The organism is Rhodanobacter sp. G1 (assembly GCF_055397855.1).
In genome coordinates this window covers 3,540,195-3,596,136 of record NZ_AP039674.1, presented here as the reverse complement: position 1 = coordinate 3,596,136, position 55,942 = coordinate 3,540,195, and the positions used below count along the sequence as shown (strand labels likewise).

Here is a 55,942-nt window from a genome sequence, read left to right as displayed (position 1 = left end):
CCTTCGACGCGGACAGCGTGTCGATCAACCTGGGCGTGGACAAGCGCATTGGCGAGGGCGGCCTGTTCGGTATGAGCCTGGGCTATAACCACGATCGCAGCACGATCTCCAACGATGGCACGCGCAGCATTGCGCAGGGCTACAGCGCCGCCTTGTACGGGAGCTTTGCGCCTTCCGCATCGACCTACATCGACGCGGTTCTGGGCGGCGGGGGGCTGAGCTTCGACAGCCGCCGCCACGATGCCGATACCGGCGGCTATCTGCTCGGCCATCGCAATGGCAGCCAGTGGTTCGGATCGTTGACGGCCGGCTACGAGCACCGCAACGGGAAGTGGCAGGTATCGCCCTACGGCCGGTTCGAGTGGTCGTATTCGTCGCTGAACGGATTCGCCGAAAACGGCGATGTCGCCGATGCCTTGTCCTATGGGCGCCAGAGCGTGCGTACGTCACTGGCCGTACTGGGTGTGCGCGCGAGCGGCATGATCCAGACGCAGCATGCGGTGCTGGTGCCGCGGGTGCGGCTGGAGGCTGGGTACGACTTCCAGGGCACCAGCAACACCACGCTGGGCTATGCCTTCGTGCCGTCGGCCGGCTCCTGGAACGTGCTGACCAATCCGTACAGCGCCAATGGCTTCAGCATGGAAGCCGGGTTGGGCTTGGACTTCCAGCTGAAGAACAATCTGCTGCTGACCACCGACTACGAGTTCCTGATGCAGTCGCACAGCCACGACCAGACGATCCGCTTCGGCATCGACAAGAAGTTCTGATAATCCGTGGTATGCAATGCTTTGGCGGACGCCTCATGGCGTCCGTCGCTTTTTGCGAGACCGATGGCAAGACGGAGTTGCGGAGGCGGCGGGCAACTGAGTGACGGTGTGCCAGCCTGCAGGCTGGCATCGTGAGGGTGTGTCATGCCGGCGCAGGCTGCGCAATGTCCACTATGGGCTGCGGATCCAGTGGATCGAGGCCCGCCTCCTGCTCGCTGTCGGCATCGTGGGTGCGGTTGAAGTGAATGCACATCGGTGTGGCGTCGTGCGCCAGCGCGGCCTGCATGCAGCCGCAGCAGACCTTGTCAGTGGATATTGGGTGTATCGCCCTGCGGTGCGGATCTCGCCGCTTGCGCCTGTTTGGCTTGCATCCGCCGCAGGTCGGACTCCAGGCGCTGCAGAGACTGCGCCAAACGTACGCGAGCTTGTGCCAGTTGTGCTTGTTGCTGGGGCGTAAGCTGTTGCCACTGCGACGGATGGGCGCGCGCTTCATCGGCGGGCGTGATTGTCATGGCGGGATGGGCATCGGGCGCGCCAGGGCAGGGATGGTCTTGATAGGCCGTGACTCCATCCGGCTGCTTGCATTTGAAAACCGATTGCCCGTGAGCGGTGGCCGTCAATAGGCCCAGAACGGCAAGCAGGCAAATGCGCATGTTCTCCTCCTGAGTTGTCTTCGTTCCAGTCTACGGGTCGCGTCATTCCGCCGACAACGCAGGCACGTCGGCAGGTTCCACTGGGCGCCTGGCCAGCGGCGCATCCTTGGCATTGCTGGCCAGGCTTCGTGCCTTGCGCTATGGCGCTGCACGGGCAGCGCCGATGAAATGTGTCATGCCTGATGCGGCCAACCTCAGTCGGGTGGGGACGTGCGCGCAAATGCACCGCTTCGTTCCCTCTCGCGCCGCCGATGCTCCTCCTCCGTCATCGCCTTGAACCGGTTGAGCGATTGCAGCCATAGCGGGTCGAGGCCTGCTTCCTGTTCGCTGTCGCCATCCGGGACGCGGTTGAACGGGATGCGCATGGGTGCGGCGTCGTGCACCAGCGCGGCCTGCATGCCGCCGAAGTAGACCTTGTTGAGGCCGTATTTCGTGTTGATGCGGTCGACCACGGCGTCGATCCCGCGCGCGTCGCCGGCGGGGGCGAACAGCGAGCCGCTGGTCTGCGTGCGTTCGGCGAGGCGAGTCAGCGTGACGCTCACCGACAGCGGCACGCCGCGGGCGGGGCCGGGCAGCGGGCGCTTGCGCACGCGGCCGGCGTCCAGCATGGCGGTGAGCAGGTGCAGCAGGGTGCGGCTGTCGTCGGTGGGGTCGAAGTGGATGCTGCTTTCCCAGCGCTCCTGGTAGCCGACGAAGCGTATGGCCACCGTCATCGCGCCGGCCAGCAACTGGTCGCGGCGCAGGCGCATGGCGGCCTTCACCAGCAGTTTCTTCAGCACCGCCAGCGCGCCTTCGGGCGTGCGCAGTTCGGGGCCGAGCACGTGCGAATGGCCCAGCGAGCTTCGTGTGGTGGCGGCGGCCGGCAGCCATGCGCCGCGCAGCAGGCCCCACATGCGTTCGCCCTCGATGCCGCCCCAGGCGCGGCGCAGCACTAGCTTCGACGCGGCGGTGAGTTGCGCCACGGTGAAGATGCTCTCGGCTTGCAGGCGCGCTTCCATCGATGCGCCGATGCCGCACAGGTCGCGCAGTCTGAGGCCGTGCAGCGCCTGCGGCAGGTCGGCCTGCTCGATCACCACCAGGCCATCGGGCTTCTGCATGTCGGTGGCGGTCTTGGCGAGGAACTCGTTGGGCGCGATGCCGACCGAGCAGCGGATCGCGCCGCCGGGCGCGACCTTGGCGATTTCCTCCTTCACCTGCTGTGCGATGCGCTCGGCTTCCGCGCGTTGGCACTGGCAGCCGACCAGCTCGCAGGCCATCTCGTCGATGGAGCCGACATGGGCGATGGGGATGGCGTGGTCGATCGCCTCGATCAGCCGCTTGTGCCAGTGCACGTAGCGCTCCGGCCGCGCGGTGACGATGGCGATGTCCGGACAGCGCTGGCGCGCCTCGCGCACCATCGTGCCGGTGGAGACGCCATGCGCCTTCGCCTCGTAGCTGGCGGCGATCAGGCTGGTGGTCTCCGCGTCCACCGGCGCCACGCCCACCGGCCGGCCGCGCAGCGCAGGCGTCTCGTGCTGCTCCACCGAGGCGAAGTAGCTGTTGAAGTCGACGAAGAGGCTGCGCAGGGTCATGGCGGTTGTATAGCTTGCGCCTGTCGCGCGGGGCGAGATTCAGGGCAGGGTTGTCGCATGGGAAAAGGAGCGGACGGTGAGCGCCGTCTTGTCATCCCGGCCTGCGCCGGAATGACGAACAAAACCCGCGCCATGCCCGGTTCTTCAAGGCAAACCTCAGGCAAACAGCGCCTTGAGCCCGGCGGTGGCGATCTGCAGGCCGATGCAGAAGATGAAGAACGCGATCAGCCGGTTGAAGATCTTTTCCCCCTGCGAGCCGAGGTAGCGCTCGATGCGCTGGGTGTTGAGGAAGAACACGTACACCAGCACGCACATCGCCACGATGGCCAGCAGGATCGCCGCCATGTTGAGCGCCAGCTGGCGCAGGTCGGTGTCCGCGCCGTGCGCGCTCAGCGTCAGCAGCACCGAGATGGTGCCCGCGCCGGTGGTGAGCGGAAAGGTCAGGGGATAGAACAGCAGGTTGTCGATGTTCCTGTGCCTGGGCTCGGCGACGTCGCCGTCGGTGCTGCTGTCGGCGCTGTCGTCCTTGTCGGAGGTGAGGAAGCCCCAGCCCATCTTGCAGATCATGATGCCGCCGGCCAGCTGCACCACGGGAATCGACAGCCCGAACAGCTTCAGCACCCACTCGCCGGCGATCAGCGTGACGGTGCAGATGCAGAACGCGTACAGCGTGATCCGGCGCACCGCCTGTTTCTTGCCGGCCTTGTCCAGTTGCGCGAGGTAGGGCATCACCACGAAGGCGGTGCCGATGGGATTCACCACCGGGAACAGCGCCACCACGCCGATGAAGAACAGGTGGATGAAGGCGTGGATTTCGGCTGCCATGCCCGGCGGATCCCCTGGCAAGAGTGGAGCGCGCATTCCGGCGAGGCCCGCCATGCGCGCTGGCCGGCCATGATACCGCTGCTGCGGGAGCGCGCCCTGCGCGCGCGGAATGGCGGCTACTTCGCGCCCTCTTTCCACACCAGCACGCCAGCGGGCGCAAGTGGCGTCTGGCCCTGCACGACCCGCGCATCCGGCGGTAATTGGAAGGCGAAGGGCCTGGGGTTGTAGCTCACCATGAAGTCGTAGCCGCCGCGCCAGTCGTGGAACACGCCGGTGGGCAGATCCTCGATGGCCACGCCGGCGCGCTGGTAGACGCCGCGCACGATCGCGCGCTCCAGCGCGCCGTCGTCGGTGGAGACGCCGATCATGGTGACGGTGCCCTTGCCCAGCTTGCGCGTGGTGGCGGCGGCCTTGCCGGCGTAGTAGTGGTCGGCGTAGGTGGCGAGCACCTCGGTGCCGGTGCGCGGCGTGAGGATGTCGGCCCAGCGGTGCCACGCATGCGTCTTGCCGTCGGCCTTCACCTCGCCGTCGGCGCTCGGAGGCAGCATGTCGAAGCCGTCCACGTCGTCGCCGATCAGGTCGAGGATGGGCGCGTACCACGGCCCTTCGGGGAACTGGCCCCGTTCGTTCTTCTGCCCGGTGCGGCTGGTGAGGATCAGGTGGCCGCCCCGTTCCACGTAGCGCTTCCACTTCGCCGCCAGCGCGGGGCTGACCATCTGGTAGGCCGGCGCGATGAGGAAGGGATAGCGGTCGAAGTCGTCCTGTTCGGAGATGAAGTCCATCGGCGCGCCGGTGGTCTGCACCGCCAGCGTGTAGCCGTTGCGGTAGGCCCAGCTGTGCCACAGCGTGGTCTGCGGCTGGATCTCCAGATCCCAGAACACGTCCTGGCTCCACAGGTAGCCGGTATAGCGCGCGGCAAGGCGTTCCGGCAGCTTGGCCGACGGGTCGAGCCTGGCCTCGAACGCCTTGATCTCGCGCAGGGTGTCGACGAACTCGCGACCGGTGCGCGACAGCGTCACGCCGTCGGTGCCCACGATGCCCTCGTGGTACATCTCGCTGCCGCGCAGCGGATGGCGGTAGCGGTAGGTGGCGAGCAGGGAGGCGCCGGAGGCGAAGGCGTGCCACATCCACATGCGGATCGCACCGGGCATGGGCTGCGGATTGATCGAGGCCCAGTTCACCTGGCCGGGCTGCAGCTCCATCACGCCGAAGGTGCCGTTGATGGGGCGGAAGTACGCGGCGGCCTCCATCAGGTTGGCCGGTTTGCCGATGGTGTAGCTGTCGCCGCCCAGCACGTTGCTGCCGGCCACCGGGTAGAGCGTGAAGGTGGGGAAGTCGAGGTCGCGCGTGCGGCGCGGGTCGGTGTCGGTGCTGACGTTGGTGTAGTCGGTGGTCACCCACTGCCGCTGGCCCGCGTACTTGTGGATGATGTCGGCCTGGTCGTCGAGGAACTGCGCCTGGGTGTCGGCGCGGAAGCGGGCCAGGTCGAGCACGGCATGCGGGCTCAGCTTGTCCTCGGCGGCCAGCGTGGTGTTGGGCAGCAGCACTTCGTCGAAGCTGCCGTAGCGGGTGCTCCAGAACGAGCCGGCCCACGCCGTGTTCATCGCGTCGATGCTGCCGTACTTCTTGCGCAGCCAGTCCTGGAACGCCTTGCGCGCGCTGTCGCTGAAATCGGGGAAGGTGCTCGGCTCGTTGTCGATCTGCCAGCCCCACACGCGCGGATCGTGGCCGTAGTGCTCGGCCATCGCGGTGACGATCTTCGCCACGAAGGCCTTGTAGGTGGGGTCGGTCAGCGACAGCTCCGCGCGGATGCCGTGCTCGTGGCGCTGGCCATGCTCGTCCACGCGGTAGACCTGCGGGTAGCGCTGGCCCATCCAGCTCGGCACCGCCGCCGAGGGCGTGCCCAGGATCACGCGCAGGCCGGCCGCATGCGCCAGCGCGATGGCGTGGTCGAGCCAGCGGAAGTCGTACTGGCCCTGCTTCGGTTCCAGGTACGTCCAGCTGAGTTCGGCCATGTGCGTGAACTCGAAGCCCAGCTTCGCCATGCCGTCGAAGTCGCGCTGCCACTGCGCCTGCGGCCACTGCTCCGGGTAGTAGTACACGCCGAAGCTCATCGGCTCCGGCTGGTGCAGCAGCGCCGCGCCCTGCAGGTGTGTGGGTCGCGTGCCGCCTGCATTGGCGGGAGCGGCGACGGCCACGGTGACGACGGCAGCGGCGAGCAGCGTGGCGAGCAGGGGCTTGAGCATGGCGGATTGCCTCGGGCCGGGGTTGCGTATATTTGTAATACTATATGCCTTTCTGCCGCGAGGGTGTCCGACCGTGCCCAGCTTGACCCCCGAAGCCGCGCTGGCGCTGGCCGACAGGCATTGGCGCGTGCGCGGCGAGGTGCGCGCGTTGCCCTCGTACGCCGACCAGAATTTCCGCATCGGCGGGGCGGGCGGCGACTACGTGCTGAAGGTGGCGCATCCGTCGTGGTCGCGCCAGGATCTGGATCTGGAGAACCAGGCCATGCTGACGCTGGCCGCGCGCGAGCCTGCGTTGCAGTGGCCGCGCGTGATGCCCAGCGTGGACGGCGAGCATCTGCTGGCGCTGCCGATGGAAGACGGCGTGCGCCACGTGCGCCTGTTGAGCTTCGTGCCGGGCATGACCTATGCGGAGGCCATTGCCGGCGTACCGCCAGCGCAGCGTCCGGCACTGCACGAAAGCCTGGGCCGCGCTGTGGGCCGGCTGATCCGCGGCCTTGCGGATTTCCATCACCCGGCCGCCGATCGTGCGCAGGATTGGAACCTGATGAACCTGCCCGACCTGCGCGGCGAGATCGGCCACATCGAGGACGACGCGTTGCGCGCCATCGTGGCGGCACAGGTGGAACGGTTCTGCGCGCAGCTGCCCGCGTGGCGTGCGCAGCTGCCGATCACCGTGCTGCACAACGACGCCAATGACCTCAACGTGATCGTGGCGCTGGACGGGAAGGACGGCGGCCAGGTCGACGCGGTCATCGACTTCGGCGACATGTGCACCAGCTTCCGCCTGTGCGAGCTTGCCATCGCCTGCACCTACGCGATGCAGCACGAGGCCGATCCCGAGGCCTGCGCGCAGGCCATCGTGCGCGGCTGCATCGCCCTGTGCCCGCTGCAGCGCGCCGAGCTGGAGCAACTGCACGCCTTCATCGTCGCGCGCCTCTGCCACAGCGTGCTGATGGCCACGCGCGCGCACCGCGAGCAGCCGGACAATCCCTTCGTGCAGGTGTCGCAGCAGGGCGTGCGCGCCTTGCTGCACGCGCTTGCCGGCATCGGCCCGCACGCCATCGTCGCCCCTTTCCTGGAAGCCCGCCATGAGTGACCGCACCGTCGCCGAAACCGTCCTTGCTGGCGTGCCCGAGCGCGGCAACGCTGAACTGCTGGAGCTGCGCAAGCGCCACCTCAACCCCACGCTCAGCGTGTCCTACCGCGAGCCGCTGAAGATCGTGCGCGGCGAGGGCGTGTGGCTGTACGACCAGCACGGCGAGGCCTACCTCGACATGGTCAACAACGTCTGCCACGTCGGCCATTGCCATCCGCGCGTGGTGGCGGCCGGCCAGGCGCAGATGGCGCGGCTCAACACCAACACGCGTTACCTGCACGACAACATCGTCGAGTATGCGATGCGCCTGGTGGCGACCTTGCCGGCGCCGCTGTCGGTGGTGTTCCTCACCAACTCGGGCACCGAGGCGAACGACCTCGCGCTGCGGCTGGCGCGTGCCCATACGAGGCGGCGCGGCGCGCTGGTGCTCGACCACGCCTACCACGGCCACTCGCCCTCGATGGTCGAGCTGAGCCCGTACAAGTTCGACGGCAAGGGCGGCGAGGGGCGGGCGGCGCACGTCGGCGTGGCCGGCATGCCGGACGTCTATCGCGGCGCGTTCCGCGATCCGTCCACGGCGGGCAGGCAATACGCCGAGCTGCTGGCGGCGGAAATCGCCGGGCTGCGCGAACGCGGCTTCGACCCGGCGGTGTTCTATTGCGAATCCCTGCTCGGCTGCGGCGGCCAGATCGTGCTGCCCGACGGCTACCTGCGCGAAGCCTATGCCACCGTGCGCGCCGCCGGCGGCGTCTGCCTCGCGGACGAGGTGCAGGTGGGTTTCGGCCGCGCCGGCGAGCACTTCTGGGCCTTCGAGCGCCAGGGCGTGGTGCCGGACATCCTCACCGTGGGCAAGCCCATCGGCAACGGCCATCCCATCGGCGCGGTGGTCACCACGCCGGAGATCGCCGCCAGCTTCGTCACCGGCATGGAGTACTTCAACACCTTCGGCGGCAACCCGGTGTCCTGCGCCATTGCGCTGGCCGTGCTCGACGTGATCCGCGAGGAGCGCCTGCAGGACAACGCGCGCACGGTCGGCAACCTGCTGATGGACGGCCTGCGCGACCTGCAGCGCCGCCACGCCTGCATCGGCGACGTGCGCGGCTGCGGGCTGTTCATCGGCGCCGAACTGGTCGGCGACAGCGCGGCGCGCACGCCCGACTGCGCCAAGGCGAAGCAGGTGGTCGAGGCGATGAAGGCGCGCCACGTGCTGCTCTCCACCGAAGGCCCCGAGGACAACGTGCTGAAGATCAAGCCGCCGATCGTGTTCGGCCGGCGCGACGCCGCGGAATTCCTCGAAAAGCTCGACGCGGTGCTGCGCGAAGGCTGAGCGCGGGCGGCAGGCGAAGGCAACCGACGGGGCCGCAAGGCCCCGTTCGTGTTTTTTGAGGCGGGGTTGGCTGGGGGCACAGGGCTGTTTTTGAAGAGTGCAGCCAGGGTTGGCTGCCCGTGTGATTTTGGCGATCAGGATGAGCGCAAGGACTGACATGACTATTTTCATATTGTAGTATGAATAAACAATTGCTATACCATGGCACGGCCGGCGCAAAACGCGCCGGCGGCCGCGTAGAAGAGGCGACGGACGCCCGGAATCGGCCCGCCGGCGGCATGTCGGCGCGAAACCACGACAAACAACCATCGTTCGGGTAGGGGTGATCAAGATGAAGAAGCACCAGCGGATCAATCGGCGCGCCCTGGCGGCCGCCATCGGCCTCATGCTGCTGTCGGGCGCGGCGGTCGCCCAGGACGCGCAGCCGCAGGCCGCGCCGGCAACGGCGAACAAGGCCAGGCAGAAGCCGTCCGACGCGAACGCGCAGTCCGCGCAGACGCTGGATCAGGTGGTGGTGACCGGTACGCCTACGGTGGGCGGCATCCGCAAGATCGACGCCAGCTACTCGATCACCACGGCCACCAGCGAGCAGATCAAGGAGCTCAACCCGGTCAGCACGGCCGACCTGCTGAAGATGTCGCCTGGCGTGTATCCCGAATCCTCCGGCGGCGAAACCGGCGCGAACATCGAGGTGGCCGGCTTCCCGTCGGACAGCGGCGCGCCCTTCGTGACGCTGCAGATGAACGGCTCGCCTCTGTTCCCCAAGTGGGATTACTTCACCGACGCGATGTTCCGCCTCGACGACACCATCGACCGCGTGGAGGCGGTGCAGGGCGGCACCTCGGTGCTGTACGGCAACGGCCAGCCCGGCCTGATCGCCAACTTCATCCTGAAGGAAGGCTCCTCGACGCCCGGCGGCGACGTCGGCATCACCTACGGCTCGGAAGGCATGGTGCGGCTGGACGGCTTCTACGGCTTCCCGATCGGCGGCGCCGACAGCGGCTGGTACGGCAGCGTGGGCGGCTTCTGGCGCAAGTCCGACGGCGTGCGCGACCCGCAGTTTCCCTCGGACAAGGGCGGCCAGCTCACCGCCACGCTGAGCCATGACCTTGAGCACGGCTCGCTGATGTTCTACGTGCGCGACCTCAAGGACAAGAACCAGTGGGTCACCGACACGCCGATCTACAACCCGTCGGCGGGCAAGTTCTCGGCCTACCCGGGCTTCGATCCGCTCACCGGCACCTTCGGCAGCAACGCCGACCGCTACCAGTTCCTCGAGACCACGCCCTGCTTCACCAGCGGGTGCAAGCCCGGCGGCGTCAACATCGACATGGCCAACGGCCAGGGCGGCGACGTGCACGTGTTCGGCGCCAACCTCGACCTCGATTTCGAGAACGGCTGGTCGCTCTCCGACAAGGTCATCTTCGTCGGCGGCGACATGGACACCACGGCGTTCTACAGCACCGGCGCCAACCCCACCACGCTGGGCGATTTCATCAACCAGTCCGTCTCCGACTTCGGCCTGCCCGCCGGCCTCACCGCCACGGCCACCTATACCGACAGCGGCAAGCCGGCCGATCTGAACCAGAACGTCACGGTGCAGAACCCGGAGTTCATCCACAAGCACATCACCTCGGCCACCAACGAGTTCCGCGTGAGCAAGGAGCTGTTCGAGGGCAACACGCTGACCCTGGGCAACTACACCGCGGTGTACGGCGAGGATCACTCCGAGGCCGACGGCCTCAACATGCTGCTGCAGGCGAAGAACAACCCGGCGCCGATCGCGGTGAGCTACACCGACGGCACCAACACCTACCAGCTCACCGACAAGCAGGGCCTGTTCTGGGCGCCCGGCCCGTCGTCGTGGATGGCGTTCAACGAGAGCTGGCACGCCACCACCACCGCGTTCTATCTCGCCGACGAATGGACGCTGGGCAAGTGGCGCTTCGACGGCGGCGTGCGCTGGCAGCACGACGACATCGGCGGCCGCTTCCAGAACACCGCGTCGGGCGACCTCGACGCCAACCCGTACACCGTCTACAACAACAACGCCGAGTACCTGATCGACGACTGGAGCCATCCGCAAGGCACGCGCAGCGCGGCCTCGTGGACGGTGGGCGCCAACTACGAGCTGGCCGACAACATGAGCGTGTACGGCCGCATCAACAACGGCGCGTTCCTGCCCAGCTTCGACGACATCGTGAACCTGGACAGCCCGCCCATCGAGCGCATCCACAACTACGAGATGGGTTTCAAGTACCAGGCGCCGTGGATCTACGCGGACATCGGCGTGTACCACCGCCAGTTCCTCGGCGTGCCGTACTCCATCGACCTGAGCGGCGGGCAGGTCAACCTGGTCTACGGCTCGATGACCAACGGCGTCAACGCGCAGGTGATGGTCAAGCCATTCGAGCACTTCTCGCTGGCGCTCAGCGGCAACTACATGCACGGCCACTACAACAACTACGCCGGCTGCGTGCCGTACCAGGCGCAGGACGGCAGCTACCAGTGCAGCAGCATCTCCGGCATGACGGTGGATCGCCAGCCCGAGGTGCAGTACCGCGTGACGCCGGCCTACGAGTTCCCGACCCGCTGGGGCAGCATGAAATTCTGGGCCACCTACGAGCACATAGGCGACCGCTACAGCGACCAGCTGCAGCAGCAGCCGATGGGCAGCTACTACGACCTCAGCTTCGGCGCCATCGCCAACGTCGGCCAGAAGTGGATGCTGACCTTGCGCGGCACCAACATGACCAACCAGATCGGCATCACCGAAGGCAACGCGCGCCTGTTCGGCTTCGCCAGCGGCGGCGGCGTGATCCTGGCGCGTTCCATCGAAGGCCGCGAGGTGAATTTCCAGGTGAAGTACAAGTTCTGACGCCCATCGCCGTACGGAGCGCATGAGCCGCCCTCCCACGCGTACAGGGCAATCGTATATGCCTCCAAAGTTTGCTCGTCATTCCGGCGCAGGCCGGAATCCAGTAGCCGTACAGTTTGAATGAGCGTTGTCGCCACTGGATCCCCGGCCTGCGCCGGGATGACGAGCCAAATGCCCATTGTCCCGGGCAGGTCGCAGGCGACACTTCTGCCGCGCGCAGGGAAGGGAGCGATAACCAGCATCCTCATGCGGAGACACGGTTCCATGCGTTCACTCATCAGACAGATGATCCTCGCCGCGGCCATGGCCGCAGCGTCTGGTGCGCACGCCGCATCGGCATCCAGACACGCCGCGCAATACCAGGATCTGCTCGACTTTCACGGCACGCCGCGCACGGCGGCGGATCGCGGCTTCAACATCTTCTTCGACATGGGCGCGTGGCAGGGCTACAGCCTGCCGCGCACCGGCGACGCGGGCACGGGTTTCTCCGGCCCCTTCGTGCACAGCCTCGGCACGGGGCAGTGGGCCGGAGTGCGCTTTGCCGCATTGGCCCTGCGCGATGCGCGCGGAAGGGACGACGTCGATCTCAAGGAAACGGCGAGCCATGCCGTGCCGGGAGCGCTGGAACGCACGTTCGCGGCGGATGGCCTGAGCGTGCGGCAGACGCTGTTCTTCGCCGATTCCTGGCATGCGCTGGTGCGCATCGAGTTGAGCGCGGGCAAGGCGCGTGACGTGGAGCTGGCGATCGCCGGCCGTGCGATGCCGCTGCCCGGAAGCCGTCTCGTCGCCGATGGCGATGCCGTGGCGCAGAATTTCGCCGGCTCGCCTTCCACGCTCACCACGCAACTGCATGCGGATGGCGCGAGTGCGGATCACGCCAGCGTGTCGGGCGACGACTACCGCATCGCGCTGGACAAGCCGCTGCATCTCGAAGCCGGCAAGACCGTCACGCTCTACGCGGTGCAGACGCTGCGCTACGACGCGAACGTAGAGCCGCCGGCCATCGACTACGCGCACGCGTGGGAGGCCAATCGCGCGCGCTGGGCGGGCTACCTGAAGGCCGTCGCCGGCAGCCATCTACCCGGCCTGCCGGACGAGGTGGCGCGCCGCGTGGCCGCGAAGGCGGTGGTCACCCTGCTCGGCAACTGGCGCGCGGCGCGCGGCGACCTGCGCCACGACGGCGTGGTGCCTTCGTATTCCAACCCCGACTTCAACGGCTTCTGGGCCTGGGATTCGTGGAAGCACGCGGCGGCGCTGGCCTGGTTCGCGCCGGAACTCGCCCGCGCGCAGATCCGCGCGATGTTCGACTACCAGGCCGCCGACGGCATGCTGCCCGATTGCGTGTTCCTCCATCGCGCCGACGACAACTGGCGCGACAGCAAGCCGCCGCTGGCGACCTGGGCGGTGATGCAGGTGTACCGCGCCACCGGCGACCGCGCCTTCCTTGCCGCGATGTACGACAGGCTGGTGCGCTACCACCGCTGGTGGTTCGCGGCGCGCGACCACGACCGCGACGGCCTCGCCGAGTACGGCTCCACCGACGGCACGCGCATCGCGGCGGCGTGGGAGAGCGGCATGGACAACGCCGTGCGCTTCGACCATGTCGCCATGCTGAAGAACGGCGAACACGCCTGGTCGATGGATCAGGAGTCGGTCGACCTCAACGCCTACCTCTACCGCGAGGCGACGGAGCTGGCGCGGATCGCCGACGTGCTGGGCAAGCCGCAGGACGCGTCGACGTGGCGCAAGCAGGCCGCCGCGATGGAATCCGCGATCCGGTCGCGCATGTACGACGCGAAGCTGGGCTGGTTCTTCGACGCGAAGCTCGACGGTTCCGGCCTGGTGCGCGTGTACGGTTCGGAAGGCTGGGCGCCGCTATGGGCCGGCGTGGCGACGCCCGCGCAGGCCGCCGCGGTCGAGAAGACGATGATGGACGCGCGCAAGTTCGCCACCGCGATGCCGTTTCCCACGCTGGCCGCGGACGATCCGCATTTCGCGCCGATCAAGGGCTACTGGCGCGGGCCGGTGTGGATGGATCAGTCGCTGTTCGGCGTCGAGGCGCTGCGGCGCTACGGCTACCGCGCCGAGGCCGACGCGATGGCGCGCCGGCTGGTGCTGGCCGCGAAGGGGCTGGCGGCAGGGCAGGCGACGTTCCGCGAGAACTACGATCCGCTGACCGGCAACGGCTACCAGTCGCAGAACTTCAGCTGGTCGGCCGCGAGCTACCTGTTGCTGCTCGGGAACCGGGACGACATCAGGTAGTAGACCTGACGACTGGTCGGAACAACCAGCTTTCTGTTCGTCATTCCGGCGCAGGCCGGAATCCAGTGACCATATAGTTTGAACGGGCGTGTCGTTACTGGATGACCAGCTTCGCGGTTGTGGAACGCCTCCGGCCTGCGCCGGAATGACAGGCAAAGCCAGACTTCCCAACAGGCGGCCATCGACCATGAGCGCAAGCAGACGTCAGATCGGACTGGCCGCCGCCACGGCGCTGGTGCTGGGCAACATGATCGGCTCGGGCGTGTTCATGCTGCCCGCCACGCTGGCGCCCTACGGCGGCTACAGCCTGCTCGGCTGGCTGCTCAGCGCTGCCGGCGCGCTGCTGCTGGCCGGCGTGTTCTACCGCCTCGCCCGGCGCGCGCCGCGTGCCGGCGGGCCGTATGCGTACAGCCGCGAGGCCTTCGGCGACTGCGTCGGTTTCCTGGTGGCGTGGGTCTACTGGTTCTCGACGATCGGCGGCAACGCGGCGATCGCGGTGGCGTTCGCCAGCTACCTCTCCAGCTTCGTGCCGGCGGTGGGCGCCAGCCCGCTGTTCGGCGCGCTGGCCGCGCTGGCGGCGATCTGGGTGGCCACGCTGGTGAACATGGCCGGCGTGCGCAGCGCGGGCGTGGTGCAGGTGGCGACCACGCTGCTGAAGATCGTGCCGCTGCTGGCGCTGGCGCTGTTCGGCCTGGCGCACTTCGATCCGCACCTGCTGGCGCCGGGCAAGGACGCCGGCTCGCCGTGGAACGCCATCAACGTCAGCATGACGGCGACGCTGTTCGCCTTCGTGGGCGTGGAGTGCGCCACGATCCCGGCGGGGCACGTGCGCGATCCGGAGAAGACCATCCCGCGCGCCACCCTGCTGGGCACCCTGATCGCGGCGCTGATCTACGTGGCCTGCACCACGGCGGTGATGGGCATGTTGCCCGCGCCGGTGCTGGCGAAGTCGCAGGCGCCGTTCGCCGACGCGGGGCAGTTCCTGTGGGGCGGCTGGGCGAGCTGGCTGATCGCCGGTGCTGCGGCGATCTCCTGTTTCGGCGCGCTCAACGGCTGGACGCTGATCGCGGGGCAGTTCCCGCAGGCGGTGGCGCAGGACGGCCTGTTCCCCCGGTTCTTCGCGCGCGAATCGCGGCGCGGCGCGCCGGTGCCGGCGCTGCTGGTCGCCGCGGTGGTCAACAGCCTGCTGGTGCTGGCGAACTACACCCGCGGCATGGTCGGCATGTTCACCTTCATGGTGCTGCTGACCACCCTGAGCAACGTGGTCGCCTACCTGTTCTCCGCGATGGCGGACGTGGTGCTGGCGTACCGCGAAGGCCGTCCGGTGCCGCGGCGCGATCCCGTGCTCGCCTGCGCGGCGTTCGGCTTTTCGGTCTGGGCCGTGGTCGGCGCGGGTGCGGATGCGGCGTACTGGAACCTGGTCCTGCTGGTGCTGGGGTTGCCGGTCTACGTGTGGCAGACGCGACGCTCCACAGCCGCGTGACGACCGCCGTTGCGGCGGCCGTCACGGCGGGCGCGGTTACTGCCCGATCTGGCGCAGCGGCTTGCCGGCCATCAGGTTGCGCTCGATCTGCTCCAGCGTGACGCCCTTGGTCTCCGGCACCAGCCACACGGTGAGCGCGACGAACACCACGTTGAAGGCGCCGTACAGCCAGAACGTCTCGGCCTGGCCGATACCGTTGAGCAGCGGCAGGAACGAGAGGCCGACCAGCCAGTTCGCCACCCAGTTGGTGAAGGTGGAGCAGCCGATGCCGAAGTCGCGGCCCTTGAGCGGCTGGATCTCCGAGCACAGCGTCCAGATCAGCGGGCCGGCCGACATCGCGAAGCCCACGATGAACACCAGCAGCATGCCCACGGTGAAGAACTGCTCGCCGTGCGTATGGATGCCCAGCTTCATCATGGTGCCGACCACGCCGAGGCCGATCGCCATCACCACGAAGCCGACGTAGAGGATGGGCTTGCGGCCCAGCCGATCCACCAGGCCGATGGCGATGAAGGTGGCCAGCACGTTGACCAAGCCCACGATGGCGGTGAACCACATCTGCGACTCGGTGTCGTAGCCCATGCCCTGGAAGATGCGCGGCGCGTAATACATCACCACGTTCATGCCGGTGAGCTGCTGCATCACCTGCAGCAGCACGCCCAGCCCCACCGAGCGGCGGAAGTTGGCGTTCTCGAAGAACATGCCCACGCCGCGCTGCGGCGTCTTGAGCTGTTCCTTGATCTCGCCGACTTCCTTGGCGATGGCGTCGCGGTTGCCGAGCAGCTTCTCCAGCACCTGCTCGGCCTCGCCCTGGCGGCCCTTCATCAGCAGCCAGCGCGGGCTTTCCGGCAGGAAGGCCACGCCGAGCAGGAACAGCGCGCCGGGGATCGCGATCACGCCCAGCATCCAGCGCCAGTTGCCCGAGTAGCTGAGCGCGGTGTCGGAGAGGAAGGCGACCAGGATGCCGATGGTGATCATCAGCTGGTACATCGAGATCATCGCGCCGCGGATGGATTCCGGCGCGACCTCGGCGAGATACAGCGGCGCGGTGAAGCTGGCCAGGCCGATGGCGACGCCCAGCACCAGGCGGCCGGCGAGCAGCACTTCCGGCGTCGGCGCCACGCCGCACAGCAGCGAGCCGCCGACAAACAGCACGGCGCCGAGGATCATCGTGCGCTTGCGGCCCAGCTGGCTGGACAGCCAGCCCGCCACCAGCGCGCCCAGCGCGGCGCCGAGCATCATGATGCTGACGATCCAGCCGAGGGTGTCGTCGCTGATGCCGAAGTCCTTCTGCAGGAACTGCTGCGCGCCGGAGATCACGCCGATGTCCAGGCCGAACATCAGGCCCGCCAGCGCGGCGAGGATGCAGACGAAGATGGCGGTGGTCTTGCTGTGCCTCGCGGCGGGCTGTGCGCTGGTGATGCTGCTCATCAAATTCTCCCCGTGGGATGGCGTGCGTGCGGCTTGTTTTTGCCGTCATCCCGGCGAAGGCCGGGATCCAGTGCCCGTCTGCATGAAGTGCAAAGTCACTGGATTCCGGCCTGCGCCGGAATGACGAGTCAGGTCGTCGTCCGTAGTCATGGAGTGTCGCCTACCGGCGGCCTGCCTGCAAAGAATGGTTCGTGCAGTCCGCGCAGGCCCACCCGCGCGGCGAACAGCGCGCCGGCCAGCGGCTCGTTCGCCAACGCCTCGGCGTCCAGGCCGTCGCGGGCGCTGGTGACATAGAGCGTGTCCAGCGCGGCGCCGCCGAAGGCGGGGCGGGTGGGCTGGCGCGTGGGCAGCGGCAGGATGCGATCCACGCTGCCGTCGGCGCGGTAGCGCACCACGCGGCCCAGGCCCCATTGCGCGTTCCACAGGCCACCCTCGGCATCGACGCAGGAGCCGTCCGGCTCGCCCGCGGTGCCGCGCACATCGGCGAAATCGCGCGGGTTGGAAACCGTGTCGGCGTAGTCGCAGCAGCGGATCGTGCGCGTCAGCGAGTCGCAGTAGTACAGCGTGCCGCCGTCGGGGCTGAAGGCGAGGCTGTTGCTGATCGCCACGCCTTCCAGCGGCAGCTTTTCCAGCACGAGGTCGGCATTCAGGCGCCAGAAGCCGGCGATGGGTTGCTTCGCGCCGCTGTCGGCGGGCTCGTGCAGGGTGCCGAACACGAAACGGCCCTGGCGGTCGCAGGCGCCGTCGTTGCAGCGCGTGGGCAGGCCGGGCTCGATGTCGTGCAATGTATGCAGCATGCCATCGACGAGCCGGAAGAACGCCAGCCTGGAGGCCAGCGCCAGCAGCAGCCAGCCGTCCGCCTCGCACAGCGCGAACGAAGCGAGGCGCTCGGGCAGGCGCCATTGCCGCGTCTCGCCGCTGGCCGGCGCGTGGCGCCACAGCGTGGAAGCATGGATGTCCGTCCAGTACAGCGCCTGCGCGCGCGCGCACCACACGATGCCTTCGCCCAGCGTGTTGCGCGCATCGAGCACGGCCTGCATCGGCGCGCTCACACCCAGCCGCCGTCCACGATGAAGGATTGCCCGGTGCACATGCGGCTGTCGTTGGCGGCGAGGAACAGCGCCATGCGCGCCAGGTCCTCGGCCATCAGGTAGCCGGGCAGGCACTGCACGCGCGCGATCTCGGCCTCGCCCTCGGCATCCAGCCACAGCGCACGCTGCTTCCCGGTGATCGCCCAGCCGGGCACCAGCGCGTTGATGCGGATGCGCTGCTGGCCCAGCTCGCGCGCCATGCCGTTGACGAAGCCGTGCACGGCGGCCTTGGCCATCGCGTACAGCGGGTAGCCGGCGTTCTTCTTCATCCAGCCGGTGGAGCCGAGGCAGACGATGGAGCCGCCGCCGAGCTGCCGCATGTCGGGGATCACCGCCTGCGTGGCGAACACCTGGTGGCGCAGGTTCACCGCCACGTTGCGCTCGAACGCTGCGGCGTCCACCTCGGCCAGCGCATGGCGCACGTCGTTGGCGGCGTTGTTGACCAGCACGGCGATGGGGCCGACGTGCGCGCGGGCCGCGCCGATGGCCGCATGCAGCGCATCGAGGTCGGTGAGGTCGCAGCGCAGGAACAGCGGCGCGTGCGTCGCGTCCTTCAAGCCGTCGAGCACGGATTGCGCGCCGGCCTCGTCCACGTCGAGGAAGGCCACCCTGGCGCCCTGCCGCGCGAAATGTTCGACGAAGGAGGCGCCGATGCCGCTGGCGCCGCCGGTGACCAGCACGCTGCGCTCGCGCAGGCTGGGGTAGCTGGCGTAGCGGCCGGCCATCGCGCTCACCACTCCGCCACGCTGCCGTCGGCGTGGCGCCACACCGGGTTGTGCCACTGGTGGCCCACCTTGGCGCGCTCGGCCACGTAGGCCTCGTTCACTTCGATGCCCAGGCCCGGCCCCTTCGGGATTTCCACGTAGCCGTCGGCATAGGCGAACACGTTGCGGTCGGTGACGTAGTCGAGCAGGTCGTTGCTGGCGTTGTAGTGGATGCCCAGGCTCTGTTCCTGGATGAAGGCGTTGTGGCACACCGCGTCCAGCTGCAGGTTGGCGGCCAGCGCGATCGGGCCGAGCGGGCAGTGCAGCGCCAGCCCCACGTCCCAGGCCTCGGCCATCGCGGCGATCTTGCGCGTCTCGGTGATGCCGCCCGCGTGCGAGGGATCGGGCTGGATGATGTCCACGCCGCCGGTCTGCAGCACGCGCTTGAAGTCGTAGCGCGAGTACAGCCGTTCGCCCAGCGCGATGGGCGCAGGCGAGATCGCGGCCAGTTCGGGGATGCACTCCAGGTACTCGGAGAGCACCGGTTCCTCGATGAACATCAGCTTGAACGGGGCCAGTTCGCGCATCAGCACCTTGGCCATCGGCTTGTGCACGCGGCCGTGGAAATCCACGCCGATGCCGACGTGCGGGCCCACCGCATCGCGGATCGCCTGCACGTTCTCCAGCACGCGCTCCACCTTGTCGTAGGTATCGACGTATTGCAGTTCCTCGGTGGCGTTCATCTTCACCGCGGTGAAGCCGCGCGCCACGGCGTCCTGCGCCGCCTTGGCCGTATCGGCCGGGCGGTCGCCGCCGATCCACGAGTACACGCGGATGCGCTCGCGCACCGGGCCGCCGAGCAGCTCGTGCACCGGCTTGCCGAGATCCTTGCCCTTGATGTCCCACAGCGCCTGGTCGATGCCGGCGATCGCGCTCATCAGCACCGGGCCGCCGCGGTAGAAGCCGCCGCGGTAGAGCACGCTCCAGTGATCCTCGATGTGGCGCGGATCCTTGCCGACCAGGTAGTCGGCCAGTTCCTCCACGGCGGCGGCCACGGTATGCGCGCGTCCCTCGACCACCGGCTCGCCCCAGCCGCTGATGCCGGCGTCGGTGTCGATGCGCAGGAACAGCCAGCGCGGCGGCACCTGGTAGACGGTGAGCTTGGTGATCTTCATGCGTGTTTGTCCAAGGTATGCCATACCTGCGCGAAGGCGCGGGCGCGTTGCGTGGTGTCGTCGAGGCTGCGACCCGGCGCGAACAGCGCCGAGCCGATGCCGAAGCCGCTGGCGCCCGCGGCGATCCACGGCGCCATGGAGTCGGGCGCGATGCCGCCTACCGGCAGCACCGGCACGTCGCGCGGCAGCACCGCGCGCCAGGCCTTGAGCACGGCGGGCGAAGACTGCTCGGCGGGGAACAGCTTGAGGCCATCCGCGCCGGCGGCGAGCGCGGCGAAGGCCTCGGTGGGCGTGGCCACGCCGGGCACGCAGAGCAGGCCGGCGGCCTTGGCGGCGCGGATCACCGTGGTGTCCGCATGCGGCATCACGACCAGCCGGCCGCCCGCGTTCGCCACGGCTTCCACATGGGCGGGCGTCATCACCGTGCCCGCGCCTACCAGCACGACGTCGCCCAGCGCCCCGGCGAGCAGGGCGATGCTGTCGAACGGCTGCGGCGAGTTGAGCGGCACTTCCAGCACGCGGAAACCGGCCTCGACGATGGCGCGGCCGGTGGCCACGGCTTCATCGGGCACGAGGCCGCGCAGGATCGCCACCAGCGGCAAGGGTCGGAGCCATGGCATCAGCATGCGCGGGATTCCCTGGAGCGGATGAGGCCGGCTTGCGCCGCCAGTCGCCACAGGCCATGCGCGGCGGCATCGGGGATGGGCGGCGGAAGTTCGACGTCGAACAACGCGGCGGCGCGGCGATAGCGTTCGCACAGGGCGGTGTCACCGATCAGTTGCAGCGGCGCGTCGCGGCGGGCGAGGCCATCGGCCAGCGCGGCGCGGAACTCCTCGCCGATCAGCAGGCCGGAGAGATAGTCGGGCACCGACGCGGGCGCCAGCGCGCCGTCCAGCATCAGCGCGCGGGCGGAGAACAGCCGGCTCAGCGCACCGGCCGCGCTGCTGTCGCGCGCGCTGGCGACGCCACGGGCGAAGGCGTCCGCATCGTCGGCGGCTGCGGCGCTGGTGGCGCCGAGGATGGAGTGTTGCCGCAGCACCGCGAACAGCTCGCCGGTCATCAGGGTGCGGAAGCCGCACACCGCGCCGTCGCGCACCACGGCCCACTTGCTGTGCGTACCGGGCAGGATGAAGGTGCAGGTCGCGCCCAGTTCGGGCCGCAATGCCAGCGCGCCGATCAGCTGGGTCTCCTCGCCGCGCATCAGGTCGGGGCCGCGCGGGTCGCGCAGGCCGGGAACCAGGTGGACGTCCATGCCGTCGGCGGCGCGTACGGCGCCGAGCGCATCGCCGAGTTGCGCGGCGCCTGCGGGAAGATCGAGGTAGGGCATCTCGCGCCAGCCGTTGCGGCTGCCCACCATGCCGCAGGCCAGCCGCGGCAGCGCGGGCCAGCCGGCGGTGACGCCGGCCAGCGCGGCGTCGCAGCCGCCTTCCGGCAGGTGGCGGATGCCCCAGGGGCGCGCGCGCGTTTCCCCGAGCCGGCCCGCTCCGTCGAAGCGGAACGCACGCAGGCTGCTGGTGCCCCAGTCGAGTGCGATCAGGCCGCCCATCGGCGTCAGGTTTTCCTCGAATGGCGGCGGATGTTGCTGCGCGAGTCGCTCACCGTCTTCTGCATCGCCGCGCGCGCCACTTCCGGCTGGCGGCGGCGGATCGCATCCAGCACCTTCTTGTGGTGCGGCAGCGAGTACTTGAAGTCGGCGGCCTTGCGCGCGGACAGCACGAAGTAGCTGCCCAGCGCCGTCTCCACCACCGAGAACAGCGAGATCATCAGTTCGTTGTCGGTGGCGTGCAGCACCGCTTCGTGGAAGGCGAGGTCGGCCTCGGTCCACTGCTCGCGGTTGGTGGCCGCATCCATGCCCGCGTAGGCGGCTTCGATGCGGGCGAGCTGCTCGGGACTGCGCCGCCGCGCGGCGGCGGCGGCGGCGGCGGGCTCGATGATCTCGCGCATCTCGGCCAGCTTCTCCACGAAATCCTCGGTGGGCATGGAGGCGCAGCGCCAGGCCAGCACGTCGGCGTCGAGCTGGTTCCAGTGCACGGTGTCGCGCACGCGGGTGCCGGTCTTCTGGCGCGACTCGATCAAGCCCTTGGCCGACAGCACCTTCATCGCCTCGCGCAGCGCGGTGCGGCTCACCTTCATGCGCTCGGCCAGCAGCTCCTCGCGCGGCAGGTTCTCGCCGGGCGCGATCTCGCCGCCGACGATCAGCCGGCCCAGTTCCTGCACCACCTGGCCGTGCAGGTTGCGCACCACGACGGGTTTCACCATGCCTGTTCTCCCTGACCCGGCCGCGCGTTTCGCGGCTGCAGGTGCTATTTGTACTACATAAACGAGCGACAAGTCGCGGATCGGGCGCAAAGGCGGTCCGAAGGGTTTGCCATGCCCGGAATGCGGGCCGCGGCGGGGAGTATGGGGCAGGCGGCGGTTCCGGGCCGCAGCGCTTGCTTTCGCGGGGGGGCGGGCCTGCCCGGCGACCTTCGTTGCCATGCGGCGCGCCGTTGCGCGGAAGGCCGCTTGCATGGCGTCATCAGCTACGCTGCGCCGGACGCCACGCGCAAGGGGCCGTAGCGATTCATCGATGGCAAGGGGGAGCACATGCTTGGGATTTCGATGTTTGGGGCGTTGGCGGGCTTTGGCCTGGTGTTCGGCCTGCTCATGGTCGTGGCTGGCGTGCTGGTTTCGGCGCTGGTGCTGAGCCTGGCGTACCGGCTGGTGGTGGGGCACATGCCGGACTTCGCGCGGGCGCTGGGCGTGGTGGTGGCGTCGTGGCTGGCGAAGTGGGTGGTGGCGCTGGTTCTTCACGGCGGCGCGGGCAGCATGCTGTCCTGGGTGGCGCAGTTCCTGGTGGGCGCACTGGTCATCAACCTGTTGCTGCTGGCGAAGGACGGCAGCCAGATCGGTTACGGCAAGGCGTGCCTGGTGCAGCTTCTGTGCACGGTGATCTTCGTGGCGATCGGTGTCGTATTGGCGCTGGTGTTCGGCGGCATGATGCTGGGCATGCTGCATCACTGAAGCAGGCGCGGCGCGGAAGGTGAGCGAGTGGCCGCTTTCCTTCCGGCGCCGGCCGTCTGGATGTCCATCGCCGACGGGTCGACCGGCTTCCGCAATATCCTGCCGCTTCGGTTCACAAGGGTTGCGGCGTAGAATTTCCGCCTTTGAGTCGTGACGGATCCTTCCATGACCTCTCCGGCTGACCATCCTCCCGGCCATGCAGACGTGCGCACCGAAGGCAGCACCGACGCGCTGCCGCTGTCGCCCGCGCTGGGCGTGACGCTGGACGCGGCGAAGATGCCGCGCCGCTCCACCCTGGTGGATCGCCGCGTGCTGCGCATCACCGCGGTGTCGGTGGTGCTGGGCATCGGCGCGGCGCTGGTCGCGAAGATCCTCACCATGCTGATCGGCCTGATCACCAACCTGGTGTTCTACGGCCGCGTCTCCACCGCGTTCTCCTCGCCCGCCGACGCGGTGCCGCACCTGGGCTGGTGGGTGGTGCTGATTCCCGCGTTGGGCGGCGTGGTCGTGGGTTTCATGGCGCGCTGGGGTTCGCGCGCGATCCGCGGCCACGGCATCCCCGAGGCGATGGAGCAGGTGCTGCTCAACGAATCGAAGATCCCGCCGCGCATCACCTTCCTGAAGCCGATCTCCTCGGCGATCGCCATCGGCACCGGCGGCCCGTTCGGCGCGGAAGGCCCGATCATCGCCACCGGCGGCGCATTGGGCTCGTTCGTGGGCCAGGTGATGAAGGTCACCGGCAGCGAGCGCAAGGTGCTGCTGGCGGCGGGCGCGGCGGCGGGCATGTCGGCGATCTTCTCCTCGCCCATCGCGGCGGTGGTGCTGGCGGTGGAACTGCTGCTGTTCGAGCTGCGCCCGCGCTCGCTGATCCCGGTGGCGCTGGCCTGCGTGGCCGCCACCGGCATGCGCTACGTGCTGATGGGCACCGCGCCGGTGTTCGCGATGCCGGTGCTGGCCTCGCCCGGCGGCTGGGCGCTGGCCACCTACGTGCTGGTCGGCGCGGTGGTCGGCCTGATCAGCGTGTGGACGACGCGCATCGTCTACGGCATCGAGGACTGGTTCGAGAAGCTGCCGATCCACTGGATGTGGTGGCCGGCGATCGGCGGCGTGGTTGTGGGCGTGATCGGCTACTTCGCGCCGCTGACGCTGGGCGTGGGCTACACCAACATCGAGGACATCGTGAACGGCCGGCTGACGCTGGCGGCGCTGGCCTTCTTGTGCGTGATGAAATCCCTGTCCTGGTCGATCTCGCTGGGCAGCGGCACCTCCGGCGGCACGCTGGCGCCGCTGTTCACCATCGGCGGCGCGCTGGGCGCGATGATGGGCATCGCCGTGGCCGCGCTGGCGCCGCACTTCGGCGTCGACCCGCGCATCGCCGCGCTGGTGGGCATGGCGGCGATCTTCGCCGGCGCCTCGCGTGCGCTGCTCACCGCGGTGGTGTTCGCGTTCGAGACCACCGCGCAGCCGGCCGGCCTGCTGCCGCTGCTGGGCGGCTGCACCGCGGCCTACCTGATCTCCGCGCTGATGATGCGCAACACCATCATGACCGAGAAGATCGCCCGCCGCGGCGTGCGCGTGCCCGCCGAATACGCGGCCGACTACCTCGACCAGGTGGCGGTGGGCGACGCCTGCGCGCGCAACGTGGTGACGCTGAAGACCACGCAGGCGCTGGCCGAGGTGCGCCACTGGTTCATCGAGGGCACGCCGGAAACCCTGCACCAGGGCTACCCGGTGGTGGACGAGCAGGGCCGCGTGAAGGGCGTGCTCACCCGCCGCAGCCTGCTCGATCCGCAATGGCACTACACGCTGAGCCTGGGCGAGCTGGTGACGCGGGCGCCGGTGGCGGTAACCGAGGACAACTCGCTGCGCGAAGCCGCCGACCACATGGTGGCCGAAGGCGTGGGCAGGCTGCTCGTGGTGAGCAGGGACGACCCGCACAAGCTGGTCGGTTTCCTCACCCGTGGCGACATCCTCGCCGCGCACGGCCGCCGCCTGCGCGAGGCGCGGCATTCCTCGCGCTACCTGCGCTTCCGCGACGGCCTCAAGCCGCGGCCGGAGGAGGCGGTGGCCTCGCGCCACTGACCGGCGAAGCACGACGACCGACGGCCCGCGAGGGCCGTTTTCGTGATGCGTGCGACACGGCGCGCCGGATGGTTTGCGCATGCGGGTGAAGATCGTGGATGCTCGCGTGCAGCGTCGCGTGGGTGCGACCCGGCAGGGGCGGGCCGTTTCCTTCACATGGCGTCGTGCACGCTGCGAGGCGTGGCAGGGGGATGACAACAACAAGAGCCACTTCGGGGAGGAAATGCGGATGAATCGTCGACAAAATCGGGCATGGGTCGGGAATGGCGCCGCCTTGCAGCGGCGCAGGCTGGTCGTGGCGTGCGCCGCCGCGTGGCTGTTCGTCGCGCCGGGCGCCGTGGCGCTGGCGCAGGACGCGTCGGGCCAGCCATCGCCGGGGCAGGCACAGCCGAATCCGGCCACCCAGAAAAACGCGAAAACGGAATCCAAGGCCGACAAACAGAAGAAGATCGAGGCCAGCCAGCTCGGCGCCGTGGTGGTGAACGGCATCAGCAGCAGCATCCAGAGCGCGCTGGACACCAAGCGGAATTCCGACGACATCGTCGAGGCCATCTCCGCCGAGGACATCGGCAAGCTGCCCGACGTGAGCATCGCCGACAGCCTGGCGCGCCTGCCCGGCCTGGCCACGCAGCGCGTGAACGGCCAGGCCAGCGCGATCTCGATCCGCGGCCTGTCGCCGGATTTCGCCGGCACCACGCTGAACGGCCGCGAGCAGGCCACGATCGGCGAGAACCGCGGCGTGGAGTACGACCAGTACCCGTCCGAGCTGATCAACGGCGCCACGGTGTACAAGACGCCGGACGCCAGCGTGATCGGCCAAGGCCTGGCCGGTACGGTGGATCTGCAGACCATCAATCCGCTGGATCTTTCCAAGCGCACGATGGTGTTCAACCTGCGCGGCGACCACAACACCAACGGCAGCCTCAATCCCGGCACCGGCACGGGCACCAGTGGCCACCGCGCCAGCTTCTCCTACATCGACCAGTTCTTCGACCACACGCTGGGCGTCGCCATCGGCTTCGCCCAGCTCGCCGAACCAACCCAGCGCAAGCAGTACCAGTCGTGGTGGTGGGGCTCGGACAACGGCAGCACCGGCATGGATCAGAACTGGGGCGCACCCACCGTGCCCGGCATGCCGGACAACGTGAACGCGTTGCAGGGCATGCAACTGCGCTCGCAATCGCAGGACGAGAAGCGCAACGGCCTGATGGCGGTGGTGGAGTGGGCGCCGAACGAGGTGTACTACTCCAAGCTGGACGCGTACTACTCCACCTTCGACAAGCGCGCGTTCAACAACGGCGTGCAGTGGAACAGCAACGTCTACGGCCCGCCCTACGGCGGCATTTCCTATTCCGACGTCGGCACCTCGCCGGGCTCGCCGCTGCCCGTGGCGACCTCGGGCACCATGAGCGGCATCGCGCCCATCCTGCAGAACGAATACACCAAGGAGCACGACAAGCTGTATTCGATCGGCTGGAACAACAAGCTCTACCTCGGCGACTGGACGACCTCGCTGGATCTGTCCACGTCCTCGGCGCGGGTGAAGCTGCACGACGCCTACCTGTTCGCCGGCCTTGCCAACGGCGGCCTCGCCAGCGTCGGCTTCAACATCCCGACAGGCCAGGGTTTCCCCGATTTCAGCCCGGACGCGAACCTGGCCGATCCATCCAGCGCGGTGTTCACCGACCCGGCCGACTACGGCTACAACGGCCGCGAGGAATTCGACAGCCAGTACGACCGCATCCACGCGCTGCGCCTGCAGGTGAGCCATCCGCTGGGCTGGATCTTCAGCAGCATGGATCTGGGTTTCGACTATTCCGATCGCACCAAGACCAAGCATGCCGACGTGAACTTCGCGTGGTTGAACGGCAACGGCAATACCGACGACACCTATCAGTCCGCGATGGGCACGCCGGTCAATTCCGCGTGGCTGTACAACCCGACCTCGCTGGGCTACGGCGGCATTCCCGGCGTCCTCAACTACGACGTGCTGGGCGCGATGTACAGCCAGTTCTACCTCACGCCGGAGAACGGCGCGGGCGACTGGAGCCGCAACTACAGCATCGAGGAGAAGGTGCCGCTGGCCTATGCCAAGTTCAACATCGACACGGATCTGGACGGCATTCCGCTGCGCGGCAACGTGGGCGTGCAGTTCGTGCACACGGATCAGTCCACCGACGCGCTGCAGACCGACGGCAATGGCGCGCTGGTCGGTGCGATCCACGGCGGGACCTCGTACAACAACGTGTTGCCCAGCCTCAACCTGGTCGTCCAGTTGAGCGACAGCCAAGACCTGCGCTTCGGCCTGGCCAAGACCATGACGCGTGGCCGCATCGACGACGAGAAGGTTTCTTCCTCCGCCAGCGTGGCCAAGATCACGGAAGGCCCGCAGGCGGGCCAGGTGGTGTGGTCGGGCAGCGGCGGCAATCCCAAGCTGAAGCCCTACGTGGCGGTGGGCACCGACCTCTCGTGGGAGAAGTATTTCGGCAAGGCCAGCTACGTGTCGGTGGCGGTGTTCAAGAAGAACCTGCTCAACTACATCTACAACAAGACCGTCCTCGACTACGACTTCAGCGGCTACATCAACAACACGCCCACGCTGACGCCGACCAGCAACTACGGCTCGTTCACCACGCCGGAGAACGGCACGGGCGGTTCGATGAACGGCCTGGAGCTGGCCGGCGCGCTGGAAGGGGGCCTGCTCACGCCCGTGCTGGAAGGGTTTGGCGCGCAGATCAACTACTCGCTGACCAACAGCACCATTCCTACCAGCTCCATCTCGTCGATTCCCGGCGGCCCCAAGACGCTGCCCGGCCTGTCGCACAAGGTGGGCAACATCACGCTGTACTACGAGCGCAACGGCTTCTCCGCGCGCATCGCGCAGCGCTACCGCTCTTCGTTCACCGGCGAGGCGGTGGCGCTGTTCGACCAGCTCGGCTACACCAAGATCCTGGCGAACCGGCAGACCGACCTGCAGCTGGAATACGACTTCACCCAGGGCTCGTTCAACGGCCTGTCGATCTTGCTGCAGGTGAACAACCTGTCGAACGCGCCGGATGCCACGGTGCAGTACGCCACGCTTGCCGACAACGAGCCTATCGTGATGCCGCTGGAATACGACACCTGGGGCCGCACCGTGCTGCTCGGCTTCAGCTACAAGCTGTAACGGAAACAGCGTCACGCTGCGGGCCACGGATGGCCCGCGCATCCACTGCATGAAGGGATTTTCCATGGTTCAAACCCGAAACGCGTTGCGGGCCGCCGGTCGCATCGGCATCGTGGCGATCGCCGCACGTTGCGCATGAAGCAAGGCGAGGGCATTTCCGGCCGTGCGGCCCTCGTGCTGGTTGCCTTGCTCACCGCGTGCGCGCTGGCCGCGCTGCGCCTGCCGCTGCGCCTGCCGCCCGCGCCCGCCTTGCTGGTGCCGGCATTGCCGGATGTCCCGCACGTGCAGCTGTGGCTGAGCACGCAGGATCGCCGCCTGCGGCTGGCGCAGCAGCCGGACATCCCCGCGTCCGTCGCCGCCTCGGATGCGGACGTGCCCAAGACCGACATCGTCGTCGACAGCAGCCGCAGCTTCCAGGGCATCGTGGGATTCGGCGCGGCGATGACGGATGCCTCGGCGTGGCTGCTGCGCCACCGGCTGAGCGGTACGCAGCGGCTTGCCTTCATGAGCGAGATGTTCGGCCCGCCGCCGGGGCTCGGCCTCGACATGCTGCGCGTGACCATCGGCGCCTCGGATTTCTCGTTGCAGCCCTACACGCTGGACGACATGCCCGATGGCCAGACCGACCCGGGGCTGGATCACTTCAACATCGTCGCCCTCCAGCAGGACATGCTGCCCGTCCTGCACGAGGCGCTGGTGATCGATCCGCAGCTGCGCATCATGGCCTCGCCGTGGAGCGCGCCGGCGTGGATGAAGAGCGAGGGCAGCCTGATCGGCGGCACGCTGCAGCAGCAGTACGAAGCCGTATACGCGCAATACCTGGTGCGCTACGTCGACGCCATGCGCGGGCAGGGCGTGCCGATCTGGGCGCTGACCGTGCAGAACGAGCCGGGTTTCGAGCCGCTGACCTATCCGGGCATGCTGCTGCCCGCCGATGCGCGCGCGCGCATCATCGGGCAATACCTCGGGCCGGCGCTGGCGAGCCGCCGGCCGCGCACGCTGATCCTCGACTGGGACCACAACTGGGACGCGCCCGAGCAGCCGCTGGCCGTGCTGGGCGACGACGCCGCGCGGCGCTACATCGACGGCGTCGCGTGGCATTGCTACGCGGGCGACGTGAAGATGCAAACCCGCGTCCATCGCGCGTACCCGGACAAGGACGCCTATCTCACTGAATGCTCGGGCGGCGACTGGGCCTCCGCGAAGAACGGCGAGCTGCTGCTCTTCGCGCGCGACATCCTGCTGATGAGCCTGCGCAACTGGGCGCGCGGCGCCATCTACTGGAACCTCGCGCTGGACGAGAACCACGGCCCGCACTCCGGCGGCTGCGACAACTGCAAGGGCATGGTGACGATCGACTCGAAGACCGGCGCGATCCACCGCAACGACGAGTACTACGCCTTCGCCCATTTCAGCCGCTTCGTGCTGCCCGGCGCCGTGCGCGTGTGGTCCACCGACACCGGCCCGGACATCCACAACGTGGCGTTCCGCAACGCGAGCGACGGCTCCATCGTGCTGGTGGCGACCAACGGCACGCGCCAGCCGCGCCAGGTGAGCGTCGCGCAGGGCAGGCTGTCGTTCCGCTACACCATGCCGCCCGAGAGCGTGGCAACCTTCACCTGGGGCACGGAAGTGCCCGCGCACTCGCTGGAGCAGCACTTGCGCCAGTTGTTCGACAAGGCGTGGCGCGCCATGGCGCCGGATGCGGCGGGCGCGCACTGATGCGCCGCCGGCCGACACGGCGCGACACGGCGCACCTCGCCGGCGCCCTGCCCGTTTCTGCGGGAGCGGCGCCGCAACCGAAAGCACTTGCACGATGGAGAATGCTGCGATGAGTCCAAGCAACGTTTCGCTGCGCGCGCTGGCCATGGCCGCGCTGGTCGCCGGCCTCGCCGCCTTGCCGGCCTGCGCGCAGGCGAAAGCCGCGACGCGTCCCAAGGTGGTGGTGATCAGCCTCGACGCCTTCGGCGCGCGCAGCCTGCAGGAACCCGACCTGCCGGCGCCGACCCTGCACGCGCTGATGCGGCAGGGCGTGCACGCCGTCTCGATGCAGCCGATCAATCCCACCATCACCTGGCCCAACCACACCAGCATGGTCACCGGCGTCGATGCCAGCCGGCACCACGTGCTGGTCAACGGCCTGATCGTGGATCAGCGCGGCGCCACGCCGCCGCGCATCGACATGAAGGCGCCGAAGTCGCAACTGGTCGCCGTGCCCACCGTGTACGACGCCGCGCATGCGGCGGGCCTGGTCACGGCCGAGGTGGACTGGGTTGCCGTGATGGACGCGCCGACGATCACCTGGCGCTTCCCCGAGAACCCGGATCCCGATGGCGCGATCGAGCAGGATCTGGTGCGGCAGGGCACGCTCACGCGCGACGAGCTGGTGCACTTCGGCCGGCCCTCGCAGGCCTGGCGCGACCTCATGTACACGCGCGCGGCCGTGGACATCATCCGCAAGCACCACCCCGACCTCATGCTGCTGCACCTGCTGGCGCTGGACAGCATCGAGCACGAAACCGGCTACGGCAACAATGCCGGGCGCAACACCATCGCCTTCCTCGACGACCGCGTGAAGGAAGTAGTCGATGCGGTGCGCGCCGCCGGCGAACTGGACAACACCACCTTCATCGTCGTCTCCGATCACGGCCAGCAGAGCGTGCGCCTCCTGCTCAACCCGAACGTGCCGCTGCGCGATGCCGGCCTGCAGTCGGACGGCGCGAGCCAGCCCGCGTTCGCCATACCCGAGGGCGGCTTCGCGCTGGTGTTCCAGAAGAACGCCACCGATGCCTCGCGACAGGCGTTGAAGCAGCTGTTCGAGGGCAAGGCCGGCATCCGCGCCGCGCTGACGCCGGACGAGGCGGCGAAGCAGGGCTGGCCGGTGCCGGCGACCTCGAACCAGGCGCCCGACCTGCTGCTCTATGCGGCCGACGACTACGAGTTCGACGACAAGAACGCCACGCAATACGACGCGCCCACGCTGGAAGTGGGCGCGCATGGCTACCCGAACACGGATCCGCTGATGCAGGCGATCTTCATCGCGGCGGGCGCGGGCATCCGGGGCAAGGGCGTGGAGATTCCCGCGTTCCCCAACGTGGACATCGCGCCGACCATCGCGCGGTTGCTGCACATAAAGTTCGATGGCGTGCAGGGTAGGCCGCTCACGGGGATTCTGACGCCGGGCCGCTGAGACTTTCTCTCCCCGGAGTCAGGTTCCTGCCCGTCATCCCGGCGAAGGCCGGAAGCGCTTCACAACAGCGAAGCTGGTCATCCAGTGGCGATCACGCCTGTTCTAACGATAAGAGCCCTGGATTCCGGCCTGCGCCCACTGTTGTCCTGAATAATCTGGGGATGGTGTCGAAGGATGAAGGCCCGCGCCGCTTGCACGAAGCATTGCGAGAAGGCGACTTCATTTCCGATAACGACCACCTATCCAGACTGTCATCCCGGCGAAGGCCGGGATCCAGTAGCGACCATGTTCGCTCAGGCCGCACGGCCACTGGATGACTCGCTTCGCTCGCCCCTTCGGGGCCGCCCTTCGGGCGTTCTGCGCGCTTCGCGCTTGTCCGGCCTGCGCCGGAATGACGAGAAAGACCGCGGCCACGAATGTTCAAAATTATTCCGGACAGTAGTGGGCCTGCGCCGGGATGACGAGCCAAAGCAAAGCGCCCCGGATGGACAGGATCAGATTTCCCTGTCCCCCACCAGCACCACGTCCGCCGGGCGCTGCGCGAACAGGCCCACGGTGACCACGCCGGCGAGCTGGTTGAGCTGCTGCTCCAGCGCCACCGGGTCGGCGATGCGCCAGCCGTGCACGTCGATGATCCAGTTGCCGTTGTCGGTGGTCACGCCGTCGCGCCACACCGGCTGGCCGCCCAGCTTCACGATCTCGCGGCTCACCAGGCTGCGCGCCATCGGGATCACCTCGATCGGCAGCGGGAACTTGCCCAGCACGTCCACGCGCTTGCTGGAATCGATGATGCAGACGAACTTCCGCGCTGCCGCCGCCACGATCTTCTCGCGGGTGAGCGCGGCGCCGCCGCCCTTGATCAGGCGCCGGTGCGGATCGCATTCGTCGGCGCCGTCGATGTAGATGTCGAGCGGGCCGGTGGCGTTGAGGTCGAGCACCTCGATGCCGTGCTTCTTCAGCTGCGCGGTGGACTGCTCGGAGCTGGACACCGCGCCCTTGATGCGATCCTTCATGCCGGCCAGCGCGTCGATGAAATACGCCACCGTGCTGCCGGTGCCCACGCCCACGATGGAGCCGTCCTCGACGTAGCGCAGCGCGGCTTCGCCGGCGAGTTTCTTTTCGTTGGGCTGGTTCATGGCGGCACCGCAGGCTGGAAAGGGCGCCATGATCCCCGATTTGCCCGCGCACCGCACGCGCCGATTTGGCAGCCGCTGCGGCAGTTGCTACGGTGATCGCCTGTCAGGGAACCGGGGATCGCGCATCGTGTGGCTGAGGACGACACGGCAACGCTGGCGTGCCAGCCTGCAGCGCGTGCAGCGGCTGCTGCACATGCCGTACTGGTTTCCGCACGTCCCGCTGGCGCTGCTGCTGGGGCTGGGCGCGCTGGCGCTGCTGCGGCTGGACTTGGGCGCGGACTGGCAGCGCTATCTCGCGCGTCTCGCCGACGGCCAGTTCGACCTCAAGCCCAGCGTGCTGCCGCCGCTCTTGATCGGGCTGGGCCTGCTGACCATGGCGATCGGCCTGCTGCTGCGCTCGCGGCTGGCCTGGACGATGGCGCTGCTGCTTGCCGCCACCGCGCTGGTGAACCTGCTGCTGGGCGCGCACCACGCGTACGTGCTGTTCGCCTACTTCGTGCTGCTGCTGGCGGCGCTGCTGGCGGCGTGGCGGCATTTCAGCCGTTCCAGCGTGGCGGCCAGCACGCTGTTCGCGCTGACCTCGGTGGCGATGCTGCTGATCTACGCCACCTTCGGCGCCTACTACCTGGGCGCCGATTTCCGGCCGGCGATCACCGACCTCACCACCGCGTTGTACTACGCGATGGTCACCATGAGCACGGTGGGCTACGGCGACATCGTGCCGGTGACGCCGGAGTCCAAGCTGTTCACGGTGTCGGTGATCGTGCTCGGCGTGGCGGTGTTCGCCACCTCGCTGACCGCGGTGATCGCGCCGATGGTGAGCCGCAGCCTGCAACGCATCGTCAACCGCAAGGGTTCGGGCATGAAACGGGAAAACCACTTCGTGGTGATCGGCAACTCCTCGCTGGCCATCAACACCTGGCGCGAGCTGGCGCGGCGCGGCCGCCCGGTCACCCGCCTGCTGCGCGAGGCGCCGTCTGACGGCGAACTGGCCGGCGTCGACGTGGTCGTCGGCGACCCCAGCAACCTCGACGTGCTGCGCCAGGCCGGCGCGCACAAGGCCGAGGCCGTGCTGGCGATGATGGCGGACGATTCGGAAAACGCCTTCGTGGTGCTGGCGGTGAAGGAACTGGCCGGCAGCGCGCGCACCGTCGCCGCGGTGAACGACGCCAGCCACCTCGGCCGCATCAAGCTGGTGCAGCCGGACGTGGTGATCGCGCCGCAGGTGCTGGGCGGCGAGCTGCTGGCAATGCTGCTGTCGGGGGAAGAGGTCACGGGGGACTTCGTGCTGCAGCGGGTGTTCCAGCAGGCGCCCGCGGTGCCGGGCAAGGGGTGATCTCCGCTTCGTGTGCTGTGGCATCGCCTGCCTGCGAAAGTGTTCTCTGTTCGCAAAGTTCAAGGCGGTTTCGTGCCGCTGCCGCGGCGCGAGCTACTTCTCTTTTGCTTGTCCAAAAGAGAAAGTAGCCAAGAGAAAACGACACCCCGCGGCTGCCCGGTCGAAAAGGCATCGCCTTCCGTGGCGATGCCCGCTGCGCGGCCTGATCGTCCCTGTCTCACCGCTGCATAGGCGCTCCGGAAGAGCGGCGCGCTCCCTGCGCGCAGAAACTACGGCCAGAGCAGGGCCAATGTAGGGCGAGCCGTCCACGCTTCAGTCCGTCATTCCGGCGTAGGCCGGAGGCGCTCTACAACAGCGAAGCTGGTCATCCAGCGACGGCAAGGCCTGAACGAGCGTGACCGCCACTGGATCCCGGCCTGCGCACACTGCTGTCCGGAATAATCTGGGGACGGTGTCGAAGGATGAAGGCCCGCGCCGCTTGCACGAAGCATTGCGAGAAGGCGGCTTCATTTCCGATAACGACCACCTATCCAGACTGTCATCCCGGCGAAGGCCGGGATCCAGTGGCGGTCACGCTCGTTCAGGCCGCACGGCCACTGGATGACTCGCTTCGCTCGCCCCTTCGGGGCCGCCCTGCGGGCGTTCTGCGCGCTTCGCGCTTGTCCGGCCTGCGCCGGAATGACGAGCGGGAAGATCCTCAGCGCCTGTTAACGACCTCCCCATGGTCCGCGCCGCCATCACTCCAACGCGAGGATGTGCTCCCAGTGCGCCGCCTCCATCGGCTGCACCGACAGCCGGCTGCCCTTGCGCAGCAGCACCATGCCGTCCAGCGCAGGATCGGCCTGCAGCTCCTTCAGCGTGATGGTGCGCTTGAGCTTCTTCACGAACTTCACGTCCACCAGCATCCAGCGCGGGTTGTCGCGCGAGCTGCCGGCGTCGAAGTACTTGCTCTTGGGGTCGAACTGGCTGGGATCGGGATAGGCGTCGGTGGCGACCTGGGCGATGCCCACGATGCCGGGCTCGGCGCAGTTGGAGTGGTAGAAGAACACCTTGTCGCCCACGCGCATGCCGTCGCGCATGTAGTTGCGCGCCTGGTAGTTGCGCACGCCGTCCCAGGCTTCCTGCTTCTTGCGCTTGAGGTCGTCGATGGAGAAGGCGTCCGGCTCGGACTTCATCAGCCAGTGGGAAGGGCGCGGCGTCCCCGATGCCTCGCCGTCATTCCGGCGCAAGCCGGAATCCAGTGCCTTGGCTTTTGCCGTGCGAGAGCCGCTGGTTCCCGGCTTGCGCCGGGATGACGAAGGCGATGCGGGTTTGCCTGAAGCATTCATGCGTGTGTTCCCTGGTCGAGGGCGTGGCAGTCGATCAGTTCGCGGTCGGTGGCCACGTAGTCCAGCGGCACGTCCCACGGTTCCGCATCGAGGTTCTCGACTTCCTGGAAGTCGTAGGCCACGCCGACCAGCAGCGGTTCGGTGGGGCGCGCCTGATCCTTGAGGAAGGCGAAGCTGCGGTCGTAGTAGCCGCCGCCGTGGCCGAGGCGGTGGCCACGGCGGTCGAAGGCCAGCAGCGGCACCAGCACCAGGTCGAGCTGGAACGGCGCGAACCATTCGCGCGGGGCCACCGGCTCGGGGATGCCGTAGCGGTTCGGCGCCACGTCGTCGCCGTTGTTCCAGGGCGCGAAGTGCAGCTCCTTGTTCCTGGCCAGCAGCGGCAGCAGGAAGCGCTGACCGCGCGCCGCCAGCGGCGGGATGGCGAGGTTCAGCGGCAGCTCGCCGCCGGTGGCCCAGTAGCCGGCCACGCGCACGTCGGTGAGGTATTCGGGCAACTGCTCCAGCGAGCGGCGCAGGCCCTGCGCGGCGGCGATGCGCGCCGGCGGCGGCAAAGCGCGGCGGCGTTCGGCCATCTGTTCGCGCAGGTTTCGGCGATGGGCGGCGTCCAAAGGGCTTGTCTCCATCGAAAAACGCCCCGTCAGTCGTGCGACGGACGGGGCGCGGAAAAGGTGGCGTCAACCGCGATGCCGCTGCCCACCAAACGACCTTGATCCACGATGGATCAGGTGGGAGGGCGACATGGCCTCAAGGCTTTCCGCACGCGGCGGACATGCACAACGACCGATGAAAAGCCGACCCGGGGCCGTATTTAGGAACAAGGCAAATGTAAGAGTGTGCCGGCGCACACCGCAGAAAACGCCGGAAGCGATTTTAGGCTTTCGGGAACAAATCCGCCACCGTGCTCGATGCCGGTGCGGCGGCGCCTTCCAGCGCGAATTCCAGCCGCTGCCGCAGCGCGGCGAGGCGGTGTGCGGTGTGCTGGCCGTCGCCACCCTGCTGCTTGCGCAGCGCCAGCAGTTCGTGGGTCATGCTCACCGCGGCGAGCACAGCGAGCCGCTCGAAGCTGGGCGCACGGGCGTTGGCGCGCAGCTCGCGCATCTTGCGGTCGAGCAGGGCGGCGGCTTCCACCAGTCCCTCGCGCTCTTCCGGCGCGCAGGCGATCAGGAATTCGCGGTCGATCAGCCGCAGCGCGACCGGGTCGTTGTTGCCGGGTGTAGTCATTGCTTCAGCCATTGCCTTCTAGCGACTTCAGCCGCTGGATCATCGCCTCGACCCGGCTGCGCGCCTGTTCGTTGCGCGCGAGCAGGTTGGCGCGTTCGCCCGACAGCTGCTCCTGGCTGTGCCGCAGGCTGCGGTTTTCCTCGCTGAGCCGGCGCACGGTGTCGAGCAGGCGATCGACCTGGCGGCCAAGCGCTTCCAGTTCAACCTGGACGGGATCGGGCGGGGCGGCATCGGCGGGGTTCATGCATGGAACTATATCAGTACGTCGTGGCCGAAACGGGGCAGCGCCGCGCCTGGCGTAGAATGAACGGCCATCCCCGAGGAACCCCGCCATGCCGGTCAACGAACCGCTCAGCCACGACCAGTTGGACGCGCTGATCGTGCGCCTGCGCCTGGGCGTGGACGCCAGCGAGCTGCACGGCTCGCTGTGCGGCTACCTCGCCGGCGGCGCCAGCCTGAATGGCGGCAAACTTCTGGCCGCGCTGGAGCTGGAGGGCGCCGAAGGCATCACGCCTGCCGCTGCCGACCAGGCCGTGCTGGACGCCCTGTTGAAGCAATGCCGCGATGCGCTGGCCGATCCCGAGCTCGGTTTCGAGCCGCTGCTGCCGGACGGCGACCGCCCGCTGGACGAGCGCGCCGAAGCGGTGGTGGACTGGTGCCGCGGCTTCCTCGGCGGCTTCGGCCTCGCCGGCACCGACGCGCACGCCAAATTGTCGGACGATGCGCAGGAAGTGCTGCGTGACTTCGGCACCGTCGCCGCCTCGTCCTTCGATTTCGGCGACGCCGCCGAGGACGAGGACGCGCTGATCGAGGTGCAGGAATTCCTGCGCGTGGGCGCGCTGCTGCTGTACACCGAGTCCGCCGGCCGCGGCCAGTCCGGCAGCGATCGCCTGCATTGAGCGCACCCGCCGACCGCATCCACGCGCCGGCCATCGCGGGCGAGGAATACGCCCGCCGCCGCCGCCAGCTGATGGCGATGGCCGGCGAGGACGCGGTGCTGCTGGTCGCCGCCGCGCCCGAACGCCTGCGCAACGCCGACGCCGCGTGGCCGTACCGGCAGGATTCGGACTTCCACTACCTCGCCGGCTTTCCCGAGCCCGACGCGGTGCTGGCGCTGCTGCCCGGCCGCCTGCACGGCGAGGCGGTGCTGTTCTGCCGCGAGCGCGACGCCGAACAGGCGCGCTGGCACGGCCCGTCCATCGGTACCGAGCGCGCGGTGGCCGATTACGGCATGGACGACGCCTTCCCGATCGACGACATCGACGACATCCTGCCCGGCATGATCGAGGGCCGGGCGCGCGTGTACTGCCACTTCGGCCGCGAGCCCGCGTTCGACGCGCAGCTGCTGGGCTGGATGCGCCGCCTGCGCCAGCTGCGCGGCGGTGGCGTGGTGCCCAAGGAATTCGTGGCGCTGGGCCACCTGCTGCACGACCTGCGCCTGTACAAGTCGCGCGCCGAACTCCGGCTGATGCGCGCCGCCGCCGGCATCGCCGGCGAGGCGCATCTCGCCGCGTGGCGCGGCGCGCTGCCGGGCCGCCACGAATACGAAGTGGAAGCCGAGCTGCTGCACGCCATGCGCAGCCGCGGTGCGGTGCCCGCGTTCACCCCCATCGTCGCCGCCGGCAGCAACGCCTGCGTGATGCACTACCAGTACAACCGCGCGCGGCTGGCCGACGGCGACCTGCTGCTGATCGACGCCGGCGCCGAGCTGGACTGCTACGCCAGCGACATCAGTCGCACCATCCCGGTCAACGGCCGCTACGGCCGTGAGCAGCGCGCGCTGTACGAGGTGGTGCTGGCCGCGCAACTCGCCGCCATCGACGAGGTGCGGCCGGGCCAGCCGTTCGACGCCGCGCACCACGCCGCGGTGCGCGTGCTCGCCGAAGGCCTGTGCGCGCTGGGCCTGCTCGCGGGAGACGCCGACACCGCCATCGCCGAAGGCGCCCACCAGCGCTTCTTCCCCGGCAAGACCGGCCACTGGCTGGGCCTGGACGTGCACGACGCCGGCGACTACCGCATAGCCGGCGCCTCGCGCGTGCTGGAGCCGGGCATGGTGGTGACGGTGGAGCCTGGCCTCTACGTGCCGCCCGACGACGCCAGCGTGGACGAGCGCTGGCGCGGCATCGGCATCCGCATCGAGGACGACGTGGCGGTGACCCGCGACGGCTGCGAGGTGCTCAGCGCGGCGGTGCCCAAGGAGCCGGTGGAGATCGAGGCGCTGCTGGCGGGGCGTTGAAGCGATGGCGCTGTCCAGCGCGCCGGGCGCGCGGACGGCTGGGGCGTTCAGTCGAGCGCTGCGAACGCATCGCGCGTGAGGTTTTCCGGTTCGCCATCGGTGCACACCACGTCGTCCTCGATGCGGATGCCGCCGTAGGGGCGGAAGGCGTCCACCCTGGCCCAGTCGATGTCGGCGGCGACGGGCTTGTCGCGCAATTCGGCCAGCAGCATGTCGATGAAGTACAGACCGGGTTCGATGGTCACCACCATGCCCGGTTCCAGCGCGCGGGTCATGCGCAGGTAGGGATAACCGGCGGGGCGCGGGATGCTGCCGCCGTGTTCGCCCTGCTGGAATCCGGCCACGTCGTGCACCTGCAGGCCGATGGAGTGGCCGAGGCCGTGCGGGAAGAACGCGCCGGTGACGCCGGACTCCACCGCGCCCTCCGCGCTCATGCGGATGAGGCCGTGCTCGCGCAGCACATTGGCGATGACGTGATGCGCGTGGATGTGCAGCTCGGGGTAGCCCTGGCCCGCGCGCACCTTGGCCACGAAACCCTGCTGCGCGGCGTCCATGCTGGCTATCAGCGCCTGGAATCCGGCGTGGCCGTTGGCCGAATAGGTGCGCGTGATGTCGCTGGCGTAGCCCGCGCAACTGGCGCCGGCGTCGATCAGGAAGGCGCGGTGTTCGACGGGCGGCATGCGGTCGAAGTGCATGTAGTGCAGCACTGCGCCGTGTTCGTTGAGGCCGACGATGCTGGCGTAGGGCAGCTCGGCGTCGGTCTGCCGCGCGGCGGCGAGGTAGGCGAGGTGGATGCCGAATTCGCTTTCGCCCGCGCGGAACGCGGCTTCCGCCGCGCGGTGCGCGCGGGCGCCGATGCGGCTGGCTTCGCGCATCAGTTCCAGTTCGTAAGGCGTCTTGTAGCTGCGGTACCAGTGCAGGCAATCCAGCACGGCTTGCGGGTTGTTCGCCGGCAGGCCTTCGATGGCGGGGCAGGCCGGCGCAATCACCGCGCCGCGGCCTTTCGGCAGTTGCGCCACGGCTTCCTCCGCGCTGCGCACGGTGACGATGTCGAAGTGCTCCACCCAGTAGCCGTGCGGTGCTTGCGGTACCACGTGCCAGTAGTCGCGCGGCTGCACGAACACCAGCTTCGGCTTGCTGCCCGGCGCGTAGGCGATCCAGCTGCCGGGCGCGTCGGCCAGCGGCAGCCAGTGCCTGAAGTGCGGATTGGCGACGAACGGGTAGTCCTGGTCGTCGAGGAACTTGCCCGGCGGCGTGCCCGCGGCGACCAGCAGGTGGTCGAAGCCGCCCAGCGCCAATGCACGGTCGGCGCGCGTGCGCAGGGCGGCGAGGTGCGCGGGATAGAGCGAGGCGAGCGGCGCGTTCATGCGGGTTCCGGGACGTTGGGCGGTCTGCGAGTTTAATCCGTCCATCCGGTGCTCCCGCAACGCGGGCAAAGCCCCTACGCTAGGGCTTCATTTCGTCCACGCAGCGGGCAGCCCATCCATGGCCGACGTCGCCACCGTCTTCAACGAGAGCATCACCCCCTACGCTCCCGGCCCGCGCACCGACGCCGAGCCGCCGGTGAAGCGCATCGTGGTGGTGGGCGGCGGCACGGCCGGCTGGATGACGGCGCTGCTGCTCGCCAATTCCGACTACGGCCCACGGCTGGAGGTGACGGTACTGGAGTCGCCGCAGGTGGGCATCATCGGCGTGGGCGAGGGCTCCACGCCGTGGCTGCGCGGCTTCTTCGACGGGCTGGGCATCGAGGAATCGGAATGGATGCCCGCCTGCAACGCCACCTACAAGAACGGCATCCGCTTCGACGGCTGGAGCACCCGGCCGGGCTACGGGAGCTACTTCCACCCGTTCGCGTCGATGCTCGACAACATGACGATGACCCAGTTCGTCGACAACGTGCACCGGCGGCTGGACGGCGAGGACGTGGAAGCCCATCCCGACCGCTTCTTCATCGCCGAGCGGCTGGCGAGCAAGGGACTGGGGCCGCGGCCGCGGCACGATTTCCCGTTCGACGTGTGGTACGCCTACCACTTCGACTCGAACCTGCTGGGCGCCTTCCTCGGCAGGAAGGCGGCGGAGCGCGGCGTGCGCCACGTCGTCCGCCACATGCACGGCACGATCCTGGATGAGCGGGGCGACATCGCCGCCTTGCAGCTGGACGGCGGCGAGACGCTGGAGGCGGATTTCTTCGTGGACTGCACCGGTTTCGCCTCGCTGCTGATCGGCAAGGCATTGCAGACGCCCTACGTGTCTTTCGCCGAGAACCTGTTCAACGATGCCGCGGTGGCGATGCCTTCGCCCGTGGAGGACGGCGAGGGGCGCCCGCTGATGGGGCAGACGGTGTCCACCGCGCTGCGCCATGGCTGGGCGTGGAAGATCCCGCTCTCGCACCGCTGCGGCAACGGCTACGTGTACAGCACCGCGCATTGTTCGCCGGACGAGGCGGAGACCGAGCTGCGCGCCCACCTCGGCCTGCTCGACGATGCCACGCCCGCCCGCCACCTGCGCATGCGCGCGGGGCGTTTCGTCAAGCAGTGGAACCGCAACTGCGTGGCGGTGGGCCTGTCGCAGGGCTTCATCGAGCCGCTGGAGGCCACCACGCTGCTGTTCGTGCAGCGCACCGCGGCCATGCTGGTGAAGGCGCTGGAGAAAGGCGACCTCGGCGAGGGCGCGCAGAACGCCTTCAACGAGGCGATCAACGACCGCTTCGAGGGCACGCGCGACTACATCGTCACCCACTACAAGACCAACACGCGCACCGACACCGATTACTGGCGCGCCAACGCCGCCAACGTCAACCTGTCCAGGCCGCTGCAGCAGCTGCTGCACACCTGGCTGGCCAGGCGGCCCATCGCGGGGGCCCTGCAGCAGGGTATCTACGGTCGCGGCTACCCGGTCATGTCGTGGTACTGCCTGCTCGCCGGCATGGGGCTGTTCCCCGATGCGCGGGAAATGCGTCCCGCGCCCGCCGGCAGGCCGCGCCACGACCTGTCCGCCATCGACAATCTGCTCGAACGCAGCGCCGCGAACTTCCCCGGGCACCGCGCCCTGCTCGCGAACATCCCGCCGCGGCCCACGGAGTCTTCGCTGCAGTTGTACCTGTGGTGACGGCGCTCAGCCGTGCCGCAGCCAGCGTTCCAGCAGTTCGCCGTGGCTGCTGCCGACTGCGATGATGCGGTAGCCGGCCCAATACTGGCCGGGGCTGGCGGCGGGGTCGTGCCATTGCTCCTGCAGGCCGAGTTCCACATGGCCGCTGCCGTTGGGCAGGTTGATGCGCACCTGGTAGATGCCTTCGCTGCGCGGCTCGCGGTTGCCGATCAGCAGCAGGCCGGTGGCGGAGACGTTGCACAGGTTGCCCAGCGGCTGCTCGGCGATGGTGTCGATGGCCACGATGCCGGCGTCCACCGGCTTGCGCGGCGCGCGGCGCTGGTCGCGCGTGCTCATGGGCGGGCTCCCGAGGGTTTGGCGGTGCGCAGCAGGCTGCCGGTGAGCGAATGCCACGCGCGGTCGAGCAGGCCGTCGCGCTGCGGCGGCATTTCGCGCACCTGGCCGCTGGCCACGGCGCGGGCCAGCTCGCGCAGGTTCATTTCCTCGCCGCGCAGGCCGCGGCGGGTGACGAACAGGCTCTTGCCGGTGACCGGCGAGAACCAGGCCAGCTTGCGCCGGCTGACTTCGCCGGTGGCCGGGTCGGTGAATTCGAACCAGCTGCCGAAGGGCAACTGGCGCAGGCGGTTGTGGATGCGCGCTTCCTGCGGGCCCAGCGGCGGTTCGTCGCTGTCGTCGGGCGCGGATCTGGCCTTGCCTTGCGGCTGCTGCGATTCGCCCAGCCGCTGGCGTTGCTTGAGGCGCAGCGCCAGGTCGGTGGCGCTGGGCAGTTCGTGGGCAGGGGGCGTCGCGGCGATGGCGGCGGCAGGCGCGGGCGCGGCGGATCCGGATGCGATCGCCGCGGCGGCTCCGTCGTCGGGCGCGGCAACGGCCATTGCGGCGGGTTCCGGTTCGGCTGCCGGGAGCGCCGTTGCCGTGACCACCGTCGCAGGTGGGACGGTGGCCAGAGATGCGGCGGGCCGGGTTGGCGTAATGGTGGTGACCGTGGCGGCGGGCTCGTCGCCGATCAGGCGCAGCGCCACCTGGCTGGCCTCCTCGGCGTGCATGCCGATCTGCTGCAGGCCGGCCTGTACTTCGCGGCGCAGCAGGTCGGGGTCGTCCACCGGCAGGCGGCCCAGCAGTTCGTCGGTGACGCGCAGGCGTTGGGCGACCGCGGGGCTGCCTTCGCCGTGTTGCAGCAGGGTGAGCGCCAGCACGTCGGACCAGGCGCGGTCGAGCAGGGCGCGCAGCAGGCCGCGCGGCGGGTGCTTGGCGTAGCGTTCGGCCAGCAGTTCGCTGGCGCGGTGGCGGGCCAGATCCAGCCGCTCGCGGCCCTGCATGGCCTCGACGTGGCGACGCTCGGCGGCCTGGGCGCGGCGGCTCAGCTGGGCGAGGTGGTGTTCGATGTCGGCCAGCAGGGTGGTGTAGAGGCCGGCGCTGGGCGGCTCCTTCCGCGCCCGGTCGACCAGCTGGTTGAGCCGTGCGGTGAGCTGCTGGTCGGCCTCGCCGTCGGGGCCGTCCAGCCAGTCGTTGGCGGCCTCGGCCACTGCGCCGAGCAGGCGGCGCGCGGGATGTTCGCGCTGGTCGAAGAAGTCGCGGTCGGTGACGGCGAGGCGCAGCATCGGCAGCTGCAGATCCTCGAGCACGGCGCGCGCGTGCGGGCCTTCGTGCAGTTGCTTGCCGATCTGCTCGAACAGCATCGCCACCAGTTCCACGGTGTCGTCCTGCTCCGGGCTGAGCTTGGTGGGCGCGGCGCCGGCGGGCTTGCCCGCGTTGAGCTGCAGCAGCAGTTCCTCGCGCAGGCGCTGGGCGCTGCGCAATTCGCGGCTGGCGTTGTCGGTGACCTGGGCCAGGTGCTGCTGCAGGGCGCCCAGGGCGGTCTGCAGTTCTTCCGGCGAGGCGACCTGTCCCGCGGCGGCGCCGCTGCCGGCGCCGGTGCGATGCTGGGCGAGCAGGTCGCGCAGGGTTTCCAGCACGGTGATCGGCGCTTGCGCCGCTCCGCCGGCTGCGCTGGCGTCGGAAGCCGCAGCGGGGCCGGCCTGCGCATCGCCCGCAGGGGCGCTGCGCGCGGCGCCGGGCGCCGGGCGGGGCGGCGCGAACGGACGCAGCTGCGGCAGCAGGCCGTCGTCCTGCAGTTGAGTGTTGACGACGGTGTAGAGCGGGCCGGCCGCCAGCACCACGGTCTGCTCGAAGCATTGCACCAGCTGCAGGCGATGCCCCGACGGCAGGTCGAGGATGTCGATGGCGTTGCGCATGGCCTCGGCCAGGCCGGCCGGCCCGATGGGCAGCGCGGCGCCTTCCAGCGGCGCGGCGCCGACCAGCACGGCGAAGCGGTAGGAAAGCTCGGTGATCAGCAGGCCGTGGTGCGCGTCGCCGCGCGCGGCGAGCTTTTCCAGCGTGGCGGTCAGCTCGTGCTCGCTGCGCGTGAGCAGGCTCAGCGGCCGGTTCGCGAACGTGTCGCGGGCGTCCTTGTCGTCTTCGCCCAGGCGCGTGAAGCTGCTGCGCAGGTGATCGGCAAAGGCCTGCATGAAGGCCGGGCGCTGCATCTGCAGCTGCGCGCGGCTGTCGACGCAATGCTGCTGCACCTGGTGGCTGCGCGCGTGCTCGATCTGTTCGTACAGATCCTTGTCGAAGCGATCCAGGCAGTCGCGCAACGCGGGTTCCAGCCACTGCGCGCACAGCGGGCCGATGACGTTGAGCAGGCGTTGCGTGCGCGCCGGCCAGCGGGGGCGCGCGGGCGCGTCCATCGCCGTGCTCGATTGGCGTTTGCGCTGCTCTGCGTCCACGGCCTGCTCCCGTTGTTGCCTTGTGGCCGCAGTGTAGGCGGGTTGTTGCGGGGCCGCCATGGTCGGCGCTCAGTCGAGGAAGCTGGCGATGGCGTCGTTGAGGAAGCGCTGTCCCAGCGGGGTGGTGCGCAGTTGCCGGGCGTCGTCGGCCAGCCAGCCGCGGCGCCGGGCTTCGGCCAGTCTGGCGGCGATGCGTTCGGGCGCCAGGCCGGTGCGTTCGGCGAAGTCCGTCGCCGGCACGCCATCGATCAGGCGCAGCGCGTTGAGCATGTATTCGAACGGCAGTTCGTCGTCGGCCACGATGCCGTCCCCGCCGAGGCGGGCCGCGCCCGCCGCGGCTTCCATGTAGGCGCGCGGATGGCGGGTTTTCCAGCGGCGGTGCACCTTGCCCGTGGCCGCGTCGCTGAGCTTGCCGTGGGCGCCGGCGCCGATGCCGAGGTAATCGCCGAAGCGCCAGTAGTTGAGGTTGTGCGCGCAGCGCCGGCCCGGCTGCGCGTAGGCGGAGATCTCGTACTGCGCGTAGCCGGCCTCGGCGAGCCGCGCCTCGCAGGCTTCCTGCATCGCCCAGGCGTGGTCGTCGTCGGGCAGCGGCGGCGGGTTGGCGGCGAACGCGGTGTTCGGCTCCAGCGTGAGCTGGTAGTGCGAGATGTGCGTGGGCGAGAGCGCGATCGCGCGCTCCACGTCGGCCAGCGCGCCGTCCAGTGACTGATCGGGCAGCGCGTACATCAGGTCGAGGTTGAGGTTAGCGTAGCCGGCGTCCTGCGCCGACTTCACCGCGGCCTCGGCCTCGGCGGCGGAATGGATGCGGCCCAGGCGCCGCAGCTTGTCGTCGTCGAAGCTCTGGATGCCGAAGGAGAGCCGGTTCACGCCGGCACCGAGATAGCCGTCGAAACGGCCATGCTCGACCGTGCCCGGATTCGTCTCCAGAGTGATCTCGCAGCCGGCCGCGAATGGCAGCCGCGCGCGCGCGCCGTCGAGGAGGCGCGCGACCAGTTCCGGCGCGAACAGGCTGGGCGTGCCGCCGCCGAAGAACACGCTGACGATTTCGCGGCCATGGACGGCGGCGCCGAAGTCGCGCAGGTCGGCGTCGAGATCGGCCAGCAGCAGCTCCACGTATTCGGCGTAAGGCGGCGGCGCGCCGCGCAGGCCATGCGAGTTGAAGTCGCAATACGGGCACTTCTTCACGCACCAGGGCATGTGCACGTACAGCGACAGCGGCGGAGCGATCAGCGGCATGGCTCAGGCGTGCGGGCCGGCCAGCATGTGGCGCAGCCCGGCCAGCGCGCGGCCGCGATGGCTGATGCGGTTCTTCAGGCCCGGCGGGAGTTCGGCGGCGCTGGCGGATTCGTCGTTGGGCAGGAACAGCGGGTCGTAGCCGAAGCCCTGTGCGCCGCGTGGGGCGTGCAGCACGCGGCCGTGCCAGCGGCCCTCGGCGATCAGCGGCGCCGGGTCGTCCGCATGGCGCAGCAGCACCAGCACGCAGATGAAGAAGGCGTCGCGCTGTTCGTCCGGCACGCCGTCGAGTTCGCGCAGCAGTTTGGCGTTGTTCGCGGCGTTGTCGCCGTGCGTGCCGGCGTAACGCGCCGAGTACAGGCCGGGCGCGCCGCCGAGATGGTTCACGCACAGGCCGGAGTCGTCGGCCAGCGCGGGCAGGCCGGTGATGCGCGCGGCATGGCGTGCCTTGAGCAGCGCGTTTTCGACGAAGGTGAGGCCGGTCTCCTCGGCGTCGTCCACGCCGAGGCTGGCCTGCGGCACCACCTCGAATCCGCTGTCGGCGAGCAGGGCGCCGAATTCCTTGAGCTTGCCGGGGTTGCCGCTGGCGAGTACGAGTTTCATGGCTTCGGTTGCAACAGATCCCAGCGATTGCCGTAGAGATCCTCGAAGACCGCGACGGTGCCGTAGTTTTCGTGGCGCGGTGCTTCGGCGAAACGCACGCCGCGTGATTTCATCGCGGCGTAGTCGCGCTCGAAGTCGTCGGTATGGAGGAAGAAACCCACGCGGCCGCCGGTCTGGTTGCCGATGTGCGTGCCCTGGATTTCATCCGCCGCCTTTGCCAGCAGGATGCCGGTCGCGGCGCCCGGCGGCGCCACCAGCACCCAGCGCTTGCCGTTTTCGCGCGGCGAATCCTCGCGCAGCTCGAAGCCGAGCGCCTGGGTGTAGTACGCGATCGCCTCGTCGTAATCCGCCACGACGAGCGCGAAGCTGGCGATGTGTCGGGCCACGGGCGCCGGCGCTCAGAGCCCCAGCGCGGCGCGCTGGGCGGCGACCAGTTCGGCGATGCCTTTCTCCGCCAGCGCCAGCAGCGCGTCCATCTCGTCGCGGCGGAAGGCATGGCCTTCGGCGGTGCCCTGCACTTCGATGAAGCCGCCGCCGTCGTTCATCACCACGTTCATGTCGGTGTCGCAGTCCGAGTCCTCGGCGTAGTCGAGGTCGAGCACGGGCACGCCCTTGTAGATGCCCACCGACACCGCGGCCACGGCGCCGACGATGGGGTTGCGCTTGAGGTTCTCGCGCTTGGCCAGGTCGTTCACCGCGTCGACCAGGGCCACGTAGGCGCCGGTGATCGCGGCGGTGCGCGTGCCGCCGTCGGCCTGTATCACGTCGCAGTCCAGCGTGATCACGCGTTCGCCCAGCGCCTGGCGGTTGACGCAGGCGCGCAGGCTGCGGCCGATCAGGCGCTGGATTTCCAGCGTGCGCCCGCCCTGCTTGCCGCGCGCGGCCTCGCGGTCGCTGCGGGTGTGGGTGGCGCGCGGCAGCATGCCGTATTCGGCGGTGACCCAGCCTTCGCCCTTGCCGCGCAGGAAGCCGGGCACCTTGTTCTCCACGCTGGCGGTGCACAGCACGCGGGTGTCGCCGAAGCTCACCAGTACCGAGCCCTCGGCGTGGCGGGTGTAATGGCGCTCGATGGAGACGGCGCGCAACTGGTCGCTGGCGCGGCCACTGGGACGGACATGCTGGTTCATGGGGTTAGAGCCTGTTCAATGTCTCCACATAGCCCGCGCCGGGAGCTGTTTGCGCGCAGGCCAAGGAAGAACGAAGGAGTGGACGTCCGTCCACGACCGAGTGATGACGCAGGGATGCGGGCAAACAGGCCCGGCCCTTCGGGTCGCCTTGCCGTGGCCGCCATGCGGCAGCGCGCGGCTTGGCCTGCCGGCCAGGCAGGCGCTGCGCCACGCACTACCACCTGGCGGCCACGGCAAGGCAACGCGGGCTATGTGGAGACATTGAACAGGCTCTTAGGCAAGGCTGGGCGGGAAAGTTTACCATTGCGGCCTTTCCCGCTGTCCGCAGGCCGCTGATGATCCGCAGCATGACCGCCTACGCTTCCGCCGAATCCGGCGGCTCCTCCGGCGCGTTGAGCTGCGAGCTGCGCACGGTCAACCACCGCTACCTGGAACTCTCGCCGCGGCTGCCCGACGAGTTGCGCAGCCTGGAATCCGCCTTGCGCGAGCGCATCGCGGCGAAGCTCTCGCGCGGCAAGGTGGACGTGACGGTGCGCTTCCTCGGCGATTCGCGCAGCGAATCGCTGAAGATCAACGACGGGCTCCTGCTGCAGTTGTCCGAGCTGAATCTGGGCATGGTCGAGCGCTTCCCCGGCTTGCAGGTGCAGTTCACCGAACTGCTGCGCTATCCCGGCGTGCTGCAGCGCGAGGCCGTCGATCCCGAAGCGCAGCAGGCGGCGCTGTTCGACGTGCTGGATCGCGCGCTCGATGCGCTGACCGCCACCCGCGAGCGCGAAGGCGCCAAGCTGGGGCAGATCCTGCGCGAGCGGCTGGACGCGGTCGAAAGCATCGTGGCCCAGGTGCGCGAGTGGATGCCGGAAATCCGCGCCGCGCTGCGCGCCCGGCTGGAGGCGCGGCTGGCCGATCTCAAGCAGCCCGTCGATCCCGGCCGGCTGGAGCAGGAACTGGTGTTGCAGATCACCCGCAGCGACGTGGACGAGGAACTCGACCGCCTCGCCACCCACATCGCCGAGACGCGCCGCGTGCTGAATCTCAAGGAGCCGGTGGGCCGCCGCCTCGACTTCCTGATGCAGGAGTTCAACCGCGAGGCGAACACGCTGGGCTCCAAGTCGGTGGACGCGCGCAGCACCAACGCCGCGGTGGAGCTGAAGGTGCTGATCGAGCAGATGCGCGAACAGGTGCAAAACATCGAGTGATGTTTCATACCGTCCGATAACGTCCGACAAGCCGCGCCAGAACACCGAAAGCCCGCATAAAGCGGGCTTTTTCATGTCCAACGTTGTCCGATGGCATCCAACGCAATCCGGTTGTACTCTTGTACCCACAGTTGTACCCACCCTCCCTTGAAGGGGAATTTTGTGGGTACAAGCCGGAAGGAGCTTCGTGATGAGCAAGCTGTCCGATGTGACGATTCGCCACTGGATCAAGGCGGGCGAGCGGTTCGAGGCGCGCGGGGATGGCGATGGCCTTTACCTGCGCTTCCGTGAGCGCGATGCCTCGCCTCGCTGGCTGTTCCGTTACCAGTTGGCCGGGAAGGCCAGGAAGATCGATCTCGGCACCTACACGAGCCTTTCCCTTGCCGACGCGCGCAAGACAGCCAAGGCGATGCGGGCACGGGTAGCTCTGGGGCACGACGTGGCCGCCGAAAAGCAAGGGCGCAAGCAGGAAGCTGTGGCCCGGATTTATGCCGAACGTAATGCTGTGACAGTGGCGAAGCTGGCGGATCTGTACCTGGCAGATCGGATCATCGGCCATTGGAAGCATCCGAACATCGTGCGCAGTCGGATCGAGCGGGACATCAAGCCGGCTATCGGCACGCTCGCCCTAGCCGACGTCCGGCCGTCGCACATCGACGCATTGCTGAAAAGCATCGTGAAGCGCGGGGCGCCGACGATGGCGACGGACGTGCTGCGCTGGCTCAAGCGGATGTTCGACTACGCCATCAAGCGCGAGATGGTCGCTACCAATCCCGCCGCTGCATTCGACCCATCCGACGCGGGCGGCAAGGAGGAATCGCGCAAGCGGTGGCTGACCCGTGACGAGCTGGTGCGCCTGCTGGCGGCAATGAAAACCGCGAAGGGCTGGACATACGAAAACACGCTCACGGTAAAGCTGTTGCTGATGCTGGCCGTGCGCAAGGGCGAGTTGATCGAGGCGCCCATCAAGGAGTTCGACCTCGAGGCCGGCGTGTGGTCATTGCCTGCGGATCGCACGAAGACCGGCCAGGCCATCGACATACCGTTACCGCGACAAGCCGTGGAAGCGCTGCGGGAGCTGGTGCGGCTGGCCGGGTACAGCGATTGGCTGCTGCCGGCGCGCAAGATGCAGACGAGGATGGTGCCGCACATCGACCTGAACACCGTGGGCGCGGCGATCGCCAAGAACATCCGCCCGTTGCTGGGCGACAACTTCGCGCCGTTCGTGGTGCATGACTTCCGGCGTACGGCACGCACGCACCTGGAGGCGCTGGGTGTCCAACCGCACATCGCCGAACGCTGCCTCAACCACAAGCTGAAAGGCGTCGTGGGCGTCTACAACCGCCACGACTACTTCGAGGAGCGCGCGGCAGCGCTGCAGGCCTGGGCCGATCTGCTGGCACAACTGGAAGCGGGTAACGCTGGCAAGGTGGTGCCGATCAAGCGCAAGGCGGGTTGAAGGCATTCAGGTTTGGATATCCTTTGTTGGATATCATTGGATGCATTCGGACGATATGGGAAAGACCATGCAGACGGTGAAGGTGTTCAAGCTAGGCAACGCCCAGGCGGTGCGCATCCCGGCCCGCTACCGATTTGATACGGGCGAGGTCGAGGTGTTCCAGCGCGGCAATGAGCTGGTGTTGCGACCCAAGGCGGAAACCGCCGCCAACCTGTTCGAGCGCATCCGGGCCAAGCATGGGGCACTGGATATGCAGGTGCCGCCGCGCGGCAACGCTGAGCCTGTCGAGCCGCTGGAGCTGTAGGCATGGCATCCAGTTACTTGCTGGACACCAACATCGTGAGTGCCGCCATGCGTGGCGAGCCGCGCGCGCTACTGAACCGGCTGACTGGCATGGCTGTCGAGCGCCTGCACCTCTCTGCGCTGGTGCTGGCCGAACTGGCGACCGGTGCAGAGCTGGGTAGTCGCCGGGCTGCCACGCTCGCCGCAGTGCGCGACCTGACCACCGGCATGCCCGTTCTGCCGTTCGATGATGATGACGCAATGACCTACGCGCGCATCCGCGCCGCACTGGAGCACAAGGGCAAGATGATCGGGCAGTTGGATTGCCTGATCGCCGCGCAAGCTGTTGCGCGCGGCCTGGTGCTGGTGACGGACAACCTGCGCGAGTTCCAGCGCGTCCCCGGCCTACACTGCGAGAACTGGATGAGGTGAGGCTGGCTGCTGCTGGTGTCGGGCCAGGAGCTCGTCTAGGTGGCGACGTGCTGCCGTTCAAGCGCAAGGCAGGATGACCGCAATCTGACGAACGCCGGAAGCTGCCGCAGGGGAGGCGGACATGATCGACGGGAAGCGTGCTGGCGGCGGCGTGGTGCCGATCAGGCGCAGGGTTGGATGACTCTCCTCGTGGTCTGCTTCGAGCCCTGATGCGATAACATTGAACGTTGAGAGGCGTCCAAGGGTCTTGGTTTGTGAGACAGTACACCCAGATCATTGCGAACTATGAGCCTGCCCGCAGTTTTCGGCTAGTTCGAAGTGCAGATCGGAGGAACGTCCATGGCCTATTCAGCTAAATCGATTGCCAATGGCCTCCTGCGGGTCTCGCAGGAGCGCGGCCATGCAATTTCCAACATGAAGCTGCAAAAGCTGCTGTATTTCGCCCATGGGTTCTGGTTGGCGAACACCGGGGTGCCCTTGATTGGTGAGCTCCCGCAGGCTTGGCAGTATGGCCCCGTCTATCCATCGGTGTATCACGAGTTCAAGCACTGCGGCTCTGGCCCCATCGAGAGGCCGGCGACTGAAATAGACTTTTCGACCTTGGCAGTAAGTCCCGTGCCCCTGCCAGATGAAAATGTCATGGCATTCCTTGGGGCTGTCTATAACTCCTACGGCACACAGACGGCTATTCAGTTGTCTGCGATTTCACACTTGCCAGGTAGTCCATGGGCCAAGACATGGAACGCAAGTGGGGGTGCGTCGGGAGCAGTTATTGGTGATGGCGATACCAAAGATTATTTCAGTGCTTGGTTGAACCAATCCAGGCCTCAGCAGGTGGCGGGGTAGTCAATGACTAGCTCGCCAGGGAGCGGCAACGACTCCAATGCTGATCCCGGCAAGCCGGATGAGCAGCATTGGGAAGATCTGCTCAAACAAACCTTGCGAGCTCAAACCGCAGAGGCCAATCAGACGTCTCCCGAAGGGGTGTCTGAGGAAAAAGAGTCTTCTACTTACTTGGAAGCCTTCCGAGTTGCAGAAGACCAGCGGCATCGACACCGGGAGTTCATGACCCCGGCTCTAAGAAATATTGCCTATGTTTGGATTGGCACAGTTGTGCTCATCCTCATCTTTCAAGGGTTTGGGGCGCGATCCAACTTTTTCCATCTGTCTGATAGTGTGTTGCTGACGCTGCTCACGACCACAACCGTCAACATCCTTGGATTATTTCTGATCGCGCTTAATTACCTTTACGCAAAACAAGATCGGATCGTAAAGGCGACAACCATCAAGCAACGGCCTAAGTCGGTCGAGAAATAAATTTGTCTTACATTTGGCTGGGTATTTGGTGGAGAGCAGGCAACGCGCCCCATCCAATACGGCTCAACCTAGACTCATCTCGTGTGGCTCGTTGATGTCTGGCGCTAGCGGAGCAGATCCTGGTAGGTCTTGACAGCACCTACGGCGAGCGCGCAATCTGATGCCGTCCCCGCCAATTCGGGGGCCAGGTGTAGGAACCTGAGTAGATCAAGGCGCAACGGCGCCGAAGGCGCTTTTTTTGTGCTCGTTGCGTCACGCCTGCTTCACGGTGGGCGTGCAGGGCAGCCTTCGGGCTGGCCGGGTTTCCTTGATCCCCGGTTTCCTACCCCTGCACGTCCGCCACCTTGCCGCAATGGCTGGGTGGTCTCTCAAACGAGTGGAGGAGGCATCATGGGAAAGCAGAGTGTGATTCAAAACCCAGTTCGCGAAGGCTATGCAGTCCTGACGCCGCAGGTGTTTCGCGCATTGGATAGGCGCGTGCGCAAGCAATCGGGCGGCGTGCTGATGGTCTGCACACCCGATGAGATGCATGGCTTGTGGGGCAGCGCAGGCGGGATGGCCGGCGATGTCTTCATTGACACTCGATTGCTGGGCAATGCAAAACATGACGGCGGTGTTTGCGCTCATGCTGCTGATATCCGTATCACTAACCAGATCAAGGTGCTCGACTTCCAGGGCGCACAGCGGCCAGAAATTGACCTGCGGAAGATCCCAGCCAATCGCATCTACGAATACCTTGTGTGGCATGAAATGGGCCATCTGTTGGAGAACTTCGATCCATGGGGACTGTTTGGGAAAGGTGTGCCAGCAGACTATGCCAATCGAGACGATGTACGAAGTGCACTTTCGCAGCTTAACGAGGTCATGGCAGACCGCTTCGCGTGGAGCCAAATGTTCCCCGACCAACGTTTGCCGTTACGGCGTGGCAAAGCTCATATGAAGGATTGGGCCAAAGAGTGGGATGCTCGCCTTTCATCGAATGGCATCAGGCGACGGATGGCTCCGCATCACTCACACAGTACGGAAATATGGGCCTCCGTTCCTACTGCGCATGTTTACAAGGGCATTCCCTGGTCTGATCTGGTCAGGCCGGAGGAAATCGGAGCATCGAAATGGGAGGCATGCCTTGCGCGTGCACGGATCGAGGTGAAGACCTATGAGGTGCGCAGTTTTCTCGCAAGGGCTAAGCGCGAGATGGAAAGATGGGCCCGAATCTCGACTGCGACATTGCAAGAGGTGAATGAGGCAATGGAGCATTGCAAGCGTGGCCTATCTCTCTCGGGTTTTATGTTCGAAGACGAAAAGAGAGCTTTGATCCAAAAGCACCGCGCTGCTTTGGAGGCGCACGCATGAACGACCACACCATCACCAGCGAAGCGCACGAAGCGGCCGGCATTCTGCTGCGCAAGGCTCGCGGCATTGCCGCGTTGATGATGCATTCCGCCAGAGTGGCTGACGGCAGAGAGGTATCCGCCGCAGCTGAAGCGGTGGTGCAAATGCTCGATGAGGCTCACGACCTGATCGGTCACGCTTAACAGTTCACGCCGCGCCTAGGCTGATCTCCGAAAACCGGGCACCTTCCCCGGCTGGCGCGGCACCTCTTGAAGGGCGCAGAGGTGTGCGCAGTGTCGAAACCAAGTCTCAACCGTCTAGCCGGACTTGCCACTGCAGCCGCGCAGGAGTCATTTGGACTCGGTGACTTGTTTGCCCTCGCATCCGGCTTAAAAGTGCCACCAGGATTCCCCGCGGGCACCATTGCGCCAGATGGCGCACCTGACAGCGAAGGCAGGGAGCTGATAAGGAAACTTCTCGCCGATGACTTCGTGAGATGGGATCACGAAACACTTGCTCGTGCTGCGGCCCATCTGTTCGAGGGGGCGCTTCTCTGGCGCGGCTTTTTCGCACACTACGCAAAAGACAAGGAAATCGAGATCCGTCAGACGAAGACTGATCTTATGAAGGCATTGCTTGATGCGAATGAAGAGTTTCTTCAAGTGCTACGCGATCCCGGAACACGTGCCTACTTAAACGCACAAGCGCGCTTGGCAAAAGACCCTAAACAAAACGCTATGGGTGAAGCTCTCAAGCTGTGGCAAGACTGGCAAAGCGGAAAGACTCTGCATAAATCTGGTGCCGCCTTTGATCGCTATGTGGTCGAAAAGCTTCCCGTCATCAGAGCTACAAAGACTGTCGAGCGCTGGCGTGCTAGGTGGCAGAAAGAAGCCAAAGAACAATAGGGACTCTGCTAGCTCAGTCCCCTACGTGCTAGCTCAAGAGTTTCTTGGCTAAGTTGCACGCCAAAAGCTAACACCATCACTCAACCGATGGAGTTGGCCCGTGTTGCACAACCTCCCCGAAACCGGCTTCGTTCGCCTGCCGCAGATCGTCGGCAAGAAGCCCACAAGCAATGATCCGGGCATCCCGGCACTGTACCCTGTCTCGGCATCAACGTGGTGGGCCGGCGTCCGTTCCGGTCGCTTCCCGAAGCCCGTGAAGCTCGGCCCCCGCACGACTGCGTGGAAAGTGGACGACATCCGCGCCCTGATCGAAAGGGCCGCGTAATGAGCCGCCCCCAGAAACGCCAACGCCCGGCGGCAACCGGGCGTCAGGGCAATACCAAGAACATTTCGTCCTTCAACGATACCACCGCCGCCGCTCAGCGACACCGTCTCCTGGCCCACCTGAAGCACGAGGCCATCGACACCATCACGGCACGCCGCGATCTCAACGTCATGCACCCGGCCATGCGTGTGAAGGAGCTGCGCGAAGACAATTACCGCATCGTCACCGTGCGCGTCAGCCGTGCTGACACGGAAGGGCGCCAGCACCACAACGTGGCGCTCTACACGCTGGTGTCGGGAGGTGCAGCTTGAACGCCAATCGCTCCCGCGCCGATATCAACGACGACCTGCTCGCCGCGTGCGTGTGCATCGGCGCGCTGGCCGACCACATCGCCGAGCACGGCATCAAGGATCAGGTGCTCGTCAACCTGGAGCGCGCCACGGACGGCCTGCGCCGCCTCATGGTCGAGCGCCGGGCGCTGGGAGGCGAAGGATGAGCACGCGCATCATGTCGCTCTGCTGGCCCCTGCAGATGCCGCCCACGCAGAAGGCCGTGCTGGTCTCCTTGGCCGACAACGCCAACGACCAGGGCGACTGCTGGCCGTCCATTCCGACGATCTGCGAACGCACCTGCTTCAGCGAAAGGACGGTGCACGGGGCCATCAAGTGGCTGGAGGAAAACGGTCTGCTCAGGGCTGACCGTTCGAATGGTCGTCACACCCGTTACCAAGTCACTCCGGAAGGGTTCAAACCCCCGCAGCAGGTGCACCCCCGCATCTCCCGCACCCCCGCAGCAGATGCAGTCGAACCCCCGCAGGAGCTGCAGCAACCCCCGCAGCAGATGCACCCCCGCAGCTCCCGCACCCCCGCAGCAGATGCAGTCGAACCCCCGCAGGAGCTGCAGCAACCCCCGCAGCAGATGCAGTCACCCCCGCAGGAGCTGCGGTCTAACCGTCAAGAACCGTCACTAACCGTCAAAAGCAACCGTCACTCTCCACGCGCGAACAAATCGACCAGCGAACGGTTCACCGAATTCTGGAACGCCTACCCGAGGAAGGTCGGGAGCAAGGCGAAGGCGGAGAAGAGCTGGGGCAGCCAGAAGCTCGATGCCATCGCCGACCAGATCCTCACGGACGTGAGGGCGCGGATCGCCGACGACCCGCAGTGGCGCGACTCGCAGTTCATCCCATACCCCACGAGCTACCTCAACGGCCAGCGTTGGAATGACCAGTGGCGTACCGTCTCGAAGCGCCCCTCGGTCAATGACCACTTCAGGGGCGCCAGCTACGAGGGCTCTACCGACGACGAAATCCCGGACTACCTCGTGGGGGCCGTATGAGCACGAATTTGTTCGACATCGAGTGGACGGATGTCGTGGTGTCCTGCGACAAGCACGGCGAGCAGGCCGTCAAACGCATTTCGTCCTTCGGCGGCAAGCCGTTTAACCAGCCGGGTGAACCCTCCTGCCCGATCTGCGCCCAGGAGCGGCAACAGGCTCAGCAGGTCGAGCAACGTGCACAGCAGGCAGCCGAACACATCGAGCGCATCGTCAAGGCGTCGCGCATCCCGCTGAACTACGCGGATTTCACCTTCGACGACTACCGCGCGGACACGGCGCACCAGCAGCGCAACCGCGACCTCTGCGCGCGCTACAC

Annotated in this window: 53 protein-coding genes and 1 other RNA gene (2 of these 54 only partly in view); 29 read left to right on the top strand and 25 right to left on the bottom strand. The window is 67.8% G+C overall.

All coding sequences use genetic code 11. From position 1 onward, the window contains the following. Positions 1-767, top strand: partial view of a fibronectin type III domain-containing protein gene (locus tag ACZ5Z2_RS15995; RefSeq protein ID WP_464759550.1) — the end only. 5,800 nt of this gene lie to the left of the window's left edge; the window shows 767 of its 6,567 coding nt (coding positions 5,801-6,567); its start codon lies beyond the left edge, outside the window; its stop codon occupies positions 765-767. Positions 768-909: 142 nt separating this feature from the next. On the opposite strand, the gene ACZ5Z2_RS15990 is transcribed toward ACZ5Z2_RS15995, so the two are convergent. From ACZ5Z2_RS15990 to ACZ5Z2_RS15970, 5 genes are all read right to left on the bottom strand, one after another. Further along, positions 910-1,053, bottom strand: coding sequence for a hypothetical protein (locus tag ACZ5Z2_RS15990; RefSeq protein WP_464759549.1), 144 nt, complete (start codon positions 1,051-1,053; stop codon positions 910-912). Between the two features lie 19 nt (positions 1,054-1,072). Further along, entirely contained in the window at positions 1,073-1,420 is a 348-nt protein-coding gene (locus tag ACZ5Z2_RS15985; protein WP_464759548.1) for a hypothetical protein, read from the bottom strand. Between the two features lie 194 nt (positions 1,421-1,614). After that, the gene (locus tag ACZ5Z2_RS15980; RefSeq protein WP_464759547.1) at positions 1,615-2,991 is read right to left on the bottom strand and encodes a DNA polymerase Y family protein; all 1,377 of its coding nucleotides are present in this window, start codon (positions 2,989-2,991) and stop codon (positions 1,615-1,617) included. Positions 2,992-3,147: 156 nt separating this feature from the next. Then, positions 3,148-3,816, bottom strand: a complete 669-nt coding sequence (locus tag ACZ5Z2_RS15975; RefSeq protein WP_464759546.1) for a MarC family protein — start codon at positions 3,814-3,816, stop codon at positions 3,148-3,150. Between the two features lie 116 nt (positions 3,817-3,932). After that, positions 3,933-6,062 carry a beta-galactosidase gene (locus ACZ5Z2_RS15970; protein WP_464759545.1) on the bottom strand — a complete coding sequence of 710 codons (2,130 nt, stop codon included), beginning with the start codon at positions 6,060-6,062 and terminating at the stop codon, positions 3,933-3,935. A gap of 73 nt (positions 6,063-6,135) precedes the next feature. Here ACZ5Z2_RS15970 and ACZ5Z2_RS15965 point away from each other — a divergent pair, with 73 nt between their 5' ends. From ACZ5Z2_RS15965 to ACZ5Z2_RS15945, 5 genes are all read left to right on the top strand, one after another. After that, on the top strand, positions 6,136-7,158 hold the full coding sequence (locus ACZ5Z2_RS15965) for a phosphotransferase (protein WP_464759544.1): 1,023 nt from the start codon (positions 6,136-6,138) through the stop codon (positions 7,156-7,158). Next, positions 7,151-8,485, top strand: coding sequence for an aminotransferase class III-fold pyridoxal phosphate-dependent enzyme (locus ACZ5Z2_RS15960; protein ID WP_464759543.1), 1,335 nt, complete (start codon positions 7,151-7,153; stop codon positions 8,483-8,485). Before ACZ5Z2_RS15965 ends, ACZ5Z2_RS15960 begins: the two co-directional genes overlap by 8 nt. Before the next feature lie 331 nt (positions 8,486-8,816). Continuing rightward, positions 8,817-11,363 carry a TonB-dependent receptor gene (locus tag ACZ5Z2_RS15955; RefSeq protein ID WP_464759542.1) on the top strand — a complete coding sequence of 849 codons (2,547 nt, stop codon included), beginning with the start codon at positions 8,817-8,819 and terminating at the stop codon, positions 11,361-11,363. Positions 11,364-11,627: 264 nt separating this feature from the next. After that, positions 11,628-13,625, top strand: a complete 1,998-nt coding sequence (locus tag ACZ5Z2_RS15950; protein ID WP_464759540.1) for an MGH1-like glycoside hydrolase domain-containing protein — start codon at positions 11,628-11,630, stop codon at positions 13,623-13,625. Positions 13,626-13,812: 187 nt separating this feature from the next. Continuing rightward, positions 13,813-15,108 (top strand): amino acid permease, encoded by a 1,296-nt coding sequence (locus ACZ5Z2_RS15945; protein WP_464759539.1) that lies wholly within the window; start codon positions 13,813-13,815, stop codon positions 15,106-15,108. A gap of 36 nt (positions 15,109-15,144) precedes the next feature. On the opposite strand, the gene ACZ5Z2_RS15940 is transcribed toward ACZ5Z2_RS15945, so the two are convergent. From ACZ5Z2_RS15940 to ACZ5Z2_RS15910, 7 genes are all read right to left on the bottom strand, one after another. Beyond that, entirely contained in the window at positions 15,145-16,539 is a 1,395-nt protein-coding gene (locus ACZ5Z2_RS15940; protein ID WP_464759538.1) for a sugar porter family MFS transporter, read from the bottom strand. Positions 16,540-16,685: 146 nt separating this feature from the next. Next, entirely contained in the window at positions 16,686-17,591 is a 906-nt protein-coding gene (locus ACZ5Z2_RS15935; RefSeq protein ID WP_464759537.1) for an SMP-30/gluconolactonase/LRE family protein, read from the bottom strand. Next, entirely contained in the window at positions 17,588-18,355 is a 768-nt protein-coding gene (locus tag ACZ5Z2_RS15930; protein ID WP_464761728.1) for an SDR family NAD(P)-dependent oxidoreductase, read from the bottom strand. The genes ACZ5Z2_RS15935 and ACZ5Z2_RS15930 overlap by 4 nt, the downstream gene beginning before the upstream one ends. 5 nt (positions 18,356-18,360) lie before the next feature. Continuing rightward, positions 18,361-19,509: a galactonate dehydratase gene (gene dgoD, locus ACZ5Z2_RS15925; protein ID WP_464759536.1), complete on the bottom strand. Its 1,149-nt coding sequence runs from the start codon at positions 19,507-19,509 to the stop codon at positions 18,361-18,363. Continuing rightward, a complete protein-coding gene (locus ACZ5Z2_RS15920) occupies positions 19,506-20,135 on the bottom strand; it encodes a 2-dehydro-3-deoxy-6-phosphogalactonate aldolase (RefSeq protein ID WP_464759535.1) in 630 nt (209 codons plus the stop codon). The genes dgoD and ACZ5Z2_RS15920 overlap by 4 nt, the downstream gene beginning before the upstream one ends. After that, positions 20,129-21,055: a 2-dehydro-3-deoxygalactonokinase gene (locus ACZ5Z2_RS15915; RefSeq protein ID WP_464759534.1), complete on the bottom strand. Its 927-nt coding sequence runs from the start codon at positions 21,053-21,055 to the stop codon at positions 20,129-20,131. Before ACZ5Z2_RS15915 ends, ACZ5Z2_RS15920 begins: the two co-directional genes overlap by 7 nt. Before the next feature lie 5 nt (positions 21,056-21,060). Next, positions 21,061-21,768, bottom strand: coding sequence for a FadR/GntR family transcriptional regulator (locus ACZ5Z2_RS15910; RefSeq protein WP_464759533.1), 708 nt, complete (start codon positions 21,766-21,768; stop codon positions 21,061-21,063). Positions 21,769-22,095: 327 nt separating this feature from the next. Between ACZ5Z2_RS15910 and ACZ5Z2_RS15905 the strand changes: the two genes are divergently transcribed. The 5 genes from ACZ5Z2_RS15905 to ACZ5Z2_RS15885 all read left to right on the top strand — a co-directional run bounded on the left by ACZ5Z2_RS15905 (position 22,096) and on the right by ACZ5Z2_RS15885 (position 30,950). After that, positions 22,096-22,512: a hypothetical protein gene (locus ACZ5Z2_RS15905; RefSeq protein ID WP_464759532.1), complete on the top strand. Its 417-nt coding sequence runs from the start codon at positions 22,096-22,098 to the stop codon at positions 22,510-22,512. A gap of 165 nt (positions 22,513-22,677) precedes the next feature. After that, positions 22,678-24,594 (top strand): chloride channel protein, encoded by a 1,917-nt coding sequence (locus ACZ5Z2_RS15900; protein ID WP_464759531.1) that lies wholly within the window; start codon positions 22,678-22,680, stop codon positions 24,592-24,594. A 229-nt stretch (positions 24,595-24,823) separates the two neighbouring features. Further along, positions 24,824-27,760, top strand: a complete 2,937-nt coding sequence (locus ACZ5Z2_RS15895) for a TonB-dependent receptor (protein ID WP_464759530.1) — start codon at positions 24,824-24,826, stop codon at positions 27,758-27,760. Positions 27,761-27,895: 135 nt separating this feature from the next. Continuing rightward, entirely contained in the window at positions 27,896-29,482 is a 1,587-nt protein-coding gene (locus ACZ5Z2_RS15890) for a glycoside hydrolase family 30 protein (RefSeq protein ID WP_464759529.1), read from the top strand. Positions 29,483-29,591: 109 nt separating this feature from the next. Beyond that, a complete protein-coding gene (locus ACZ5Z2_RS15885) occupies positions 29,592-30,950 on the top strand; it encodes an alkaline phosphatase family protein (RefSeq protein ID WP_464759528.1) in 1,359 nt (452 codons plus the stop codon). Between the two features lie 494 nt (positions 30,951-31,444). On the opposite strand, the gene rpiA is transcribed toward ACZ5Z2_RS15885, so the two are convergent. After that, entirely contained in the window at positions 31,445-32,086 is a 642-nt protein-coding gene (rpiA, locus tag ACZ5Z2_RS15880; RefSeq protein WP_464759527.1) for a ribose-5-phosphate isomerase RpiA, read from the bottom strand. Between the two features lie 127 nt (positions 32,087-32,213). Here rpiA and kch point away from each other — a divergent pair, with 127 nt between their 5' ends. Continuing rightward, positions 32,214-33,422 carry a voltage-gated potassium channel protein gene (kch, locus tag ACZ5Z2_RS15875; RefSeq protein WP_464759525.1) on the top strand — a complete coding sequence of 403 codons (1,209 nt, stop codon included), beginning with the start codon at positions 32,214-32,216 and terminating at the stop codon, positions 33,420-33,422. A gap of 737 nt (positions 33,423-34,159) precedes the next feature. On the opposite strand, the gene ACZ5Z2_RS15870 is transcribed toward kch, so the two are convergent. The 5 genes from ACZ5Z2_RS15870 to ACZ5Z2_RS15850 all read right to left on the bottom strand — a co-directional run bounded on the left by ACZ5Z2_RS15870 (position 34,160) and on the right by ACZ5Z2_RS15850 (position 36,215). After that, positions 34,160-34,597, bottom strand: coding sequence for an EVE domain-containing protein (locus ACZ5Z2_RS15870; RefSeq protein WP_464759524.1), 438 nt, complete (start codon positions 34,595-34,597; stop codon positions 34,160-34,162). Between the two features lie 149 nt (positions 34,598-34,746). Further along, complete coding sequence (locus ACZ5Z2_RS15865; protein WP_464759523.1) at positions 34,747-35,358, bottom strand: 5-formyltetrahydrofolate cyclo-ligase; 612 nt, start codon at positions 35,356-35,358, stop codon at positions 34,747-34,749. Between the two features lie 63 nt (positions 35,359-35,421). After that, positions 35,422-35,608, bottom strand: a non-coding RNA gene (ssrS, locus tag ACZ5Z2_RS15860) — 6S RNA. 12 nt (positions 35,609-35,620) lie between these two features. Continuing rightward, positions 35,621-35,971 (bottom strand): cell division protein ZapA, encoded by a 351-nt coding sequence (locus tag ACZ5Z2_RS15855; protein ID WP_464759522.1) that lies wholly within the window; start codon positions 35,969-35,971, stop codon positions 35,621-35,623. 4 nt (positions 35,972-35,975) lie between these two features. Beyond that, positions 35,976-36,215 carry a TIGR02449 family protein gene (locus ACZ5Z2_RS15850; protein ID WP_464759521.1) on the bottom strand — a complete coding sequence of 80 codons (240 nt, stop codon included), beginning with the start codon at positions 36,213-36,215 and terminating at the stop codon, positions 35,976-35,978. An 88-nt stretch (positions 36,216-36,303) separates the two neighbouring features. Between ACZ5Z2_RS15850 and ACZ5Z2_RS15845 the strand changes: the two genes are divergently transcribed. Further along, positions 36,304-36,870: a UPF0149 family protein gene (locus ACZ5Z2_RS15845; protein WP_464759520.1), complete on the top strand. Its 567-nt coding sequence runs from the start codon at positions 36,304-36,306 to the stop codon at positions 36,868-36,870. Then, on the top strand, positions 36,867-38,207 hold the full coding sequence (locus ACZ5Z2_RS15840; RefSeq protein ID WP_464759519.1) for an aminopeptidase P N-terminal domain-containing protein: 1,341 nt from the start codon (positions 36,867-36,869) through the stop codon (positions 38,205-38,207). The genes ACZ5Z2_RS15845 and ACZ5Z2_RS15840 overlap by 4 nt, the downstream gene beginning before the upstream one ends. A gap of 47 nt (positions 38,208-38,254) precedes the next feature. Here ACZ5Z2_RS15840 and pepQ read toward each other — a convergent pair whose 3' ends face one another. Then, the gene (pepQ, locus tag ACZ5Z2_RS15835) at positions 38,255-39,574 is read right to left on the bottom strand and encodes a Xaa-Pro dipeptidase (RefSeq protein ID WP_464759518.1); all 1,320 of its coding nucleotides are present in this window, start codon (positions 39,572-39,574) and stop codon (positions 38,255-38,257) included. 118 nt (positions 39,575-39,692) lie between these two features. Here pepQ and ACZ5Z2_RS15830 point away from each other — a divergent pair, with 118 nt between their 5' ends. Next, on the top strand, positions 39,693-41,315 hold the full coding sequence (locus tag ACZ5Z2_RS15830) for a tryptophan halogenase family protein (protein WP_464759517.1): 1,623 nt from the start codon (positions 39,693-39,695) through the stop codon (positions 41,313-41,315). A gap of 6 nt (positions 41,316-41,321) precedes the next feature. Here the strand turns inward: ACZ5Z2_RS15830 and ACZ5Z2_RS15825 are convergent, their stop codons facing one another. The 6 genes from ACZ5Z2_RS15825 to rph form a co-directional block, all read right to left on the bottom strand. Next, positions 41,322-41,651 (bottom strand): PilZ domain-containing protein, encoded by a 330-nt coding sequence (locus ACZ5Z2_RS15825; RefSeq protein ID WP_464759516.1) that lies wholly within the window; start codon positions 41,649-41,651, stop codon positions 41,322-41,324. Then, complete coding sequence (locus tag ACZ5Z2_RS15820; RefSeq protein ID WP_464759515.1) at positions 41,648-44,077, bottom strand: DUF1631 family protein; 2,430 nt, start codon at positions 44,075-44,077, stop codon at positions 41,648-41,650. The genes ACZ5Z2_RS15825 and ACZ5Z2_RS15820 overlap by 4 nt, the downstream gene beginning before the upstream one ends. 69 nt (positions 44,078-44,146) lie before the next feature. Further along, positions 44,147-45,313: a radical SAM family heme chaperone HemW gene (gene hemW / locus ACZ5Z2_RS15815; RefSeq protein ID WP_464759514.1), complete on the bottom strand. Its 1,167-nt coding sequence runs from the start codon at positions 45,311-45,313 to the stop codon at positions 44,147-44,149. A 3-nt stretch (positions 45,314-45,316) separates the two neighbouring features. Further along, entirely contained in the window at positions 45,317-45,913 is a 597-nt protein-coding gene (gene rdgB, locus ACZ5Z2_RS15810; RefSeq protein WP_464759513.1) for an RdgB/HAM1 family non-canonical purine NTP pyrophosphatase, read from the bottom strand. Next, positions 45,910-46,299 (bottom strand): VOC family protein, encoded by a 390-nt coding sequence (locus tag ACZ5Z2_RS15805; RefSeq protein ID WP_464759512.1) that lies wholly within the window; start codon positions 46,297-46,299, stop codon positions 45,910-45,912. Before ACZ5Z2_RS15805 ends, rdgB begins: the two co-directional genes overlap by 4 nt. Before the next feature lie 12 nt (positions 46,300-46,311). After that, complete coding sequence (gene rph / locus ACZ5Z2_RS15800) at positions 46,312-47,040, bottom strand: ribonuclease PH (RefSeq protein ID WP_464759511.1); 729 nt, start codon at positions 47,038-47,040, stop codon at positions 46,312-46,314. Positions 47,041-47,375: 335 nt separating this feature from the next. Here rph and ACZ5Z2_RS15795 point away from each other — a divergent pair, with 335 nt between their 5' ends. The 14 genes from ACZ5Z2_RS15795 to ACZ5Z2_RS15730 form a co-directional block, all read left to right on the top strand. Then, a complete protein-coding gene (locus ACZ5Z2_RS15795; RefSeq protein ID WP_464759510.1) occupies positions 47,376-48,236 on the top strand; it encodes a YicC/YloC family endoribonuclease in 861 nt (286 codons plus the stop codon). 190 nt (positions 48,237-48,426) lie between these two features. Continuing rightward, positions 48,427-49,695, top strand: a complete 1,269-nt coding sequence (locus tag ACZ5Z2_RS15790) for a tyrosine-type recombinase/integrase (RefSeq protein WP_464759509.1) — start codon at positions 48,427-48,429, stop codon at positions 49,693-49,695. Between the two features lie 40 nt (positions 49,696-49,735). Then, positions 49,736-49,999 carry an antitoxin gene (locus ACZ5Z2_RS15785; protein WP_464759508.1) on the top strand — a complete coding sequence of 88 codons (264 nt, stop codon included), beginning with the start codon at positions 49,736-49,738 and terminating at the stop codon, positions 49,997-49,999. A gap of 2 nt (positions 50,000-50,001) precedes the next feature. Next, entirely contained in the window at positions 50,002-50,409 is a 408-nt protein-coding gene (locus ACZ5Z2_RS15780; RefSeq protein WP_464759507.1) for a PIN domain-containing protein, read from the top strand. 339 nt (positions 50,410-50,748) lie between these two features. Next, on the top strand, positions 50,749-51,255 hold the full coding sequence (locus ACZ5Z2_RS15775; protein ID WP_464759506.1) for a Panacea domain-containing protein: 507 nt from the start codon (positions 50,749-50,751) through the stop codon (positions 51,253-51,255). A gap of 3 nt (positions 51,256-51,258) precedes the next feature. Then, positions 51,259-51,726, top strand: coding sequence for a hypothetical protein (locus ACZ5Z2_RS15770; protein WP_464759505.1), 468 nt, complete (start codon positions 51,259-51,261; stop codon positions 51,724-51,726). Positions 51,727-52,116: 390 nt separating this feature from the next. After that, entirely contained in the window at positions 52,117-53,079 is a 963-nt protein-coding gene (locus tag ACZ5Z2_RS15765) for a hypothetical protein (RefSeq protein WP_464759504.1), read from the top strand. Then, positions 53,076-53,261 carry a hypothetical protein gene (locus tag ACZ5Z2_RS15760; RefSeq protein ID WP_464759503.1) on the top strand — a complete coding sequence of 62 codons (186 nt, stop codon included), beginning with the start codon at positions 53,076-53,078 and terminating at the stop codon, positions 53,259-53,261. Before ACZ5Z2_RS15765 ends, ACZ5Z2_RS15760 begins: the two co-directional genes overlap by 4 nt. 165 nt (positions 53,262-53,426) lie before the next feature. Further along, positions 53,427-53,963, top strand: a complete 537-nt coding sequence (locus ACZ5Z2_RS15755; RefSeq protein ID WP_464759502.1) for a hypothetical protein — start codon at positions 53,427-53,429, stop codon at positions 53,961-53,963. Between the two features lie 100 nt (positions 53,964-54,063). Continuing rightward, complete coding sequence (locus tag ACZ5Z2_RS15750) at positions 54,064-54,288, top strand: helix-turn-helix transcriptional regulator (RefSeq protein ID WP_464759501.1); 225 nt, start codon at positions 54,064-54,066, stop codon at positions 54,286-54,288. After that, entirely contained in the window at positions 54,288-54,599 is a 312-nt protein-coding gene (locus tag ACZ5Z2_RS15745; protein WP_464759500.1) for a helix-turn-helix domain-containing protein, read from the top strand. The genes ACZ5Z2_RS15750 and ACZ5Z2_RS15745 overlap by 1 nt, the downstream gene beginning before the upstream one ends. Beyond that, positions 54,596-54,784 (top strand): hypothetical protein, encoded by a 189-nt coding sequence (locus ACZ5Z2_RS15740; RefSeq protein ID WP_464759499.1) that lies wholly within the window; start codon positions 54,596-54,598, stop codon positions 54,782-54,784. Before ACZ5Z2_RS15745 ends, ACZ5Z2_RS15740 begins: the two co-directional genes overlap by 4 nt. After that, positions 54,781-55,626 carry a helix-turn-helix domain-containing protein gene (locus ACZ5Z2_RS15735; protein ID WP_464759498.1) on the top strand — a complete coding sequence of 282 codons (846 nt, stop codon included), beginning with the start codon at positions 54,781-54,783 and terminating at the stop codon, positions 55,624-55,626. Before ACZ5Z2_RS15740 ends, ACZ5Z2_RS15735 begins: the two co-directional genes overlap by 4 nt. Beyond that, positions 55,623-55,942, top strand: partial view of an ATP-binding protein gene (locus ACZ5Z2_RS15730; RefSeq protein WP_464759497.1) — the start only. Its footprint extends 475 nt past the window's final position; only the first 320 of its 795 coding nucleotides appear in the window; its start codon is at positions 55,623-55,625; its stop codon lies off the right edge, out of view. The genes ACZ5Z2_RS15735 and ACZ5Z2_RS15730 overlap by 4 nt, the downstream gene beginning before the upstream one ends.

What these genes read in the sequence shown, in the direction of transcription:
- ACZ5Z2_RS15945 (WP_464759539.1), top strand. Translation starts at nt 13,813, where the DNA reads ATGAGCGCAAGCAGACGTCAGATCGGACTGGCCGCCGCCACGGCGCTG.
- ACZ5Z2_RS15920 (WP_464759535.1), bottom strand. Translation starts at nt 20,135, where the DNA reads ATGCTGATGCCATGGCTCCGACCCTTGCCGCTGGTGGCGATCCTGCGC.
- ACZ5Z2_RS15775 (WP_464759506.1), top strand. Translation starts at nt 50,749, where the DNA reads ATGGCCTATTCAGCTAAATCGATTGCCAATGGCCTCCTGCGGGTCTCG.
- dgoD (WP_464759536.1), bottom strand. Translation starts at nt 19,509, where the DNA reads ATGAAGATCACCAAGCTCACCGTCTACCAGGTGCCGCCGCGCTGGCTG.
- ACZ5Z2_RS15785 (WP_464759508.1), top strand. Translation starts at nt 49,736, where the DNA reads ATGCATTCGGACGATATGGGAAAGACCATGCAGACGGTGAAGGTGTTC.
- ACZ5Z2_RS15960 (WP_464759543.1), top strand. Translation starts at nt 7,151, where the DNA reads ATGAGTGACCGCACCGTCGCCGAAACCGTCCTTGCTGGCGTGCCCGAG.
- ACZ5Z2_RS15760 (WP_464759503.1), top strand. Translation starts at nt 53,076, where the DNA reads ATGAACGACCACACCATCACCAGCGAAGCGCACGAAGCGGCCGGCATT.
- ACZ5Z2_RS15790 (WP_464759509.1), top strand. Translation starts at nt 48,427, where the DNA reads ATGAGCAAGCTGTCCGATGTGACGATTCGCCACTGGATCAAGGCGGGC.
- ACZ5Z2_RS15905 (WP_464759532.1), top strand. Translation starts at nt 22,096, where the DNA reads ATGCTTGGGATTTCGATGTTTGGGGCGTTGGCGGGCTTTGGCCTGGTG.
- ACZ5Z2_RS15885 (WP_464759528.1), top strand. Translation starts at nt 29,592, where the DNA reads ATGAGTCCAAGCAACGTTTCGCTGCGCGCGCTGGCCATGGCCGCGCTG.
- ACZ5Z2_RS15985 (WP_464759548.1), bottom strand. Translation starts at nt 1,420, where the DNA reads ATGCGCATTTGCCTGCTTGCCGTTCTGGGCCTATTGACGGCCACCGCT.
- rdgB (WP_464759513.1), bottom strand. Translation starts at nt 45,913, where the DNA reads ATGAAACTCGTACTCGCCAGCGGCAACCCCGGCAAGCTCAAGGAATTC.
- ACZ5Z2_RS15900 (WP_464759531.1), top strand. Translation starts at nt 22,678, where the DNA reads ATGACCTCTCCGGCTGACCATCCTCCCGGCCATGCAGACGTGCGCACC.
- ACZ5Z2_RS15825 (WP_464759516.1), bottom strand. Translation starts at nt 41,651, where the DNA reads ATGAGCACGCGCGACCAGCGCCGCGCGCCGCGCAAGCCGGTGGACGCC.
- ACZ5Z2_RS15795 (WP_464759510.1), top strand. Translation starts at nt 47,376, where the DNA reads ATGATCCGCAGCATGACCGCCTACGCTTCCGCCGAATCCGGCGGCTCC.
- ACZ5Z2_RS15895 (WP_464759530.1), top strand. Translation starts at nt 24,824, where the DNA reads ATGAATCGTCGACAAAATCGGGCATGGGTCGGGAATGGCGCCGCCTTG.
- ACZ5Z2_RS15890 (WP_464759529.1), top strand. Translation starts at nt 27,896, where the DNA reads ATGAAGCAAGGCGAGGGCATTTCCGGCCGTGCGGCCCTCGTGCTGGTT.
- ACZ5Z2_RS15850 (WP_464759521.1), bottom strand. Translation starts at nt 36,215, where the DNA reads ATGAACCCCGCCGATGCCGCCCCGCCCGATCCCGTCCAGGTTGAACTG.
- ACZ5Z2_RS15915 (WP_464759534.1), bottom strand. Translation starts at nt 21,055, where the DNA reads ATGGGCGGCCTGATCGCACTCGACTGGGGCACCAGCAGCCTGCGTGCG.
- ACZ5Z2_RS15735 (WP_464759498.1), top strand. Translation starts at nt 54,781, where the DNA reads ATGAGCACGCGCATCATGTCGCTCTGCTGGCCCCTGCAGATGCCGCCC.
- ACZ5Z2_RS15830 (WP_464759517.1), top strand. Translation starts at nt 39,693, where the DNA reads ATGGCCGACGTCGCCACCGTCTTCAACGAGAGCATCACCCCCTACGCT.
- ACZ5Z2_RS15855 (WP_464759522.1), bottom strand. Translation starts at nt 35,971, where the DNA reads ATGACTACACCCGGCAACAACGACCCGGTCGCGCTGCGGCTGATCGAC.
- ACZ5Z2_RS15870 (WP_464759524.1), bottom strand. Translation starts at nt 34,597, where the DNA reads ATGAAGTCCGAGCCGGACGCCTTCTCCATCGACGACCTCAAGCGCAAG.
- pepQ (WP_464759518.1), bottom strand. Translation starts at nt 39,574, where the DNA reads ATGAACGCGCCGCTCGCCTCGCTCTATCCCGCGCACCTCGCCGCCCTG.
- ACZ5Z2_RS15770 (WP_464759505.1), top strand. Translation starts at nt 51,259, where the DNA reads ATGACTAGCTCGCCAGGGAGCGGCAACGACTCCAATGCTGATCCCGGC.
- ACZ5Z2_RS15780 (WP_464759507.1), top strand. Translation starts at nt 50,002, where the DNA reads ATGGCATCCAGTTACTTGCTGGACACCAACATCGTGAGTGCCGCCATG.
- ACZ5Z2_RS15975 (WP_464759546.1), bottom strand. Translation starts at nt 3,816, where the DNA reads ATGGCAGCCGAAATCCACGCCTTCATCCACCTGTTCTTCATCGGCGTG.
- ACZ5Z2_RS15970 (WP_464759545.1), bottom strand. Translation starts at nt 6,062, where the DNA reads ATGCTCAAGCCCCTGCTCGCCACGCTGCTCGCCGCTGCCGTCGTCACC.
- ACZ5Z2_RS15980 (WP_464759547.1), bottom strand. Translation starts at nt 2,991, where the DNA reads ATGACCCTGCGCAGCCTCTTCGTCGACTTCAACAGCTACTTCGCCTCG.
- rph (WP_464759511.1), bottom strand. Translation starts at nt 47,040, where the DNA reads ATGAACCAGCATGTCCGTCCCAGTGGCCGCGCCAGCGACCAGTTGCGC.
- ACZ5Z2_RS15955 (WP_464759542.1), top strand. Translation starts at nt 8,817, where the DNA reads ATGAAGAAGCACCAGCGGATCAATCGGCGCGCCCTGGCGGCCGCCATC.
- ACZ5Z2_RS15910 (WP_464759533.1), bottom strand. Translation starts at nt 21,768, where the DNA reads ATGGTGAAACCCGTCGTGGTGCGCAACCTGCACGGCCAGGTGGTGCAG.
- ACZ5Z2_RS15940 (WP_464759538.1), bottom strand. Translation starts at nt 16,539, where the DNA reads ATGAGCAGCATCACCAGCGCACAGCCCGCCGCGAGGCACAGCAAGACC.
- ACZ5Z2_RS15950 (WP_464759540.1), top strand. Translation starts at nt 11,628, where the DNA reads ATGCGTTCACTCATCAGACAGATGATCCTCGCCGCGGCCATGGCCGCA.
- ACZ5Z2_RS15930 (WP_464761728.1), bottom strand. Translation starts at nt 18,355, where the DNA reads ATGGCCGGCCGCTACGCCAGCTACCCCAGCCTGCGCGAGCGCAGCGTG.
- ACZ5Z2_RS15765 (WP_464759504.1), top strand. Translation starts at nt 52,117, where the DNA reads ATGGGAAAGCAGAGTGTGATTCAAAACCCAGTTCGCGAAGGCTATGCA.
- hemW (WP_464759514.1), bottom strand. Translation starts at nt 45,313, where the DNA reads ATGCCGCTGATCGCTCCGCCGCTGTCGCTGTACGTGCACATGCCCTGG.
- ACZ5Z2_RS15745 (WP_464759500.1), top strand. Translation starts at nt 54,288, where the DNA reads ATGAGCCGCCCCCAGAAACGCCAACGCCCGGCGGCAACCGGGCGTCAG.
- rpiA (WP_464759527.1), bottom strand. Translation starts at nt 32,086, where the DNA reads ATGAACCAGCCCAACGAAAAGAAACTCGCCGGCGAAGCCGCGCTGCGC.
- ACZ5Z2_RS15990 (WP_464759549.1), bottom strand. Translation starts at nt 1,053, where the DNA reads ATGCAGGCCGCGCTGGCGCACGACGCCACACCGATGTGCATTCACTTC.
- ACZ5Z2_RS15845 (WP_464759520.1), top strand. Translation starts at nt 36,304, where the DNA reads ATGCCGGTCAACGAACCGCTCAGCCACGACCAGTTGGACGCGCTGATC.